64 protein-coding genes (1 of these 64 cut by a window edge) are annotated in these 57,409 nt (G+C 37.5%); 46 read left to right on the top strand and 18 right to left on the bottom strand.

Annotation, left to right across the window (positions count from 1 at the left end):
* The 4 genes from J2S17_RS20940 to J2S17_RS20925 all read left to right on the top strand — a co-directional run.
* Window positions 1-77: the end of an alpha-ketoacid dehydrogenase subunit beta gene (locus J2S17_RS20940; protein ID WP_307477771.1), read on the top strand. Its footprint begins 901 nt before the window's first position; the window shows 77 of its 978 coding nt (coding positions 902-978); its start codon lies beyond the left edge, outside the window; it ends in the stop codon at window positions 75-77.
* A 71-nt stretch (window positions 78-148) separates the two neighbouring features.
* A complete protein-coding gene (locus J2S17_RS20935) occupies window positions 149-1,507 on the top strand; it encodes a dihydrolipoamide acetyltransferase family protein (protein WP_307477770.1) in 1,359 nt (452 codons plus the stop codon).
* A 3-nt stretch (window positions 1,508-1,510) separates the two neighbouring features.
* On the top strand, window positions 1,511-2,920 hold the full coding sequence (gene lpdA, locus J2S17_RS20930; protein ID WP_307477769.1) for a dihydrolipoyl dehydrogenase: 1,410 nt from the start codon (window positions 1,511-1,513) through the stop codon (window positions 2,918-2,920).
* A gap of 620 nt (window positions 2,921-3,540) precedes the next feature.
* Window positions 3,541-4,365, top strand: a complete 825-nt coding sequence (locus J2S17_RS20925) for a polysaccharide deacetylase family protein (protein ID WP_307477767.1) — start codon at window positions 3,541-3,543, stop codon at window positions 4,363-4,365.
* A gap of 31 nt (window positions 4,366-4,396) precedes the next feature.
* Here J2S17_RS20925 and J2S17_RS20920 read toward each other — a convergent pair whose 3' ends face one another.
* Together J2S17_RS20920 and J2S17_RS20915 are read right to left on the bottom strand one after the other, a co-directional pair.
* Entirely contained in the window at window positions 4,397-4,747 is a 351-nt protein-coding gene (locus tag J2S17_RS20920; RefSeq protein ID WP_307477765.1) for a hypothetical protein, read from the bottom strand.
* A 103-nt stretch (window positions 4,748-4,850) separates the two neighbouring features.
* Window positions 4,851-5,285: a DUF1885 family protein gene (locus J2S17_RS20915; protein WP_307477763.1), complete on the bottom strand. Its 435-nt coding sequence runs from the start codon at window positions 5,283-5,285 to the stop codon at window positions 4,851-4,853.
* 163 nt (window positions 5,286-5,448) lie between these two features.
* Here J2S17_RS20915 and J2S17_RS20910 point away from each other — a divergent pair, with 163 nt between their 5' ends.
* The gene (locus J2S17_RS20910) at window positions 5,449-5,748 is read left to right on the top strand and encodes a DUF3055 domain-containing protein (protein ID WP_307477762.1); all 300 of its coding nucleotides are present in this window, start codon (window positions 5,449-5,451) and stop codon (window positions 5,746-5,748) included.
* A 186-nt stretch (window positions 5,749-5,934) separates the two neighbouring features.
* On the top strand, window positions 5,935-6,054 hold the full coding sequence (locus J2S17_RS20905; protein WP_307477760.1) for a GapA-binding peptide SR1P: 120 nt from the start codon (window positions 5,935-5,937) through the stop codon (window positions 6,052-6,054).
* Window positions 6,055-6,113: 59 nt separating this feature from the next.
* Here the strand turns inward: J2S17_RS20905 and J2S17_RS20900 are convergent, their stop codons facing one another.
* Complete coding sequence (locus J2S17_RS20900; RefSeq protein WP_307477759.1) at window positions 6,114-7,583, bottom strand: aminotransferase class I/II-fold pyridoxal phosphate-dependent enzyme; 1,470 nt, start codon at window positions 7,581-7,583, stop codon at window positions 6,114-6,116.
* A gap of 196 nt (window positions 7,584-7,779) precedes the next feature.
* On the opposite strand from J2S17_RS20900, the gene J2S17_RS20895 reads away from it, so the two are divergent.
* Together J2S17_RS20895 and J2S17_RS20890 are read left to right on the top strand one after the other, a co-directional pair.
* Window positions 7,780-8,736, top strand: a complete 957-nt coding sequence (locus J2S17_RS20895; protein ID WP_307477757.1) for an NAD(P)H-dependent flavin oxidoreductase — start codon at window positions 7,780-7,782, stop codon at window positions 8,734-8,736.
* 70 nt (window positions 8,737-8,806) lie between these two features.
* Entirely contained in the window at window positions 8,807-9,079 is a 273-nt protein-coding gene (locus J2S17_RS20890; RefSeq protein ID WP_307477756.1) for a UPF0223 family protein, read from the top strand.
* A gap of 41 nt (window positions 9,080-9,120) precedes the next feature.
* On the opposite strand, the gene J2S17_RS20885 is transcribed toward J2S17_RS20890, so the two are convergent.
* Window positions 9,121-9,741 carry a YktB family protein gene (locus tag J2S17_RS20885; RefSeq protein ID WP_307477755.1) on the bottom strand — a complete coding sequence of 207 codons (621 nt, stop codon included), beginning with the start codon at window positions 9,739-9,741 and terminating at the stop codon, window positions 9,121-9,123.
* Window positions 9,742-10,000: 259 nt separating this feature from the next.
* Between J2S17_RS20885 and J2S17_RS20880 the strand changes: the two genes are divergently transcribed.
* Both J2S17_RS20880 and J2S17_RS20875 read left to right on the top strand, forming a co-directional pair.
* The gene (locus tag J2S17_RS20880; protein ID WP_307477798.1) at window positions 10,001-10,195 is read left to right on the top strand and encodes a YkzI domain-containing protein; all 195 of its coding nucleotides are present in this window, start codon (window positions 10,001-10,003) and stop codon (window positions 10,193-10,195) included.
* Window positions 10,196-10,396: 201 nt separating this feature from the next.
* Window positions 10,397-11,197, top strand: coding sequence for an inositol monophosphatase family protein (locus J2S17_RS20875; protein WP_307477753.1), 801 nt, complete (start codon window positions 10,397-10,399; stop codon window positions 11,195-11,197).
* A 186-nt stretch (window positions 11,198-11,383) separates the two neighbouring features.
* Here the strand turns inward: J2S17_RS20875 and J2S17_RS20870 are convergent, their stop codons facing one another.
* Window positions 11,384-11,569 carry a YlaF family protein gene (locus J2S17_RS20870; RefSeq protein ID WP_307477752.1) on the bottom strand — a complete coding sequence of 62 codons (186 nt, stop codon included), beginning with the start codon at window positions 11,567-11,569 and terminating at the stop codon, window positions 11,384-11,386.
* A 273-nt stretch (window positions 11,570-11,842) separates the two neighbouring features.
* On the opposite strand from J2S17_RS20870, the gene typA reads away from it, so the two are divergent.
* The 3 genes from typA to J2S17_RS20855 all read left to right on the top strand — a co-directional run bounded on the left by typA (window position 11,843) and on the right by J2S17_RS20855 (window position 14,737).
* Window positions 11,843-13,678 carry a translational GTPase TypA gene (gene typA, locus J2S17_RS20865; protein WP_307477751.1) on the top strand — a complete coding sequence of 612 codons (1,836 nt, stop codon included), beginning with the start codon at window positions 11,843-11,845 and terminating at the stop codon, window positions 13,676-13,678.
* Between the two features lie 431 nt (window positions 13,679-14,109).
* Window positions 14,110-14,424, top strand: a complete 315-nt coding sequence (locus tag J2S17_RS20860) for a YlaH-like family protein (RefSeq protein WP_307477749.1) — start codon at window positions 14,110-14,112, stop codon at window positions 14,422-14,424.
* A 19-nt stretch (window positions 14,425-14,443) separates the two neighbouring features.
* Window positions 14,444-14,737, top strand: a complete 294-nt coding sequence (locus J2S17_RS20855) for a hypothetical protein (RefSeq protein ID WP_307477748.1) — start codon at window positions 14,444-14,446, stop codon at window positions 14,735-14,737.
* Between the two features lie 238 nt (window positions 14,738-14,975).
* Here the strand turns inward: J2S17_RS20855 and J2S17_RS20850 are convergent, their stop codons facing one another.
* The gene (locus J2S17_RS20850) at window positions 14,976-15,650 is read right to left on the bottom strand and encodes an LrgB family protein (RefSeq protein ID WP_307477747.1); all 675 of its coding nucleotides are present in this window, start codon (window positions 15,648-15,650) and stop codon (window positions 14,976-14,978) included.
* Complete coding sequence (locus tag J2S17_RS20845) at window positions 15,616-16,020, bottom strand: CidA/LrgA family protein (RefSeq protein ID WP_307477745.1); 405 nt, start codon at window positions 16,018-16,020, stop codon at window positions 15,616-15,618. Before J2S17_RS20845 ends, J2S17_RS20850 begins: the two co-directional genes overlap by 35 nt.
* A gap of 120 nt (window positions 16,021-16,140) precedes the next feature.
* Between J2S17_RS20845 and cidR the strand changes: the two genes are divergently transcribed.
* Complete coding sequence (gene cidR, locus J2S17_RS20840; RefSeq protein WP_307477743.1) at window positions 16,141-17,040, top strand: cidABC operon transcriptional activator CidR; 900 nt, start codon at window positions 16,141-16,143, stop codon at window positions 17,038-17,040.
* Between the two features lie 55 nt (window positions 17,041-17,095).
* On the opposite strand, the gene J2S17_RS20835 is transcribed toward cidR, so the two are convergent.
* Both J2S17_RS20835 and J2S17_RS20830 read right to left on the bottom strand, forming a co-directional pair.
* Window positions 17,096-17,296, bottom strand: coding sequence for a YlaI family protein (locus J2S17_RS20835; protein ID WP_307477742.1), 201 nt, complete (start codon window positions 17,294-17,296; stop codon window positions 17,096-17,098).
* Window positions 17,297-17,454: 158 nt separating this feature from the next.
* Window positions 17,455-18,057, bottom strand: a complete 603-nt coding sequence (locus J2S17_RS20830) for a YhcN/YlaJ family sporulation lipoprotein (RefSeq protein WP_307477741.1) — start codon at window positions 18,055-18,057, stop codon at window positions 17,455-17,457.
* Between the two features lie 418 nt (window positions 18,058-18,475).
* On the opposite strand from J2S17_RS20830, the gene J2S17_RS20825 reads away from it, so the two are divergent.
* The gene (locus J2S17_RS20825; RefSeq protein WP_370875093.1) at window positions 18,476-19,804 is read left to right on the top strand and encodes a PhoH family protein; all 1,329 of its coding nucleotides are present in this window, start codon (window positions 18,476-18,478) and stop codon (window positions 19,802-19,804) included.
* Between the two features lie 46 nt (window positions 19,805-19,850).
* Here the strand turns inward: J2S17_RS20825 and J2S17_RS20820 are convergent, their stop codons facing one another.
* Window positions 19,851-20,351, bottom strand: coding sequence for a peptidyl-prolyl cis-trans isomerase (locus J2S17_RS20820; RefSeq protein ID WP_307477740.1), 501 nt, complete (start codon window positions 20,349-20,351; stop codon window positions 19,851-19,853).
* Between the two features lie 141 nt (window positions 20,352-20,492).
* On the opposite strand from J2S17_RS20820, the gene glsA reads away from it, so the two are divergent.
* From glsA to pyc, 4 genes are all read left to right on the top strand, one after another.
* Window positions 20,493-21,431 (top strand): glutaminase A, encoded by a 939-nt coding sequence (glsA, locus tag J2S17_RS20815; RefSeq protein WP_307477739.1) that lies wholly within the window; start codon window positions 20,493-20,495, stop codon window positions 21,429-21,431.
* A 92-nt stretch (window positions 21,432-21,523) separates the two neighbouring features.
* Entirely contained in the window at window positions 21,524-21,805 is a 282-nt protein-coding gene (locus J2S17_RS20810; protein WP_307477738.1) for an Fpa/YlaN family protein, read from the top strand.
* A gap of 328 nt (window positions 21,806-22,133) precedes the next feature.
* Window positions 22,134-23,339 carry an FtsW/RodA/SpoVE family cell cycle protein gene (locus J2S17_RS20805; RefSeq protein ID WP_307477737.1) on the top strand — a complete coding sequence of 402 codons (1,206 nt, stop codon included), beginning with the start codon at window positions 22,134-22,136 and terminating at the stop codon, window positions 23,337-23,339.
* 84 nt (window positions 23,340-23,423) lie between these two features.
* Window positions 23,424-26,864, top strand: coding sequence for a pyruvate carboxylase (gene pyc, locus J2S17_RS20800; protein ID WP_307477736.1), 3,441 nt, complete (start codon window positions 23,424-23,426; stop codon window positions 26,862-26,864).
* 156 nt (window positions 26,865-27,020) lie between these two features.
* Here pyc and J2S17_RS20795 read toward each other — a convergent pair whose 3' ends face one another.
* The gene (locus J2S17_RS20795) at window positions 27,021-27,980 is read right to left on the bottom strand and encodes a COX15/CtaA family protein (protein WP_307477734.1); all 960 of its coding nucleotides are present in this window, start codon (window positions 27,978-27,980) and stop codon (window positions 27,021-27,023) included.
* Between the two features lie 635 nt (window positions 27,981-28,615).
* On the opposite strand from J2S17_RS20795, the gene cyoE reads away from it, so the two are divergent.
* The 7 genes from cyoE (at window position 28,616) to J2S17_RS20760 (ending at window position 35,577) form a co-directional block, all read left to right on the top strand.
* Window positions 28,616-29,554 carry a heme o synthase gene (cyoE, locus tag J2S17_RS20790; protein ID WP_307477733.1) on the top strand — a complete coding sequence of 313 codons (939 nt, stop codon included), beginning with the start codon at window positions 28,616-28,618 and terminating at the stop codon, window positions 29,552-29,554.
* A gap of 111 nt (window positions 29,555-29,665) precedes the next feature.
* Entirely contained in the window at window positions 29,666-30,724 is a 1,059-nt protein-coding gene (coxB, locus tag J2S17_RS20785) for a cytochrome c oxidase subunit II (protein WP_307477731.1), read from the top strand.
* Between the two features lie 31 nt (window positions 30,725-30,755).
* Entirely contained in the window at window positions 30,756-32,621 is a 1,866-nt protein-coding gene (gene ctaD, locus J2S17_RS20780; protein WP_307477729.1) for a cytochrome c oxidase subunit I, read from the top strand.
* A complete protein-coding gene (locus tag J2S17_RS20775; RefSeq protein ID WP_307477727.1) occupies window positions 32,621-33,250 on the top strand; it encodes a cytochrome (ubi)quinol oxidase subunit III in 630 nt (209 codons plus the stop codon). Before ctaD ends, J2S17_RS20775 begins: the two co-directional genes overlap by 1 nt.
* Before the next feature lie 3 nt (window positions 33,251-33,253).
* Window positions 33,254-33,589: a cytochrome c oxidase subunit IVB gene (ctaF, locus tag J2S17_RS20770; RefSeq protein WP_307477726.1), complete on the top strand. Its 336-nt coding sequence runs from the start codon at window positions 33,254-33,256 to the stop codon at window positions 33,587-33,589.
* A 393-nt stretch (window positions 33,590-33,982) separates the two neighbouring features.
* Window positions 33,983-34,885, top strand: coding sequence for a cytochrome c oxidase assembly factor CtaG (gene ctaG / locus J2S17_RS20765; protein WP_307477724.1), 903 nt, complete (start codon window positions 33,983-33,985; stop codon window positions 34,883-34,885).
* A 224-nt stretch (window positions 34,886-35,109) separates the two neighbouring features.
* The gene (locus J2S17_RS20760) at window positions 35,110-35,577 is read left to right on the top strand and encodes a DUF420 domain-containing protein (RefSeq protein ID WP_307477723.1); all 468 of its coding nucleotides are present in this window, start codon (window positions 35,110-35,112) and stop codon (window positions 35,575-35,577) included.
* A gap of 274 nt (window positions 35,578-35,851) precedes the next feature.
* Here J2S17_RS20760 and J2S17_RS20755 read toward each other — a convergent pair whose 3' ends face one another.
* On the bottom strand, window positions 35,852-36,313 hold the full coding sequence (locus J2S17_RS20755; protein WP_307477722.1) for a YhfM domain-containing protein: 462 nt from the start codon (window positions 36,311-36,313) through the stop codon (window positions 35,852-35,854).
* 247 nt (window positions 36,314-36,560) lie between these two features.
* Here J2S17_RS20755 and J2S17_RS20750 point away from each other — a divergent pair, with 247 nt between their 5' ends.
* The 3 genes from J2S17_RS20750 to J2S17_RS20740 all read left to right on the top strand — a co-directional run bounded on the left by J2S17_RS20750 (window position 36,561) and on the right by J2S17_RS20740 (window position 38,138).
* Entirely contained in the window at window positions 36,561-37,304 is a 744-nt protein-coding gene (locus J2S17_RS20750; protein ID WP_307477721.1) for a GNAT family N-acetyltransferase, read from the top strand.
* 78 nt (window positions 37,305-37,382) lie between these two features.
* On the top strand, window positions 37,383-37,703 hold the full coding sequence (locus J2S17_RS20745; RefSeq protein WP_307477720.1) for a sterol carrier protein domain-containing protein: 321 nt from the start codon (window positions 37,383-37,385) through the stop codon (window positions 37,701-37,703).
* An 87-nt stretch (window positions 37,704-37,790) separates the two neighbouring features.
* A complete protein-coding gene (locus tag J2S17_RS20740; RefSeq protein WP_307477719.1) occupies window positions 37,791-38,138 on the top strand; it encodes a hypothetical protein in 348 nt (115 codons plus the stop codon).
* 58 nt (window positions 38,139-38,196) lie between these two features.
* Here J2S17_RS20740 and J2S17_RS20735 read toward each other — a convergent pair whose 3' ends face one another.
* Window positions 38,197-38,556: a YugN family protein gene (locus tag J2S17_RS20735; RefSeq protein WP_307477718.1), complete on the bottom strand. Its 360-nt coding sequence runs from the start codon at window positions 38,554-38,556 to the stop codon at window positions 38,197-38,199.
* Window positions 38,557-39,057: 501 nt separating this feature from the next.
* Here J2S17_RS20735 and J2S17_RS20730 point away from each other — a divergent pair.
* Window positions 39,058-40,083, top strand: a complete 1,026-nt coding sequence (locus tag J2S17_RS20730) for a CAP domain-containing protein (RefSeq protein ID WP_307477717.1) — start codon at window positions 39,058-39,060, stop codon at window positions 40,081-40,083.
* A gap of 94 nt (window positions 40,084-40,177) precedes the next feature.
* Here J2S17_RS20730 and J2S17_RS20725 read toward each other — a convergent pair whose 3' ends face one another.
* On the bottom strand, window positions 40,178-40,759 hold the full coding sequence (locus J2S17_RS20725) for a PaaI family thioesterase (protein WP_307477716.1): 582 nt from the start codon (window positions 40,757-40,759) through the stop codon (window positions 40,178-40,180).
* Between the two features lie 59 nt (window positions 40,760-40,818).
* On the opposite strand from J2S17_RS20725, the gene J2S17_RS20720 reads away from it, so the two are divergent.
* From J2S17_RS20720 to J2S17_RS20700, 5 genes are all read left to right on the top strand, one after another.
* Complete coding sequence (locus J2S17_RS20720) at window positions 40,819-41,235, top strand: YlbD family protein (RefSeq protein WP_307477715.1); 417 nt, start codon at window positions 40,819-40,821, stop codon at window positions 41,233-41,235.
* A 20-nt stretch (window positions 41,236-41,255) separates the two neighbouring features.
* Window positions 41,256-41,495, top strand: coding sequence for a YlbE-like family protein (locus J2S17_RS20715; RefSeq protein ID WP_307477714.1), 240 nt, complete (start codon window positions 41,256-41,258; stop codon window positions 41,493-41,495).
* 101 nt (window positions 41,496-41,596) lie between these two features.
* The gene (locus J2S17_RS20710) at window positions 41,597-42,031 is read left to right on the top strand and encodes a hypothetical protein (RefSeq protein ID WP_307477713.1); all 435 of its coding nucleotides are present in this window, start codon (window positions 41,597-41,599) and stop codon (window positions 42,029-42,031) included.
* A 64-nt stretch (window positions 42,032-42,095) separates the two neighbouring features.
* Entirely contained in the window at window positions 42,096-42,542 is a 447-nt protein-coding gene (locus J2S17_RS20705) for a YlbF/YmcA family competence regulator (protein WP_307477712.1), read from the top strand.
* A 227-nt stretch (window positions 42,543-42,769) separates the two neighbouring features.
* Window positions 42,770-43,045, top strand: coding sequence for a YlbG family protein (locus J2S17_RS20700; RefSeq protein WP_307477711.1), 276 nt, complete (start codon window positions 42,770-42,772; stop codon window positions 43,043-43,045).
* Between the two features lie 166 nt (window positions 43,046-43,211).
* On the opposite strand, the gene J2S17_RS20695 is transcribed toward J2S17_RS20700, so the two are convergent.
* Complete coding sequence (locus J2S17_RS20695) at window positions 43,212-43,601, bottom strand: DUF7147 family protein (protein ID WP_307477710.1); 390 nt, start codon at window positions 43,599-43,601, stop codon at window positions 43,212-43,214.
* A gap of 300 nt (window positions 43,602-43,901) precedes the next feature.
* Here J2S17_RS20695 and J2S17_RS20690 point away from each other — a divergent pair, with 300 nt between their 5' ends.
* The 3 genes from J2S17_RS20690 to coaD all read left to right on the top strand — a co-directional run bounded on the left by J2S17_RS20690 (window position 43,902) and on the right by coaD (window position 46,740).
* A complete protein-coding gene (locus J2S17_RS20690) occupies window positions 43,902-45,317 on the top strand; it encodes a stalk domain-containing protein (protein ID WP_307477708.1) in 1,416 nt (471 codons plus the stop codon).
* Between the two features lie 356 nt (window positions 45,318-45,673).
* Window positions 45,674-46,237 (top strand): 16S rRNA (guanine(966)-N(2))-methyltransferase RsmD, encoded by a 564-nt coding sequence (gene rsmD / locus J2S17_RS20685; protein WP_307477796.1) that lies wholly within the window; start codon window positions 45,674-45,676, stop codon window positions 46,235-46,237.
* A 20-nt stretch (window positions 46,238-46,257) separates the two neighbouring features.
* Window positions 46,258-46,740 (top strand): pantetheine-phosphate adenylyltransferase, encoded by a 483-nt coding sequence (gene coaD, locus J2S17_RS20680; RefSeq protein WP_307477706.1) that lies wholly within the window; start codon window positions 46,258-46,260, stop codon window positions 46,738-46,740.
* A 77-nt stretch (window positions 46,741-46,817) separates the two neighbouring features.
* Here the strand turns inward: coaD and spoVV are convergent, their stop codons facing one another.
* Window positions 46,818-48,032, bottom strand: coding sequence for a dipicolinic acid transporter SpoVV (gene spoVV, locus J2S17_RS20675; RefSeq protein WP_307477704.1), 1,215 nt, complete (start codon window positions 48,030-48,032; stop codon window positions 46,818-46,820).
* Window positions 48,033-48,364: 332 nt separating this feature from the next.
* Between spoVV and J2S17_RS20670 the strand changes: the two genes are divergently transcribed.
* Both J2S17_RS20670 and J2S17_RS20665 read left to right on the top strand, forming a co-directional pair.
* Complete coding sequence (locus J2S17_RS20670) at window positions 48,365-49,153, top strand: patatin-like phospholipase family protein (protein ID WP_307477794.1); 789 nt, start codon at window positions 48,365-48,367, stop codon at window positions 49,151-49,153.
* A complete protein-coding gene (locus J2S17_RS20665; RefSeq protein WP_307477702.1) occupies window positions 49,150-50,166 on the top strand; it encodes a SepM family pheromone-processing serine protease in 1,017 nt (338 codons plus the stop codon). The genes J2S17_RS20670 and J2S17_RS20665 overlap by 4 nt, the downstream gene beginning before the upstream one ends.
* A 62-nt stretch (window positions 50,167-50,228) precedes the next feature.
* On the opposite strand, the gene J2S17_RS20660 is transcribed toward J2S17_RS20665, so the two are convergent.
* Window positions 50,229-51,446, bottom strand: coding sequence for a nucleotidyltransferase (locus tag J2S17_RS20660; protein ID WP_307477701.1), 1,218 nt, complete (start codon window positions 51,444-51,446; stop codon window positions 50,229-50,231).
* A gap of 390 nt (window positions 51,447-51,836) precedes the next feature.
* Between J2S17_RS20660 and J2S17_RS20655 the strand changes: the two genes are divergently transcribed.
* From J2S17_RS20655 to J2S17_RS20640, 4 genes are all read left to right on the top strand, one after another.
* A complete protein-coding gene (locus tag J2S17_RS20655) occupies window positions 51,837-52,361 on the top strand; it encodes a YceD family protein (protein ID WP_307477700.1) in 525 nt (174 codons plus the stop codon).
* 167 nt (window positions 52,362-52,528) lie between these two features.
* The gene (rpmF, locus tag J2S17_RS20650) at window positions 52,529-52,702 is read left to right on the top strand and encodes a 50S ribosomal protein L32 (RefSeq protein WP_307477699.1); all 174 of its coding nucleotides are present in this window, start codon (window positions 52,529-52,531) and stop codon (window positions 52,700-52,702) included.
* A gap of 123 nt (window positions 52,703-52,825) precedes the next feature.
* Window positions 52,826-53,578 (top strand): enoyl-CoA hydratase/isomerase family protein, encoded by a 753-nt coding sequence (locus J2S17_RS20645; RefSeq protein WP_307477698.1) that lies wholly within the window; start codon window positions 52,826-52,828, stop codon window positions 53,576-53,578.
* A gap of 134 nt (window positions 53,579-53,712) precedes the next feature.
* Window positions 53,713-54,315: an RsfA family transcriptional regulator gene (locus J2S17_RS20640; protein ID WP_307477697.1), complete on the top strand. Its 603-nt coding sequence runs from the start codon at window positions 53,713-53,715 to the stop codon at window positions 54,313-54,315.
* 122 nt (window positions 54,316-54,437) lie between these two features.
* Here J2S17_RS20640 and J2S17_RS20635 read toward each other — a convergent pair whose 3' ends face one another.
* Window positions 54,438-54,917 carry an N-acetyltransferase gene (locus J2S17_RS20635; protein ID WP_307477696.1) on the bottom strand — a complete coding sequence of 160 codons (480 nt, stop codon included), beginning with the start codon at window positions 54,915-54,917 and terminating at the stop codon, window positions 54,438-54,440.
* A gap of 322 nt (window positions 54,918-55,239) precedes the next feature.
* Between J2S17_RS20635 and J2S17_RS20630 the strand changes: the two genes are divergently transcribed.
* Together J2S17_RS20630 and J2S17_RS20625 are read left to right on the top strand one after the other, a co-directional pair.
* On the top strand, window positions 55,240-56,583 hold the full coding sequence (locus J2S17_RS20630) for an acetyl-CoA carboxylase biotin carboxylase subunit (protein ID WP_307477695.1): 1,344 nt from the start codon (window positions 55,240-55,242) through the stop codon (window positions 56,581-56,583).
* 15 nt (window positions 56,584-56,598) lie between these two features.
* Window positions 56,599-56,811 carry an acetyl-CoA carboxylase biotin carboxyl carrier protein subunit gene (locus tag J2S17_RS20625; protein WP_307477694.1) on the top strand — a complete coding sequence of 71 codons (213 nt, stop codon included), beginning with the start codon at window positions 56,599-56,601 and terminating at the stop codon, window positions 56,809-56,811.
* Window positions 56,812-57,409 lie beyond the last annotated feature (598 nt).

Genomic DNA, 57,409 nt, shown 5'->3' with positions numbered 1-57,409 from the left:
TCCCTCAAGCTGAGACAGTTTGGCTTCCAAACTATAAAGATATTATTGAAACTGCGAAAAAAGTGCTTAATTTTTAAATAATGTGAAAAAGGGGGCTTGGCCCCCTACTTTGCATCATTATTATGATACAATAGGATGGTGAATTCAATTGGCATTCCAATTTAGATTGCCTGATATCGGTGAAGGTATCCATGAAGGTGAAATCGTCAAGTGGTTTGTAAAAGCTGGCGATGAAGTTCAAGAAGATGATGTACTTTGTGAAGTTCAAAATGATAAAGCAGTTGTTGAGATTCCCTCTCCTGTAAAAGGGAAGGTAGAAGATATTCTTGTCGATGAAGGGACCGTTGCAACTGTAGGACAGGTCCTCATTACTTTTGATGCCCCTGGCTATGAAGATTTAAAATTCAAGGGCGATCATGAGGATGAAAAGCCAGAAAATGAAGAAAAAACTGAAGCACAAGTGCAAGCGACTGGTGAAGCTGGACAAGATCTGAAAAAAGATGAAGCGCCTGTCCAGGATGATGAGAAAAAAGGAAAAGTAATTTCTCAGCCGGAAACAGATTCAAATCAACGCATCATCGCTATGCCTTCGGTCAGAAAGTATGCGAGAGACAAGGGCATAGATATCCGTCAAGTTAATGGAAGCGGGAAAAACGGACGCATCCAGAAAGATGATATTAATCTGTTCCTTGATGGCGGCACTGAAACGGTGGAGGCTTCTGCACAACAACAAGATCAAGAAACTTCTAAGCAAAGTGACGCAAAAGAAACTGCACCTGCTGCTCAAAAGATTCCAGAAGGTCAATATCCGGAAACTCGTGAGAAAATGAGTGGTATCCGTAAAGCGATTGCCAAAGCGATGGTTCATTCTAAGCAGACGGCACCGCATGTTACTTTAATGGATGAAGTGGATGTAACAAAATTAGTTGCTCATCGTAAGAAATTCAAAGAAATTGCAGCAGAAAAAGGAATTAAGCTTACATTCCTTCCTTATGTGGTTAAGGCACTTACAAGTGCACTTCGTGAATATCCGGTTTTAAATACATCACTTGATGATGAAGCGGGAGAAATTGTTCACAAGCACTACTATAATATCGGCATTGCAGCTGACACTGATAAAGGGTTGCTTGTACCGGTAATTAAGGATGCTGACAGAAAATCTACTTTTGCAATATCGGATGAAATCAATGAACTTGCAACAAAAGCTCGTGACGGTAAACTTGGCTCTGATGAAATGAAGGGTGCATCATGCACGATAACCAATATCGGTTCCGCAGGCGGTCAATGGTTTACTCCAGTAATTAACCACCCTGAGGTTGCCATTCTAGGTATTGGACGAATTGCTGAAAAAGCGATTGTAAAAGATGGAGAAATAATCGCAGCACCAGTATTAGCATTATCTTTAAGCTTTGACCACAGAATGATTGATGGCGCAACAGCTCAGAATGCTCTCAATCACATCAAGCGTTTACTGAACGACCCAGAATTATTGCTAATGGAGGCGTAAGAAATGGTAGTTGGAGATTTCCCTATTGAAACAGATACGATAGTTATTGGTTCAGGTCCTGGAGGATACGTTGCAGCAATTCGTGCAGCTCAGTTAGGACAGAAAGTTACAATTGTAGAAAAAGCAGAAATAGGCGGAGTTTGTCTAAATGTAGGATGTATTCCTTCAAAAGCAATCATTTCAGCTGGACATCGTTACGAAACTGCGAAAGATTCCGAGAATATTGGAATTAAAGCGGAAAATGTTACAGTTGATTTTTCAAAAGTCCAAGAATTTAAAGCTGGCGTTGTAAAAAAACTAGTCGGTGGTGTGCAAGGTTTATTAAAAGGAAATAAAGTGGAAGTTGTAAAAGGTGAAGCTTATTTCGTTGATGGAAACACATTGCGCGTAATGGATGAAAACTCAGCTCAAACTTATACATTTAAAAATGCAATCATTGCAACTGGTTCAAGACCGATTGAACTTCCTGCATTTAAATATTCTAAGCGCGTTCTTAATTCGACAGGTGCATTAGAATTAGAAGAAATTCCAGAGAAAATCGCTGTTATCGGCGGCGGTGTAATTGGAATTGAATTAGGCGGAGCTTATGCAAGCTTTGGTACACAAGTGACGATTTTAGAAGGAGCGGATGATATTCTTGTTGGCTTCGAAAAACAAATGACGACACTTGTTAAAAAGAACCTAAAGAAAAAAGGCGCAGAGATCATCACAAAAGCAAAAGCTAAAGGTGTGGAAGAGACTGACAAAGGTGTGAAAGTAACGTATGAAGCAAAAGGTGAGGAAAAATCACTTGATGCAGATTATGTATTTGTAATGGTTGGCCGTCGTCCAAACACGGATGAGCTAGGACTTGAACAAGTGGGTATTAAGATGTCTGACAGAGGTGTGATTGAAATTGATAAACAATGCCGTACAAGCGTAAGCAATATATTCGCTATTGGTGATATCGTTTCAGGACCTCAACTTGCACATAAAGCATCATACGAAGGTAAGATTGCTGCAGAGGTAATCTCAGGGCATTCTTCAGAGATTGACTACTTAGGTATTCCTGCTGTTGTATTTTCTAATCCAGAACTTGCAACAGTTGGCTATAGTGAAGCTCAGGCAAAAGAAGAAGGCCTGGAGTATACGGCTGCTAAGTTCCCATTCGCAGCGAATGGTCGTGCACTTGCTTTAGATAGCACTGATGGTTATGTTAAGCTGATTACACGTAAAGAAGACGGCCTTGTAATTGGCGCTCAAATTGCTGGGACCAATGCATCCGACATGATTGCTGAATTAGGATTAGCGATTGAAGCAGGAATGACTGCAGAAGATTTAGCTATGACAATTCATGCTCATCCTACATTAGGTGAAATTACGATGGAAGCAGCTGAGGTTGCATTAGGAACACCTATTCATATTGTAAAATAAAATAGTTTATAAGGACCTCTCTTTTAATTAAAGAGAGGTCTTTTTACTTGCATTTAATCTAAAGTTTGAAGTTACTATATGAAGGAAAGCAATGAATTGTGGAGAATAGTATACGGCTTGAAATAAGTTGGCCTAAACCTATGTTAAAATAAAAATAAGATAGCTGCTTACTACATATATTACAAGTACCAGATTGGTTTTTAAATCTAAGGATTTGGGAATAGGTAAGTATATAATAGGCGGTGGAAAGATGAAGCTGTATACAGTGATGCTCATTCAGCTCATAATATGGAGCTGTTACACATTGATTGAATGGCTTTCCAAATATGATCAGCTCATTTATAAGGTAATTATGTTTCTTATCTTTTTTTATATGGCAATAAATATTGGAAATTATTTGATGAAATCAAAGCGAAAAACACTTTTAGCAACATGTATGAGCCTTAGCTTATACGGCTCAATTCATCTGGTTATGGCTATTCTGACGAACTAGTGAGGATTATCGCAGAATGAATGGATCATAACTTGAAGTGAATTAAAATCATGCTGTTCATTCCTTCACTTTCCACGATGCTTATTTTTTCATTCTTATTATTGAACTCTTAAAAGGGAAGTGCGAAATGATTAAATCCTATGGAATCATACTACTATCAGTATTCTTGCTTTTGGGATGTAATAGTACGTCAACAAAGGAGAAGACGGATGCTTCTCCTGTAATATCTACCCCAAAGGAGGAAAAGCCTGAGGAAGTAGAGGATGATTCATCAGATGCCGAGAAAAAAGAGATGGAAGATGTTATCAATGAAAGAGTTGAGCCTCAATACGAGGTTAATGAGGCAACATGGAAACTGGAGCCTCTCGGTGAGGCGAATGAAAAAATCGTATTATTAACGATTGATGATGCTCCAGATCAACATGCAATAGAGATGGCCCAGACTTTAAATAATCTTGCAGTTAAAGCAATTTTCTTTGTAAATGGTCACTTTTTAGATTCAAAAAAAGGAGAAGATGCTTTAAAGAAAATACATGAGATGGGTTTTGCAATTGGAAATCATACCTATCACCATGAAAATTTAAAGGAAATTTCTGTGGAAGAGCAAAAGGAAGAGATCAATCGTCTGAATGACCGTATAGAGGAGATAATTGGTGAAAGGCCAAAATTTTTTAGAGCGCCTTTTGGTGCCAATACGGATGAGAGTCTTCAAATTGTAAAGGATGCCGGGATGACAGCGATGAATTGGACCTATGGATATGATTGGGAAAAAGAATATCAAACAAAAGATGCGCTTGCTAATATCATGATTGAATCGCCTTTCTTAAGCAATGGCTCTATTTTGCTCATGCATGATCGAACATGGACGAATGAAGCGCTCGAGACAATTGTGAATGGGCTAATAGAAAAAGGATATGAGATCGCTGATCCTGCATTAATTAAGACTCCATAATAAATAAGGTAAACAAAAAAGAAGGGGAGCCTTATTCTGGCTTCTCTTCTTCCGTCTTTTTAGGCTTTCCAGTAATAAATCTCGCAACGATGGAATAAAATGAGAAAAATAATAGGAAGAAACATGTAAACGTTAAGAGCATAGGGATCCATTTAATTGTAGTGCTTTCATCTAGCGGAGATTCAAATTCAATGATTGCTGGATAAGAAAATGGACTTTCCGGTACCTTTAACGATTGTTCTGCAAATGGGAATGGTCCGCCAAATACAAGTGATTGTTCCAATTCCTCAGGTTTATCTTCAATATAAGCATTAAAGATAAACGGGGAAACGACCGTAAAAGCAAGCGCAATCAAACTAATGATAATGACACGGTTTTTCATTTATTGACACCTCTTAGTTGAAAATCTGATAATAATGGTTTAGTAACTGAGATACGAGAGTGAACTAAAAAGTGTACATTTGTTTGCCCTTTATTGTACTCATTTATTTTCTGGGATAAAAATACATAATACGCCCATTAAATAAATGCAATTCACCTTTTAATTTCTTTGCGAGAAATCTACAAAATTCGTTAGCTTTCCCTTTATCACCGAAAGTAGATGTTTCCGGTAATGTTACCTGAATATACATTTGAATTCTTTCGGTTCCATTGTCTTCATGAACGATTTCTTTGTCGATTCCAAGCATAATAAGATTATACTGTTCTGTATCAGATTGAAGATAGAACCATTTGTTTTCAGATGCAGGGTGTTCTTTAATACTGTAGGGAAATGCAGCCTCATTATAAGACCAGTTTAGTTGGGTGCCAGTCTTTGAAGTAATTTCTTTAAAATACTGAAAATAATCTTTAATCATTTCAATTGTAATATGTTCGGTTTCTGATGATGGCACAAGTTTAATGTAAGCAGTAGCTGTCAAAACCTATCCCTCCATTTTGATATATAGGAATCCTCCATTTATTCTAGCATTAGATAAATTGCGCTGACAATGATAACTCTTAAAAAAAAATAAAAAGCTTGAAAAAAAGTGCAGAATAAATTATAATAATATTCAAAATATTAAAATAAAAAGGAGGAGCGATATGGAGTTTTTCCAAAAGCTCTATGATGAGCATGAAAATGTCAATGTTCGTTTTGTAGGTTTTACGACGGATTTAACACGGTATGATTTTGGTATTATCTATACAAGTCTCTTCTTTGCAAAACCCCTCGTTGTATGTATGCAAACCGGCCGCTCTACACTCCTCGACCCTAAGGATCTCGATGACACCGAATATTTACAGAAGGTTTTTAAAATGGATAATAATGAACAAACCGCAGAATTGATTGAGTTTTTTAAAGAGACCATCCCTCAATCACATTTTGAAACAGAGTATGAGTAATTTTTGCAGGCCGATAAGGTCTATTTTTTATTATATATGACATACTAATTCGCTTTTTTTGTTAATAATGACGAAATTAAATATAAAATGTTATACAAATGGGCTTGAAGAATGATAAATGTTATATTATTATTTAAATAGATGTTATCGCTTACAAAAAATTAAAAAAATAAAGGAGATTGAAAAATGGGAACGATTGTATGCCAAACTTGTAATTCAACAATTGACTATTTTGAAGATGAAAAAGTCTCCGTCCTTTATGCTAAATGTGGATGCGCATGTGAACAACTAAAAAAAGAAGAATGATAATATAGCAGAATGGTAATATAAACAAAGCCTTCCGAATTCGGAAGGCTTTGCTTTTGCTACTTAATGGCTCTATGCTCTTTGATGACCCGCAGGTATTTAAAATCGTAGTCTTCAGGACCTTGTACGGGAAGGCCTGCGTCCATATTCGTTTTGATATATTGTAAATTTTCCTTCGTAATAATTTCTCCAGGAATAAAAATTGGAATACCAGGAGGATATACCATAATAAATTCAGCAATGATCCGACCTTCGGATTCTGCAAATGGTATAAGTTCTGTATCAGCATAAAATGCATCACGAGGTGAAAGAGCAAGAACTGGAATGTTAGGCAATAGGACTTGAGCCTCCACCTTTGCTGCTTTTCCGTGACGTTCAGCTGAAAGTTGTTTTAATGCATCAACAAGGATATCAGCCTCTTTTTTTGAGTCACCAGGTGTAATGATACACAAAATATTATATAAATCGGACATTTCTACTTCAATTTGATAATGATCCCTTAACCAAACTTCTACTTCAAAGCCGGTAATTCCTAGATCCTTAACAGAAATAATTAGTTTCGTGGGATCATAATCAAAGGTTGCCCTCGTTCCTAATACTTCTTCGCCGACGCAGTATATGTGTTCGATTTCATTCAATTGGTTTCTGATACTATTCGCCAAATCAATTGTTTCATCCAAAAGCACTTTACCTTCAGTAGCTAATCGTTTTCGTGCAACATCAAGTGAAGCAAGCAGTATATAGGATGTCGATGTCGTTGTCAGCATGCTGAGAATGGATTGAACTCTTTTTTGAGAAACAAGACTTCCTTTTAAGTTTAAAATGGAGCTTTGAGTCATAGACCCGCCAAGTTTATGCACGCTCGTTGCAGCTAAGTCTGCTCCTGCCTGCATGGCTGACATTGGTAGGGTGTCATGAAAATGAATATGAACCCCATGGGCTTCATCAACTAACACAGGCACATTATAGGAATGTGCAATTTCTACAATCTGTTTTAAATCAGCAGAGATGCCGAAATAAGTTGGATTAATAACAAGCAATCCCTTTGCATCAGGATGCTGCTCAAGTGCTTTAGAAACAGCGTCAGTGCTCATACCATGTGAGATCCCAAGTTCCTTATCGACTACAGGGTGAATAAAGATGGGTGTTGCACCTGAAAAAATGATGGCTGACATGACAGATTTATGAACATTTCTTGGAACGATAATTTTTTCACCAGGTCCGCAAACAGCCATGACCATCGCCATAATTGCTCCGCTTGTACCTTGTACAGAAAAGAATGTATGATCTGCACCAAAAGCTTCGGCAGCTAAATCTTGGGCTTCTTTAATCATTCCCTTTGGCTGGTGAAGATCATCGAGTGGACCTATATTAATTAAATCAATGGATAATGCGTTATCTCCAATAAAGTCCCTAAACTCAGGGTCAATACCTTTTCCTTGTTTGTGTCCGGGAATATGGAATTGTACTGGGTTTTGTTTAGCGTGTGCGAGTAAACCGCTGAATAATGGTGTTGCAGACTGAGACAATGTATTTCCACACCTCTTTAAATTCTAATTTTCAAAGAAACATATGAATTATAGCATTATTCATCGCTTATGCATAGAAAGTTTGCAGTTTATGCAAGAAATAAATAAAAAAAACATAAAGTGTTCATAATTTAAACAGGAAAATAGAAGATGGATATCGAAGAAAGTATAGTGTATGGAATGGAGGCAGATATGAATGGAATGGAAAACTAAAATTACTGAGTTACTTAATATTGAGTATCCAATTATTCAAGGCGGTTTAGCACATTTAGCATACTCGGAATTAGCTGCGGCCGTTTCGAATGCAGGTGGCCTCGGTCAAATAACTGCGATGTCGTTAAATCAGCCTGAAGAACTACGTGAAGAAATCCGCAAAGTGAAAACGCTTACTGATAAACCATTTGGAGTGAACTTTGCCATTGGCCAGCATGGTCGTCCTTTTTCAGATTTCTTGGATGTGGCGATTGAAGAGAAAGTTCCAGTGGTTACCATGACCGGAGGAAACCCAGAACCCTTTTTTAAACAACTTGAAGGCGTTGAAATGAAGAAACTTGTGCTCGTTGCTGCGAAAAGGCAAGCGATAAAAGCTGAAAAACTTGGAGCAGACGCTGTTATGGTTGTAGGACAAGAAGGTGGAGGCCACCTCGGCAGAGATGATGTTGGAACACTTGTATTAATCCCGCAAGTGGTAGATGCCGTTTCCATACCAGTAGTGGCTTCTGGAGGAATTGGGGACAGCAGGGGCCTGATGGCAGCTCTCAGCCTGGGTGCGGAAGGCATTGAAATGGGAACAAGGTTTATAGCTACTAAAGAATGTGTCCATGCGAGTGATGTCTATAAAAATAGGTTGGTGGAAGGATCGGAAACCGATACAGCCATAATAAAAAGATCCATTGGGGCACCAGCAAGGGTCATTGCAAATACTTGGACCAATCAAATTCTCGAAATTGAGAAAGATAATGGCGGGTACGTGCGCTTAAAAGATTTTATTAGTGGTGAAGCAAATAAAAAGTACATATACGATGGCAAAGACGATGAGGGCTTTGGGTGGGCAGGCCAAGTAATGGGGCTGATAAAGGATATACCTTCAGTGGATGAACTCATGAAAAGAATGATCAATGAAGCTGAAGAAATCCGCAGAAGATGGTCATAATAAAGGTATTGCAGTCTCCTTTTTTCTGAAGTAGAATCAGCAAGTAAGACTTTTTGAGGTGATAAGCAGAATGGAATACCAATACCCTTTAGATCAGGATTGGTCGACAGATGAGATTATTGATGCGATTGACTTTTTTCAAACAGTCGAGAAGGCATATGAAAAAGGAATAGAACGTGAGCAATTCATGGTGTCCTATAGACGCTTTAAAGAAATTGTTCCCGGTAAATCGCAGGAAAGAAATATTTGCAAAGAGTTTGAGGAGCTTAGCGGTTATTCGCCGTATAAAACCATTAAGACCGTGAAAGATGCTGAACCTGGGCAGCTAATCAAAATGAAATAAAGAGTGGGCCCCTGAACCAACCAGGAGGCCCTTTTTTATGTTTAAGCAAGTTTATAAAGGGGTAATAATTTTTTAAATACAGCTTCTGTTTGAGCGATAAATTCGTCAGCAGCCATGTGAACGGCTTCATCCCTCGGGATGTTGATACCACAAAGAATTTCAGCCTTTTTAACATTTTGCAAACGGCTAAACATGTTTTGCAAGTCTTTTTTAGATAAATCACCATGTGGAGTAGATGCTGGTTTTGTGTGATCCAGAGACCACATATAATCTTTTGGCGTATCATTGTATATACGGTCAATGTCCGCTTCTAATCTTCCACCTAGTTCAACCTTATTCGGTGCTTCATAAATCACTGCAAACCAAATGAATAAATGTGTTTCCCATAGCCCTATTTGGAAGTGTGGCAGCATTTTATACCCTCTGGAATTACTAGCAAAAGCGACCCAAGTATCACTAGGGGGATTTTTAGTACGACGAGCATGTTTTGCAACATGTGGATGCATTTCGTCACCGGTTTCTACAGAAAGAAAGGGTGCAAACATCCCGCCAAGCTCTTCTAATTTGGGTCTGATCGTTGTTTTTAAAGTATCCATTCTTTCATCTAGACCTTCTATGGTAAATACATTAAAATCTTCATTGTTAAATCCAGTAAAAGACATGATAAAACCTCCTCTATCTATGTAGGTTATTGTAGCATAATGTCGCAGTATCAATCACCTTATTAGCCGAAATAAGCTGTTAAAGACCTATGGCATAAAAAATTGTTAATACTTGAATAAGGCTTATATGGCTAATTGAGGCAAAACACCATTCTTTATGGGTAAACGTACAAATTTGTTGCATCAAGGATTGCTTCCTCATACTATAATTAAAATAGTCAGAAAATTAATACATTTTGAGAAAAGGGGTGTACTGTCTATGAAACAACTTATGAATTCTTTGAAGAAGGCTGGCTTAGAAAAAGAAAGAACTGCTGTTTTAAGATTGGAAATGGACTACGAATTGGCAACATTGTTTGAAGCGATGACTATTAATAATGAAGATGCAGTTAAAACTACAAAGCAAAAGTTAGAAAGAATCAGACAGGAACTTCTCAAATTAAAAGCACTATAACCGCATCATCAGCAATGTTTTTTTTAAAAATCGAGCTCTCTGAATGTAAAAAAATGGAGAAACGAACTCAGTTTTCATTATGCTGAGTTCGTTTTTTATTTTCTTTTGGTTATATTGTAAGTATGAAAGCTTGAAGATTTTTTGATTTTTAGTTAAGCTAATGGTAATTTATACCGCTGAGAATGAAGTGGAGGGCTCTGCATGACAAACTGGACGGAAATGGATACATATGCAAAGAAATGGATAAAACAAGCTGGGGACCTAATCAAGAAATCCTTCAGTGGTTCACTGACCATACAAACAAAATCCAACGCAAATGACTTAGTAACTGATATTGATAAAGGAACTGAACAATTTTTTATAAAAAAAATACATGAGAAATATCCTGATCATCGGATTCTTGGAGAAGAGGGATATGGAGATACGCTGAAAGATTTAAAGGGGATTGTATGGATTATTGATCCTATTGATGGAACAATGAATTTCATCCATCAAAAGAGAAACTTTGCAATTTCAATTGGTATTTATGAAGATGGGGTTGGGAAAATAGGATTGATCTATGATGTTGTTCATGATGAGTTATATCATGCAATGAAAGGTGAAGGGGCTTATTTGAACAACGATAAACTGCCAGATTTAGCACCTGGTCAAGTTTCAGAGGCGATTATCGGAATCAATGCTACTTGGGTAACAGAAAATAAACGAATCGATCCATCCTTATTGGCGCCTTTAATTAAAGCGGCAAGAGGAACAAGATCTTACGGTTCAGCTGCGATTGAAATGGCTTATGTAGCGTCAGGAAGACTTGATGCATACATTAGCCTGAGATTGGCCCCATGGGACTATGGAGCCGGGATCATCCTTATTGAAGAACTTGGAGGTGTCACCTCAACACTAAAAGGGGAATCCATAAGCATCGAAAGTCAAACCTCCGTCTTTGTAGGAAAGCCTGGAGTTCATGAAGAAATCTTACAAACATATTTAAAAGGCGGAAATTGGTAGAACGAGTAAAAATGAATTAAAAAAGCTGAGTCATCATTGACTTCAGCTTTTTTGAGTTTGCTTTGTTCATGTTTGGATACGTATCTGCACGTAGATCATTAGTTCAACTGGAATTAAAGCTATAAGGCGAGCTTAATTTTTCCCCGTCGAGGCTTGTCGGGGCTAAGCAGTCGCCTCCGCATTCCTTTATAACTTTCCATCTTCTCGCATTTTCTTTTTTGTTTTGAAGCCGAGGCCCATGACGATAAAGATGGCGATGATGCAGATAAAAATTCCTAAGATGCTTCGTTCACCGATTGCAATCCCTATGCTTCCGATACATACTGTAGCAGCGATTGCAAATCCTAAAAAAGGCCATTTAATATTTTTCATTGTAGGAATTTACCTCCTAATGATTAATCATTTAGTGAATAAAAGTTGCATTTTTTCATGTATGAAGACAAGTTATTTTGTCTATAAATAATATTTTACACAAAAAGCTTTTAGTTTTCTATAATAATTATGGTATAATGTTTCAGTTATAATAAATATGAGATTAAAAAACAAGCTATAAAAAATTAAGGTAAAATAATCTGATTGTACATCTGAACATCATAACACTATGATGAGCGGATTCACTTATAAATCAGCTAGGAGGAAATTTTTTTGAAACATAGAGATGATATTCGTAATATAGCAATTATTGCCCACGTTGACCATGGTAAAACAACGTTGGTGGATCAATTGTTAAAGCAGTCAGGAACATTCCGTATTAATGAGCATGTAGAAGAAAGAGCAATGGATTCTAATGACATTGAAAGAGAGCGCGGAATTACAATCTTAGCAAAAAATACTGCTATTCAATATAAAGATACAAGAATCAATATTCTTGATACTCCAGGGCATGCGGACTTCGGTGGTGAAGTTGAACGAATCATGAAAATGGTTGATGGTGTTCTTTTAGTTGTTGATGCATATGAAGGCTGTATGCCTCAAACTCGCTTTGTATTGAAAAAAGCATTGGAACAAAATTTAACTCCAATCGTAGTTGTAAATAAAATCGACCGTGACTTTGCAAGACCTGAAGAAGTTATTGATGAAGTAATCGACTTATTTATTGAACTTGATGCGTCTGAAGATCAATTAGACTTCCCTGTGATTTACGCATCAGCGATTAATGGTACTGCAAGCACAGATCCTGCTAAGCAAGATGAAAACATGCAGTCTCTTTATGAAACGGTTGTAGAAAATATTCCAACACCAATTGATAACCGTGAAGAGCCTCTTCAATTCCAAGTGGCACTGCTTGATTACAATGACTACGTAGGAAGAATTGGAATTGGCCGTGTTTTCCGTGGAACGATGAAGGTTGGGCAACAAGTAGCATTGATGAAGCTTGATGGATCAGTGAAACAATTCCGTGTAACGAAAATGTTCGGTTTCTTTGGCTTGAAGCGTTTGGAAATTCAAGAAGCGCATGCAGGCGATTTAATTGCTGTATCTGGAATGGAAGACATTAACGTAGGTGAAACAGTTTGTCCTGTTGAACACCAAGATGCACTTCCTGTACTAAGAATTGACGAGCCTACACTACAAATGACTTTCCAAGTAAATAATAGTCCATTTGCTGGTAAAGAGGGTAAGTTTATTACTTCAAGAAAAATTGAAGAAAGATTACGTGCTCAGTTACAAACAGACGTAAGTCTTCGTGTAGAAAACACAGATTCCCCAGATGCTTGGGTAGTATCCGGTCGCGGTGAACTGCATCTTTCTATCTTAATTGAAAACATGAGACGTGAGGGCTATGAGCTTCAAGTATCAAAACCTGAAGTTATCATTCGAGTGATTGATGGTGTACGTTCAGAACCAGTAGAACGTGTTCAAATCGATGTGCCTGAAGAACATACAGGTTCAATTATGGAATCAATTGGTGCTCGTAAAGGCGAAATGCTTGACATGGTTAATAACGGTAACGGTCAAGTGCGTTTATTATTCAATGTACCTGCTCGTGGTCTCATTGGATATACAACTGAATTCCTTACTTTAACTCGCGGGTATGGTATTATTAACCATACTTTTGATAGCTATAAACCAATGATGCAAGGTCAAGTTGGCGGAAGACGTCAAGGAGTTCTTGTTTCTATGGAAGGCGGAAAAGGTTCAACTTATGGTATCATGCAAGTAGAAGATCGCGGAACGATTTTTGTTGAGCCGGGAATTGAAATTTACGAAGGTATGATTGTTGGAGAACATACACGTGAAAATGACCTTGCAGTTAATATTACAAAGGTAAAACATGCAACAAATGTACGTTCAGCAACAAAAGATCAAACAACTACGATTAAAAAACCAAGAATCATGACTTTAGAAGAGGCACTTGAATATTTAAACGATGATGAATTATGTGAGATCACTCCAGAATCCATCCGTCTTCGTAAAAAAATCCTTGACAAAAACGAACGTGAAAAAAGCGCTAAAAAAATGAAACAAACTAATCTTTAAAAAGAAAAGCGGAAGCGTCTCGATCAGCCCTGATATGCTTAAGGCGCATTGGAAACGAAGATGTACTTTCATTCAATTCCAGTGTGGCTTTAAGACCTCGAGGGACCAGGTCATGAAGCTGGACAAAAAGAATAGCGAGTTGGGTTTCGTAGGAGAGACAAGCTTAAGACATGACAAGCGAAAAGAAGTGGTTTTCCTTTTTTGGGATTGTTATGGATTAAGACTCGAGCTCCTAGACACCGCAGCTAGCAATCGAAGAAATGTAAGGCATATCAACAGTTGCGCACGTAAGTAGTGTTACATTGTGTGGCATTACTTGCGCTGCTACATAATGAATGGCTTAATTTTTACTTGTTTTTCATTTCCATGAGGTTATGGCTTCGAGCTCTTAGCCATGATAGCTAGACAAACTAAAGGAGGAATGAACTAAAATGGTGGAAGATCGTCTTTCCTTTTTCGCCGCTTTATTCAAGGTTCACGAAAATCCTGAGATAGGAATGTGGCTCCTTTATATAACAATTGTGTTATTGACAATTGTTGTATTTAAACTAGGTTTTGCAAAAAAGCTTCCGATTTTAAAAGCTGTAGTTATTTACACTTTTCTAATTTTAGGTTGTACGCTCCTCACATTCCTTGGAGTTTTCTTGCCAATTGCCGAAGGTCTTGTCGTTGCGGCTGTGATTCTAATTATTTATAAAATCCGCCTTCATCAAGAAAAAAAGCATCAGCGCGCTAGTGCGGAATGAAACGGAGATGCTTTCTTAAATGAAGTCATTGCAGGATGCGTTATATAATTGGCTGACAATTAAAATTGTGAGTGATGCTCGTAAAGAGGATCAATCCGCATTAGAAACCGAAGAAATGTTCCATTCAATTCTAATGGACGAGCATGGCTTAACAGATCTTCAAATTGAAAAAGATGATGAAATGTACTATCTGCATTACAATTATCAGAACGCTTCGAGATCTACTCGCTTTCCTAGGGAGCTTATAGAAGTAATGCTTAAGCAAATGCAAGCTGAACCAGAAAAGTATATCAACTATCCTGTGGATGAATAAATGAAAACAGCTAATAGAAAAGCCTTCTCGGGTGAGAGAGGGCTTTTTCTTGTTGTGATAGCCAATATTAACGGGGGATGCTGCAGTCCAATCCAATTGCTTGATTCCAGGCATCTCAAGAATTGGATGGAAAGAACCCCTCGGGAATGAGATGAGTGTATTAAATAATTCTTCAAAGAAATCGATTCACAAATAGCCTCGCATTTTCATCAAACAACCCCCCATTTTCTTTGAATACTTATATAAAGAATGGTATCAATGGCGAAATAATAAACGAGATCATTGCGGCCAGGATCATGCAGATGCTTGCGATGGCTCCTGCACCTGTGCTAAATTCTAATGCTTTAGCTGTGCCAGCTCCATGAGCACTTATGCCTAATAATACCCCTTTTGCAATATCGCTCTTTAAATGAAACTGGATGATGATAACCGGACCAAGTACCATTCCGATGATTCCTGTAAGAATGACGAAGACGGCTGTAATTGTTGGCACACCGCCGATGATTGAAGCAATATTCATCGCAATCGGTGTGGTGATTGAATAGGGAATAATGCTCGCAGAAAGGGAATGATCCAGTTTTAATAATTTGCTTAAAAATGACGAGATGAGAATCGCAAGAATCGATCCAATGAGCACACAAAATCCAATTTCCTTAAAGAACTTTTTTAAACTAGGATAGTATTTATAGAGAGGGATGGCTAAAGCGACCGTGGCCGGCTGCAGTAATGCTGTAATCCATTTCGAGCCTTCTTCATAGGTGCTATAGGGAATATTGAATATAATAAGAACTAAAATAAGCACTATAGGAGCTAGTACGAGAGGAGAATAATATACTTTTCCTCGTTTTTTGTAAACCCATTTAGCAGCAAAATAGATGCTAATTGTGAGACTTAAGCACAGTATCATGAGCATGTGTTTCTATTTTCTCCTTTCTAGATGTCAATTTTTCAGCAACTAATCCGGTGCAAACCATAACGATGCTTGAGCTAATGATCAGGACGGCCAATATTTTTAACCCATTGCCAATGATTAGTTGTTTATATTGTAAAATACCTACAGCTGCAGGAATGAAAAATAGCAATAGCTCAGCAACAAGCCAATTGCCCCCAGTTTCAATCCATTTTAAAGAAATGATTTTGAATTTTAATAATAAAAATAAAATAACCAAGCCTAAAATACTCCCAGGAATACTCCAGTTTAACCATGAGGTTATACCATTTATTGCATAAGTGAAAATGCAAAGACAAGCAACTTGTAGGACTCCTACTCCTATTCTCTTCAACTATTTCACCTTCTACTTAAAATCTAATTTTAAAGATAATTGTACATTCAATTTTCCTATAGGTAAAATGAATATTAGTTATAGGTATTATGCCAAAAAGTAATAAAGTGGGTGTGGAAGATGGATGTGCAGCATTTAAAATACTTTGTCGCTGTTGCGATTGAGGGAAGCTTTACTAAGGCAGCACAAAAGCTATATGTTACTCAGCCGACCATCAGTAAAATGGTGAAAAACATTGAAGAAGAATTAGGTGTAGTATTATTTGAACGCACCGGAAAAGTAGCGAAATTAACTGATGTAGGGGAAGTGATACTGGCGCAAGCGCAAAACATTATCCATTCTTTTGATCATTTAACTTCGGAGATTAATGATTTGAGTGACTTAAAAACCGGGATGATAAAAATTGGATTACCGCCGATGGTAGGCGCGAGCTTTTTTCCACAGGTGATTCGTGACTTTTATATGAAATATCCGAGAATCAAAATTCAATTAGTTGAAGATGGAGCAAAAATAGTAGAACATGATATAGCGAATGGGCTCTTGGACTTAGGTGTGGTTGTGTTGCCTACTAATCATGATTTATTCCATGTCTATCCCTTTGCTTCAGAACACTTGCAGCTTTTAATACATGTTAGTAATCCGTTAAGCCAAAAGGATTCTGTGGGGCTGTCAAAGCTTGCTGGTGAATCATTTATTCTATTTCAAAAGGGATTCACGTTACATGATAGAATTGTCATGGAATGTGTAAAGGCTGGATTTCAACCGAATGTTGTTTATGAGAGTTCGCAATGGGACTTTATTAGCGGGATGGTTTCAGCTAACTTAGGGATAGCGTTATTGCCTGAGAGCATTTGTAAACAAATCATGCACCCAAGCATTAAAGTCATGAACCTAATTCAACCATCCATTCCTTGGGAGCTGGGGATTATATGGAGGAAAAATCGTTATTTATCATTTGCAGCAAAAGAATGGATTACCTTCACTCAATCATTTATGAACAAAGAAGAGAGGAACAAATGAACCATAACTGAAAAAATCCTGAAAGGGTCACAGTCAGATGACCCCTTCAGGATTTTTACCATTCTTCTTCTTTTACTTTACTGCGGAATAGTTTGAAATTGCCTGTTGCAGCTCTTTCGTTGGTTCTTTCTGTAATTCGCAGATCGCATGCCTTGCACATATAAGTGTGTATCGGACGATTTCTCAATCTTTTTGCTTCGGGTGAGTCACTGTCAATCGATTCAATTTTATCGCATATGACACATTGTACTTTCATTATAGCGCACCTCATTAATAAAAATCATTATTGCCTTATTATAGTATAATTTTCGTCATGTTACGAATTTGTATTATAGGTACAGTTTAAACGCTGGTATTAGAAAAAGCTAGACACAACCATGTACTTGATTGTGTCTAGCCGTTATTAAAGAAGCTTTACTTATGATAATTTGACTGCTCTTGTTGCTTTTCTTCCAGTTGTTTGTTTTCAGTTGAGTTCATTTGCTTTTTTGGTTGTTCTGTTTCTTCTTTAGTATTTGGATCGATGATATCGGCTGGTACCTCAGGTATTAGTCGTCCAGATATATCAGCAAGTTCATTCATGATTCCTTGAATCGGCTGACCACTCTTAATATCCTCTCCGATTTCTTGTAATCGTGCATAGAGATCAGGATCAGCAATAATCATAGCATTTGCGCCGTGTGGATCATGCTTCAAGGCTTCAGCTACAGAATATTTAATGGAACCAACATCTGATCTTTCAGTATTTTCATCAATATCAATTCCCACAATTGCATATTTTCCTAATACAACTGCTGTTGCATCATTTACATGAGGCAGCTGTGTAGAAAGGTCAACGAGATGCTCTGAAATTTGTTGACCGGATTCACGAGTTTGATGTTCAATCGTGCTATTTTTGACATTGACAGTATGCGGTGTATCTTTTTGTTCCCCAGTATTAGGGGCTGATTCGTTCTGGGTAGTCCCACAAGCGGCTAAAAACAAACTCATGGCCAAAATGAAAAAAGTATATTTCATTATAATACCTCCTAAATAGAAATGCGTAGGTGACTAGCAACCAACAGCTGGACCAAAGTGTAATGCGAGGGTGACTGATGCTCTAGCCATCACTAGTGGGCTCTCAATTATCTAAAGAAGCTTGCTCAGTTCTGACAAAGCTTAAAGCTTCTTCAAAATAAAGGTGTCATTTGCCTTACAATACTAGCGTGGCATAAGCTCATAAGCAGCCGGTTCGCTCAAGTTGGACGATAATCAAAACTATGGAAACAATTGTTTATAATTATTGTGCAAAAGTTCGTCTATCTTTATGCGGGAAATCATATATTTTACCAAAGTTCGAATTGTCCACATTTTTATATGTGCTGACGATGATGATCATCAACAGTTGAATCAACATATACTCTACTAAGGCATGTAAAGAGCAGGAGGCATCGGATTGACTAAAATTTATGTGTTAGATACAAATGTCTTGTTGCAGGATCCTTATTCCATTTTCTCATTTGAAGATAATGAAGTCGTGATTCCAGCGGTGGTATTAGAAGAGGTGGATTCAAAGAAAAGGTATATGGATGAGGTTGGCAGAAATGCAAGGCAGGTATCACGAATTATCGATCAGATGAGAGAAAGTGGTAAACTACATGAAAAGATTCCTCTGGAAAACGGGGGCAGCCTAAGAATTGAGTTGAACCATCGCTCTTTCCATCAGCTTCAAGAGATTTTTGTCGAGAAAACGAATGATAACCGCATATTGGCTGTTGCGAAAAACTTATCTTTAGAAGAAGAGACGAAAGAAATTGGAAGCCCTGTAATATTAGTAAGCAAGGATGCATTAGTAAGAGTGAAAGCAGATGCGATTGGTCTGCAATGTGAAGATTTCCTAAGCGATAGAGTAGTGGAAAATGATCATATTTATACAGGTTATCTGGAAGTATATATTAGTCTTGACTTATTAAATAAATTTTACGAAAAAGGTGAATTGCCGTTATCAGATATTGCTAATCATCCATTCTACCCCAATCAATTTTTAGTTTTGAAAGATGCTCTAGGGTCTTCCTCATCAGCAATAGGCATGGTTGATCATACGAATAAAAAGATAAAAAAGTTAATTTTCGACTACGATCATATATGGGGTATAAAGCCTCGCAATGTTCAGCAAACAATGGCAATGGAGCTCCTTCTGAAAAAGGACTTGCCACTTGTGACGCTTATCGGAAAGGCAGGGACAGGAAAAACCTTGCTTGCTTTGGCAGCGGGTCTCATGCAAACAGAAGATTTCGGAGCCTATAAAAAGCTGCTTGTAGCAAGACCAATTGTACCGGTCGGGAAGGATCTTGGCTTTCTTCCTGGAGAGAAGGATGAGAAGCTTAGGCCATGGATGCAGCCAATTTATGATAATCTTGAATATCTGTTTAATGTGAAAAAACCAGGAGAGCTTGATGCGATTTTAGCAGGGATGGGCTCAATTGAAGTGGAAGCGTTGACCTATATACGCGGAAGAAGCATACCTGATCAATTCATTATCATTGATGAAGCGCAAAATTTATCAAAGCATGAAGTGAAAACAATTTTAACGCGTGTAGGGGAAGGAAGTAAGATCGTGCTCATGGGTGATCCCGAGCAGATTGACCATCCGTATCTAGATGCCTATAATAATGGACTGACTTATGTAGTTGAAAAGTTTAAAGATCAAATGATTTCCGGACATACGAAGCTCATTAAAGGGGAAAGATCAGGACTCGCGCAATTAGCTGCTGATATTTTATAAAAAAGACAGTGCCTGGATGAACGAATCAGGCACTGTCTTTTTTATGTTAGATAATTTTAAATTCGCGCACATGTTTAATGGGTTCATTTTTATTGCTTCCGTCTTTGTAGAAAATATAGGCTGGACCATCTTCATTTAAAGGTTTCCCATCTTTAGAAAAGCCAATAATGATACTTTCTGCTTCAGCAATTGGAACTTTTACCTCTTGATCAACACACTCAATGATAATTTCGCTCGCGTCATCTTCTGGCTCGGCATTTTTAAGAAAAGGATGAAACGGGATGCCAAACGTCCCTGTCATGACCTTTACCTTTTCAAATCTTTTTTCCGATTTTAAAGTAGGTGGAACCACTGCACCCTCCATAATTTCACGATCCCAATGTTTTGAAGCGGCTTTTGTATATTCTTCAATCTCATCTTTTTCTTTCGTTTCAACATCAAAATATGTATTTAAGTCGATTCTGCGGTCATCGAATATCCAAACACCTGGGTCTAAGGTGATAGTGAACTTGACCTTGCCAGTGATATGAATGATTTTTTCTTCCATAATCTTACCTCCTAAATAGCTTCGCGCGGTTGGTCACAAATAAAAGTATAACGCTTTTTATTCTGCTTGTCATATCGATAAACTTCGCATGCTTTCCTAGTAAATAAACAAACTAATACTAAACACACTGGAGGGATCTTTATGGGATGCCAAACAAATGAAGAGCTTGAAGAAATAATATCGCAGGTTCGACCAATTACAGCGAAAGGTAAAGTAGCGGATTATATACCTGCGCTATTAAATGTGGATGCTACAGATATATCAGCAGCGATTTTTCATCTGGATCGATCAGAAGGCCAATGTACTTTTGCAGGTAATTATAAACAGGTGTTTACATTGCAGAGTATATCTAAAGTGCTTGTTTTAGCGTTGGCTTTACAGGATCATGGATATGAATATGTTTTTAATAAAGTGGGGATGGAGCCCACAGGAGATCCGTTTAATTCTATTATTAAACTTGAAACAAGCAGCCATTCGCGGCCGCTGAATCCAATGATTAATGCCGGTGCTCTTGCTGTTACGAGTATGATTAAAGGGAACAATGCCGAGGAAAAGTGGGGCAGAATCAACCAGTTCATCGGATCACTTCTCGATGGGAAAAGTGTAACATATGATCAGGAGGTCGCCAGGTCAGAGTTTGAAACTACTGATTTAAACAGGGCCCTCTCCTACTTTATGAAGCAGCATCAAGTCATTGAAACAGATGTGGAAGAGCTAATAGATGTATACACAAGGCAATGTGCATTAGAAATGAACTGTTTGGACTTGGCGCGAATTGGAGCGGTTTTTGCACAAAATGGAAAGGATCCGCTGACAGGTGGAATCATTATCAAGGATGAAATTGCTCGTATATGCAAAACATTCATGGTAACTTGTGGAATGTATAATGCTTCTGGCGAGTTTGCTATAAAAGTTGGGATTCCTGCAAAAAGTGGAGTATCAGGTGGAATTCTAGGTGTGGTGCAAGGGAAATACGGTATTGGTATTTTTTCCCCAGCATTGGATGAAAGGGGAAATAGTATTGCTGGATTAGAAATCTTGAAAATATTGGCGAATAGATATCATTTTAGTATTTTTTAATGATTAGTATCCCTTATTATCCTTGCATTTTTTCCTTCTTAAGTTTAAAATTTATAGATAGGATAATCGCTCGGAAACGGGGGGATTGAAAGTTGGCTTCTGAAATGATTGTTGACCATAAAGAGAGAGCAAATGCTCTATTAAAAGCTGATGCTGATAAAATTTTGAAGTTAATTAAAGTACAAATGGATAATCTAACGATGCCACAATGTCCATTATACGAAGAGGTATTAGATACCCAGATGTTTGGGTTGTCGCGTGAAATAGATTTTGCCGTTCGCCTCGGATTAATTGAAGATAAGCATGGTAAGGAAATCCTGGATAAACTTGAAAGTGAATTATCCATTCTGCATGAAGCATCCGTCAGAAAATAATCTTTAAAGCTCAAACGTTCTTTAAGAACGTTTGAGCTTTTTTATTATGTAGAATATATTTCATGAAAATGAGAAAAACCTTATTGTAGAAAGATTATACATCCTATATAATAAACAAAAAGATAAATGTGATGTATAAATAAATTAATAGTATGTCACATATAATGGATTTCTATTCAGTAATATGTTACATTTGCTCTAGGGTTGCTGACACATAATCTTCAAAGTTTACTTTCATATTAAATATCCTTTTCTCTTATTTTTGGCAGGAAATTTAATGCTATAGTAGAATAAATAATACTACGCTAGAAGATAAAGGAAGAGGATTATGTTCAAAAAAATACTTAAATCGTATGATTATTCATTAATAATTGTTGTTGCCCTATTATGCATTTTTGGTTTAATAATGGTTTACAGCTCTAGTATGGTAATGGCTGTACAGTATTACGGTCAGGAAGCTGATTTCTTTTATAATAAACAAATGAGGAGTCTAATCATTGCTTGCTTGGCGTTTATTGTAACTGCACTGTTTCCTTATAAGGCCTTACAAAGCAATAGAATCCTTGTACCAATGGTTTTCTTATCATTATTAGGATTAACTCTAGTATCTTTAATTGGTAATGTGACGAATAACGCGCAAAGCTGGATTAAATTTGGTACGAGCAGCATACAGCCTTCAGAGTTCGTGAAGCTGAGCATCATCATTTATTTATCTGCTGTATACGCTAAAAAGCAATCTTATATAAATGAGTTTAATAAAGGTGTGGTACCGCCATTATTTTATTTAATTCTATGTTGCGTTTTAGTTGCTACCGAACCTGATTATGGAACTGCGGCCATTATCTTCGCGATTGCGGGAACGATTATTTTTTCATCAGGGATGAACTTTAAAAACATTTTCAAGCTCGCTTTCATCGGAGTAATAGCGGCTGCCCCCTTTGTTCTTTTATTGAGAGATAAGATCTTTTCTGATGTTAGATTGGGAAGGGTAGATTCATTTCTGGACCCATTCAGCTCAGAACATGGCTATCAACTATCCAATGCCTTTATTGCTCTTGGTAATGGGGGATTGCAAGGTCTGGGACTGGGACAGAGTATTCAAAAAATGGGTTATTTACCTGAGGGACATACTGATTTTATTATGGCCATCATCGCTGAAGAGCTTGGGTTCCTTGGTGTAAGCTTCGTCCTATTATCGCTTGGCTTTATTGTTTTAAAAGGAATCTTTATTGCTTTAAAATGCAAGGACCCTTTTGGCAGTCTTTTAGCTATCGGGATTGCTAGTATGATAGGCATTCAATCCTTCGTTAATCTTGGCGGGATTTCAGGGGTCATTCCTTTAACAGGTGTGCCTCTTCCGTTTATCAGCTTTGGAGGGTCGTCGCTATTGCAATTATCTATTGCGATGGGGATTCTAGTGAATGTATCTATGTTTGTTAATTATGAAAGAAAATATAAACAAAAAGAAGCAAAGCAGGAAGTGCAACCAGAGCCGCAATCCTATGCGGATCGTTTTTCAATGAATCGAAAGTAGGTTTTTACAAGTTACAAATGAAAATTAGCTTCTACTGACTGTACATATTAAAGTAGAAAATACAAAAAGTCGGGGTGTTTCTAGATGGGTCAGAAAATCAGCAAGGTATTGGTAGCAAACAGAGGAGAAATTGCAATCCGTGTTTTCCGCGCATGTTCAGAGCTAAATATTCGTACTGTAGCGGTGTATTCCAAAGAAGATTCTGGTTCCTATCATCGTTATAAAGCAGATGAAGCTTATTTAGTCGGTGAAGGAAAAAAACCAATTGATGCCTATTTGGATATCGAAGGAATTATTCAAATTGCAAAAACTAGCGGAGTCGATGCCATTCATCCTGGCTATGGTTTCCTATCTGAAAACATTCAATTTGCGAAACGCTGTGAAGAGGAAGGGCTCATCTTCATCGGTCCTGAATCAAAGCATTTGAATATGTTTGGAGATAAAGTCAAAGCAAGGACGCAAGCACAGCTGGCTGATATCCCAGTCATCCCTGGCAGTGACGGACCAGTGTCAAGCGTTGAAGAAGTTGAACAGTTTGGTTCGGAACATGGTTTCCCAATTATAATTAAAGCGTCACTAGGTGGCGGCGGACGAGGCATGCGAATTGTCAGAGATAATAATGAAGTAAAGGAATCTTATGATCGTGCTAAATCAGAAGCGAAAGCTGCTTTTGGAAATGATGAAGTGTATGTTGAGAAATTCGTGGAAAACCCTAAGCATATAGAAGTACAAATTATTGGAGATCACACAGGGAATATTATTCACCTTTTTGAACGTGATTGCTCTGTTCAGCGCCGGCATCAAAAGGTAGTAGAAGTGGCTCCATGTGTGTCTCTTCCTGAGAAGTTAAGGCAGGATATTTGTGATGCAGCTGTAAAGCTGATGAAAAAAGTAGACTATGTCAATGCCGGAACAGTTGAATTTTTAGTAGCGAATGAAAAATTTTACTTTATTGAAGTCAATCCACGTGTGCAAGTGGAGCATACGATTACAGAAATGATCACAGGCGTAGATATTGTGCAAACTCAAATTCTTGTTGCTGAAGGCCATGAGCTTCATAGCGGAAAGATAGGCATGCCCAAACAGGAAGATATTCAAATTACAGGGTTTGCAATTCAATCACGTGTAACGACTGAGGACCCGTTAAATAACTTCATGCCGGATACTGGCCGATTAATGGCTTATCGTTCTGGCGGCGGTTTTGGTGTGCGTCTTGACGCAGGGAATGCTTACCAAGGGGCAGTCATTACTCCGCATTATGATTCATTGCTCGTCAAGCTTTCTACTCATGCGATGACATTTGACCAAGCGGCATCAAAAATGATCCGAAATTTGCAAGAGTTTCGCATTAGAGGAATTAAGACAAATATTCCATTCCTTGAAAATGTCGTAAAGCATGAACAATTCATTAAAGGTGAATATGATACATCTTTTATTGATCAGACACCTGAATTATTCATTTTCCCAAAAAGAAAAGACCGAGGAACAAAAATGCTTTCTTATATTGGAAATGTAACAGTTAACGGTTTTCCGGGAATCGAAAAGCAGGGCAAGCCAGCATTTGATAAGCCGAGAATGCCAAAATTATATCTTCCATCAGACTATCAGCCTGGAACAAAGCAAATTCTTGATTCACAAGGTGCGGATGGCCTTGTTGAATGGATTAAAGCACAAAATGAAGTGCTCTTAACCGATACAACTTTCCGCGATGCGCATCAATCATTACTGGCAACAAGAGTCAGAACGAGCGATTTGAAACATATCGCAGAGCCGACAGCCAAGCTTGTACCAAACATGTTCTCTTCGGAAATGTGGGGAGGGGCAACATTTGATGTGGCCTATCGCTTCTTGAAGGAAGACCCATGGGAAAGACTTCTAACATTAAGAGAGAAAATGCCGAACGTGCTTTTACAAATGCTATTAAGAGCGTCCAATGCAGTAGGCTACAAAAACTATTCAGATAATGTCATACGTGAATTTGTTGAAAAATCTGCTCATGCTGGTATCGATGTATTTAGAATCTTTGACAGCCTGAACTGGGTCAAAGGGATGGAAGTAGCGATTGATGCCGTGCGTCAAACTGGAAAAATTGCAGAAGCTGCAATTTGTTATACAGGAGATATTTCTGATCCAACTAAAACGAAATATGACTTAAATTATTATAAGAATATGGCGAAAGAGCTGGAGAATCAGGGTGCTCATATTTTAGCAATAAAAGATATGGCAGGTCTTCTAAAGCCTCAAGCAGCTTATCAGCTAATATCTGAGCTTAAAGAAACCATTGATATTCCAATCCATCTTCATACGCATGATACTAGCGGCAATGGTGTTTACACCTATGCGAAAGCAATTGAAGCAGGGGTCGACATTGTAGACGTTGCGTTAAGTACAATGGCAGGCTTAACTTCCCAGCCTAGTGCGAACACATTATATTATGCTTTGGAAGGCACAGATCGGAAACCAAATGTAAATATCGATGCATTGGAGCAGCTGTCTTACTATTGGGAAGATGTAAGAAAATACTATCAAGATTTCGAAAGCGGAATGAAAGCACCACACACTGAAATCTACCAGCATGAAATGCCTGGGGGACAATATAGCAATCTTCAACAACAAGCTAAAGCTGTTGGACTAGGTGAAAAATGGGATGATGTGAAAAACATGTATTCACGTGTCAACCAAATGTTTGGTGACATTGTTAAAGTAACACCATCTTCTAAGGTAGTTGGAGATATGGCGTTATATATGGTGCAAAATCAATTAACAGAAGAGGGCGTAATCAAGAAGGGAGGATCACTCGATTTCCCTGACTCCGTTGTTGAGTTGTTTGAAGGATACTTGGGACAGCCGTACGAAGGGTTCCCGAAAGAATTGCAGCAAGTCATTCTGAAAAATAGAAAGCCAATTACAGTTAGACCTGGGGAATTGCTCGAGGAAGTTGATTTTGACCAGATTAAAGAGAAGCTCTTTAAAGAACTTGGTCGTCAGGTAACGAGTTTCGACGCAATTGCTTATGCGCTTTATCCGAAAGTATTTATGGATTATACAAAGACATATGGGCAATTCGGAGATATTTCAGTACTTGATACACCAACCTTTTTATATGGAATGCGCTTAGGGGAAGAAATAGAAGTGGAGATTGAAACAGGAAAAACCCTAATTGTAAAACTCGTTTCAATTGGTCAGGCCCAAGCAGACGCAACTAGAGTGATTTACTTTGAATTAAATGGACAACCACGTGAAGTCGTCATTAAGGATGAAAATATTAAATCTACTGTTGTGGCGAAAGTGAAAGCTGATCCTCATAATGAGAGCCATATCGGAGCAACGATGCCTGGTACAGTCATTAAAGCAGTTGTGAATAAAGGTGAGAAGGTTAATAAAGGAGATCACCTGATGATTACAGAAGCAATGAAGATGGAAACCACGGTTCAGGCACCATTCTCAGGTACAGTGAAGGAAATTTATGTGAGCAACGGCGAAGCAATTGCAACAGGTGATTTATTAATTGAGCTTGCTAAGTAAAAAAAGATAGAGAACCGAGCGGATTTAGCAGCACTCGGTTCTTTCATTAGGAAATTTTGCTTTGCCAACTAATGCAAAATCATGAAGCATTCTGAAGATAGATAAGCATAAAAAAGCAGCTGACGATGTCGTCAGCTGCTTTTTATTTAGAGATATTTATTGCATTGGAATATCATCATCTTTATTTTTATTCTCCGCACGATTTAATGCCAGTTCATTGGCTTTACTCCTAGTAGTAAGTAAAATAAAATAGCTCAGTACTCCGAAGAGACAAGAAATAAAGAATGCATGAGCAAGTGCGATAAATAGATTTAGTCTCGTAATGACGACAAGTGCTCCAGCAGCAACTTGTAGACTGACAAGAATGAGTGAAATAATTGAGCCCCAATAAATCACTTTTTGATGCTTATAATGCTTTATGGCTAAATAGGTAATATAAGCAATCCAGATGAAGATAACCCCAGCTGCAGCCCGATGTCCCATTTGAACCCATTCATGCATATTGTTAGGAAGTGTAAAGCTGTCATTTATACATAGCGGCCAATCTCGGCAAACGAGGCTGGCATTAACATGTCTTACAAGCGCTCCGGTATAAACGACTATATAACTATATAAGGTGACCCCTATAAGATGTCTTTTCATCCGCTTATCAAGGACAAGTTTCTCTGCTTCAAATTTCTTATCAACTTCAAATACAAGGAGAGTCAACAGCAGTACGGATGCAAAGGAGATTAGTGATATACCGAAATGGAGCGCCATGACGAAATCTGATTGGCCCCACATCACAGCAGCAGCGCCAATTAAAGCTTGCAGGGCAAGGAAGACAAACGAGGCGACTGCGAGGAATTTTGTCTCCCTTATATGTCCGATTGTCTTCCATGTCCATATCGATAAGATAAGGACCATGATGCCAACAGAGCCTGATACAACCCTGTGAGCCAGTTCAATGATTAGTTCTGTATTAATGCTGCTGGGGATTAGTTCGCCGTGGCATAGAGGCCAAGACGTTCCACAGCCTTCACCTGATTCAGTCTTAGTTACAAGCGCCCCGCCAAGCAGAATCAAAAGCATTCCGATTGTTGTGAGAACTGCAAACCATTTTAATGATCGTTGCAACGTATTTCACCTTCTTTAATTTGTCAAAACACCATATATGTAAATTCTTAAGTGGTCCTGCTCATCCATATATAAGAGCGGGGATTTATCAATAAACAAAAAAATCCATCGATGTCAGGAAAACTACATTTATCATAGTCACTTTTTTGATAGTACAGGATTCGCGGAAATTTTACAATACTTATAAAATTTCTTCTGTAATAACAGGAAAAAAGGTTGAAACTTGAAAATTTGTTTGCTAGAAATATAAAAGGGGTAAAGATTGCTAGACCCTCTATATCAATGGCTTTACCTATATAATCGTTACCCTTCCCTCATTTCATCGAGAATATTTTTCCGTTTTATTATCTCAGAAAAACAACATTTCTTAATTAAAATTCTATTTTTGACACAAATTAGTCATAATTAATTCTAGAAAATTTCACAAAATAACTAAAAAATGTGATTTAATATACAGGAGTATGACTGCTCACTAATATAAGGGTCATATTGTGAAATTACTAGTTTTTATAAATTCAATGTATGGATGTTGTCGCGTTTTTTATTACAAATATGGTAATGTAAGCAAATTTACTATATAGTAGTTGTAGTGTTTGTCTTCATATCTTGTAATAGGGAATAAAGGGGGCAATAAAATGTCTGACCCGCGGGCTTTTGGCAGCACTAGAGTGAAAAACGGTGAGCAAAGCCTTACTAGTGAAGTTCCGGCTACGACAGTATGGAAGGATATCATGGCACTGATAAAAGTAGGCATAGTGAATTCTAATGCAATTACTACTTTTACCGGGTTATGGCTAGCCATCCATTTTACAGGGCAAGGGTTTTTTAACCATCTGGATATTGTATTTTACACTTTAATAGGCTCATCCTTAATCATTGCAGGTTCCTGTAGTCTGAATAATTACATAGATCGCGATATCGATCATTTAATGGAAAGAACGAAAGAAAGACCAACAGTCACTGGGAAAGTGAATCCAGCAAAGGTTGCGATAATGAGTTTTATTCTTATTGCGGCAGGAATAGCTTTTCTAATGATGACAACATGGACTGCAGTAGTGATTGGGCTAATCGGTGTATTTAGTTATATTGTTTTATATACAATATGGACAAAAAGGAGATTTGTCTCCAATACAATTGTCGGGAGTATTTCAGGTGCGGTTCCTCCATTAATTGGCTGGGCGGCAATTGATTCAAGTCTCGATCCGATGGCATGGGCTTTGTTTTTATTAATGTTTATTTGGCAGCCACCACATTTTTACGCTTTAGCGATGAGAAGGGTGGAGGAGTATAGGGCAGCGAATATACCAATGCTACCCGTTGTTAAAGGCTTTAAGGTGACAAAGATTCACATCTATATATGGGTTGCTGCATTGTTGCCGCTTCCATTCTTACTTTTATCATTAGGAATACCGTTTATTATCTTTGCTACACTATTAAATGTAGGTTGGGTTCTAATCGGAATCTATGCGAGGAAATTTAAAAATGATATAAAATGGGCAACACTAATGTTTGTATACTCCATTCAATATCTAACGATTCTTTGCGTAGGCATGATCATCTTCACATTGATTTAATTACGTTAGGACATTCTCTCTTTCCTTATTTAATCAAAGAGAGATTTATCCATATTTTTTTTGCTTTAGCACTCAAAGAAATTTTTCACGAAAGAGGGGTATGAATAAGCTATGAAAAGGCTTGCAAAAGGGCGTCTATTGTTTATGTTTGCATTGTTGACGTTGTTTCTCGCCGGCTGTGGTGAACCGTTTATCTCAACGATGAAGCCTGCTGGTGAAGTTGCGCAAACACAATACGACTTAATGCTGTTAAGTACTGCAATTATGGTTGGAGTAATTGTTGTCGTAACAGTAATCTTCCTTATCGTACTGTTTAAATTCCGTCGTAAAGACGACAAGATCCCTAAACAGGTAGAGGGAAGTCATAAGTTGGAAATTATCTGGACTGTTATTCCAATTTTATTACTTCTAGTTCTAGCGGTACCTACAGTATCAGCTACATTCAAATTAGCAGATGTTTCTCCAATGGATAAAGTGAATGAAGATGGAAAAACGGATGCAACTGTAATCAACGTTAAAGCCAATCTATATTGGTGGGAATTTGAATATCCAAACGAAGAAATTGTAACAAGTCAGGAACTAGTCGTTCCTACAGATGAGAAAGTTTACTTCAACTTACTTTCCACTGATGTTAAGCACTCATTCTGGATTCCGTCTGCAGGAGGAAAGCTGGATACAAACACAGAGAATGTGAATAAATTCTGGCTTGAATTTAATAACGAAAAAGCAGATGAAGTGGGTAACTTATTCTATGGTAAATGTGCTGAGCTTTGCGGTCCTTCTCATGCATTAATGGACTTTAAAGTAAAAGCGATTCCAAAAGATCAGTTCGAAGCTTGGGCAGATGCAATGAAATCAGTAGAAGAACCAGCAGTTGCTGAATCTGCTACTGCGCAAGAAGGGCAAGAAATTTTCAATAACAGCTGTATTGGCTGTCATGCAGTTACACCTACAGGTGCAGGTAATCAAGGACCAAACTTAACAAGTTTTGGTGACCGTACTCATGTAGTAGGGTATTTAGAAAACACTGAAGAAAATATCAAAAATTGGCTAAAAGATCCAGAAAGCTATAAACCAGGCAATAAAATGACTGGCAAATATGGTGATTTATCAGATCAAGAAATTGATGCTCTAACTGAGTATTTGATGGGTCTTAAAGTTCAGGATTAATAGGTGATTTGTTTGAAAGGGAGGTAAAATTGTGAGTACCTATGCTCAGAAAAAAGGCTTTGGCGCAACGATTTGGGACTACTTAACTACAGTCGACCATAAGAAAATTGCCATCCTTTATCTCATAGCTGGCGGATTCTTCTTCATCGTTGGTGGTTTAGAAGCGATGTTTATTCGTATCCAGCTTGCAATACCGGCCAATGATTTCTTAAGTGCCGGTCTATATAATGAAATATTAACAATGCATGGAACAACTATGATTTTCCTGGCAGCCATGCCGCTAATATTTGCGTTTATGAATGCTGTCATGCCATTGCAAATTGGCGCACGTGACGTTGCATTTCCATTCTTAAACTCTTTAGGTTTCTGGTTATTCTTCTTCGGAGGAGTGTTCCTGAATCTATCATGGTTCTTAGGGGGAGCACCTGATGCAGGTTGGACTTCATATGCATCATTGTCGCTCGCTTCTGAAGGACATGGAATTGACTTTTACGTATTAGGTCTGCAAATATCTGGGGCAGGAACATTAATCGGGGGGATTAACTTCCTTGTAACGATTATTAATATGCGTGCGCCTGGAATGACCTATATGCGTATGCCGTTGTTTACTTGGTCAACATTTGTTACATCTGCACTAATTTTATTTGCTTTCCCTCCATTAACTGTAGCATTATTCATGATGCTGTTTGATCGTTTATTTGGAGGTAACTTCTTTGACCCGTTAATGGGTGGTAATACAATTATCTGGGAGCATTTATTCTGGATATTTGGACACCCTGAAGTATACATCTTAGTCCTGCCGGCATTCGGTATTTTCTCTGAGATCTTTGCTATCTTCTCAAGAAAACGTCTTTTCGGTTATTCTTCGATGGTATTTGCAACAGTTTTAATCGGTTTCTTAGGATTCATGGTTTGGGCTCACCATATGTTTACAACTGGTTTAGGTCCAATCGCAAATGCAATTTTCTCAGTTGCGACAATGGCCATTGCCGTCCCAACGGGGATAAAGATATTTAACTGGCTATTTACAATGTGGGGCGGAAGTATTACCTTCACCACACCGATGCTATATGCTATCGCGTTTATTCCAACCTTCACAATGGGTGGAGTAACAGGGATTATGCTTGCATCTGCAGCACAAGATTATCAATATCATGACAGTTATTTCGTTGTTGCCCACTTCCATTATGTAATTGTCGGTGGAGTTGTGTTCGCGCTATTAGCTGGTCTGCACCTGTATTGGCCGAAGATGTTTGGTACGATGCTAAGTGAGAAGCTTGGAAAAATAACATTCTGGTTATTCGTAATCGGCTTCCATTTGACTTTCTTTATCCAGCATTTCCTTGGCTTAATGGGTATGCCTAGACGTATATTCACGTTCAACAAGGGTCAAGGCTTTGACGCAGCCAATATGGTCAGTACCGTTGGTGCCTTCTTCATGGCTGTTGCTACAGTAGTGCTTTTGATTAACGTTATCGTGACGATTGTTAAAAACGAAAGAATTGGCAACGATCCATGGGGCGATGGACGTACGCTTGAATGGGCGATTCCTTCACCGCCGCCATTCTATAACTTCAAGCAATTGCCACTAGTTCGTGGACTTGATGCTTATTGGATTGAAAAAATGGATGGAAAGACAGAAATGACACCTGCAGAACCTATTGGTGACATTCATATGCCAAATAATTCATTCATTCCTTTTGTCATCTCACTTGGACTATTCATCGCAGCATTCGGTGCAATGTACCACGGGAACCATGCATGGGGTATTCCAGTATTAATTATCGGAATGCTGATTACATTTGGTTCGATGTTTGTAAGATCAGTTAAGGATGACCACGGATATCATATTCATAAGGAAGAGTTAATGGATGATGATAAAGGGGGTAAGGCATAATGAAGGCAGATGAAAAATTCACATATGAAACATGGCCTGCTGCGCCTGAAAAACAAACCCTCGAAGGGAAAAATAAATTCCTAGGTTTTTGGTTATTCTTAGGTGGAGAAACCGTTCTTTTCGCAACGCTGTTTGCAACATATTTAGCACTGAAGGATAGTGTGCCAAATAGTGAAATGGCATTAGCAAAAGATTTGTTTGAAATACCGCTTGTATTTATCATGACGATGCTTCTTTTAACAAGCTCGTTAACAAGTGTGTATGCGATGTATCATATGAAAAACTTTAACTTTAAGAAGATGCAGTTATGGCTTGGAGTCACTGTGCTTCTAGGTGCTGCTTTCTTAGGGTTTGAGGTTTACGAATTCAATCACTATGTTCATGAATTTGAGCATACATTTACTAGTAGCGCCTTTGGAACAGCATTCTATACGCTTGTTGGATTCCACGGGGGCCACGTAGCATTCGGACTGCTTTGGTTTATCACATTAATGGTCCGTAACAGAAAACGAGGATTGGATCTATACACTGCACCTAAGTTTTATGTTGCCAGCCTTTACTGGCATTTCATCGATGTTGTATGGGTATTCATCTTCACTGTTGTTTATTTAATGGGAATGGTGGGATAACTGATGACAAATGAACAATTAAATTCAGGTAACCCAAAAGTTGACATTGAATATCGCCGTAAAAAAAGCGCAGAGGAAATGAGATATCAAATTATCTCATTTGCCATGATGATCTTCTTGACATTAGTTGCATTCGTAGCAGTCGGATATGATGGATTCTCAGGTTGGTTCACGATTCCATTTATCCTCGTCCTTGCTGGCGTACAAGTAGTTTTCCAACTATATTATTTCATGCATATGAGCCATAAAGGACATGAAGCTCCTGCATTGTTCCTGTATTCAGGTGTCTTTGTAGCTTTCATTACTCTGCTGGCATTCATGACAATTATTTGGTGGTAATGAGTAAGAAAAAACCGGCTATTATAGCCGGTTTTTTTGATTTTATATTTTATCTGAAGAAAGTTTAATTTCAGATGGAAGGAGCGAATGGTTGTCTGAAATCATCTACCCCCTTGTTTATGGAAAAAGTCTGTTCACCTCTAGGGTTTGTTCTTCTAAATGTCAAGAACTCTTTCTACTATTTACTTAAATATTTACAATTTTAGCACGCTTTGTGATGATCCTTGATAGTAGGTTGCATCAGGCTTCATAAGGAGAGTATAATATATGAGGAACTTACATAGTATAAGAACCGATTTATCACCAATCAAGCCAAACGAATGAACTGATTTTGACTGGCTACTTTATTGGCTTCTTTCAAGGAAAGACATATTTTAATGAGGTGACTTTGCAATGTCGTTAAGTATATTTGGTTTCCGTGCTTTATGGAGTCCTTATTTTTTTGTTTCATTACTAATCGTATTAGGACTTTTCTTTTTACTGACAGTAAAATTTCGTCATCGCTTTGCAAACAGTGAAGCGCTTACGGTTCGTGAGGGTGTTTTCTTTACATCAGCTATCGTGATACTTTATATCATTAAAGGTTCGCCGATTGATTTAATGGGCCATTTAATGTTTTATGCTCATATGATTCAAATGGGAATTCTGTATTTAGTGATTCCAATCCTATTTATTCATGGGATCCCGACTTGGGTTTGGAGAGCGGTCATTAACCATCCAAAGGTGAAGCCGCTGTTTAACTTCTTTACTAAACCACTAATTGCACTCATATTCTTCAATGGGCTTTTCTCGTTTTACCATATTCCATTGATCTTTGACTTTATAAAAACAGATATGACACTGCATTCAATCTATACAGTCATGCTATTTATCTTCGCTGTCTTCATGTGGTGGCCATTGACGAATAAACTTCCTGAGCACCAAACACTGTCAGGGTTGAAGAAGGTAGGTTATATCTTTGCCGATGGTATACTGCTTACACCTGCCTGTGCATTGATTATTTTTGCTGACACACCAATGTATGCGACATTTTCAGATCCGCAAGCATGGGGACAAGCACTTGCTTTATGCGTACCAGCGTCAACATTAGCAAGCTTGGATTTAAGCGGACCGGAGATGTTCAATTCCATGTCCCTTCTTCATGATCAGCAACTAGGCGGTGTTATCATGAAAGTGATTCAGGAAATCGTTTACGGGTATGTATTAGCACTTGTATTCTTTAGCTGGTTCCGAAAAGAAGAAGCAGATGCTAAAGCATTGGAGAATAATTTAATGAACCCTAGACCTGCTGAATAATGGGCTGGCCTGCTCTCTGTATTTGATCCTGAGGGGAGGCCTTCTTCAATTATGAAGTTGAATGATGGAAATATGAACAATTAAAGAACTTTTCTTTAAATAGGGATTTGTTTGTTGATAAAACCTGAATACTTTAATAAAATTAGCATAGTTCGTAATTCTACCATTAGAATCTATGCTAACTAAAATATATACTAGATGTGTTCTATAGAGAGGGAGTCATTATGGAATTTTCTTTGCCAATTTTACCAACGATTAGCACGACCTTTATAGTACTGAGCGCAATTATGGTTGCGATTGGTTGGGTGCAAATCAGTAAAAGAAAAATAGATGCACATAAAAAATCAATGACCATTGCCGGTGTATTTGCGAGTATTTTCTTTATTATTTATGTAAGTAGAACCGTTTTTGTAGGAAACACAGCATTTGGCGGGCCAGATGATATTAAAATTTATTTTACGATATTCTTGATTTTTCATATCACGCTTGCGACGATTGGTGCAGTAATGGGTATCATCAATCTGTACACAGGCTATAAGAACAATCTGACATTACATCGTAAACTCGGTCCAATTACAAGTGTTATTTGGTTTGTAACAGCGATCACTGGAGTTGCAGTCTATCTGCTACTATATGTTTTTTATCATGGTGGAGAGACAACCTCAATGATTAAAGCAATACTTGGTTTTTAATTTTAATAAGTGAAATGAAAGGATAATTAGTATACATGCTAATTATCCTTTTTGTAAGGGTTAAAGCAGGAACTTATCAATGACCGACAAAAGCAACGAGTTAAAAAGGGCATCTATCATATTCAAAGTGTAAAAGACCTGAATGAGACGATTTCAAGTTATTGCATAAATGATCTCTGGTTTCGTTGGCTTGAATTAGAATTATTTCAGCGTGTCAAAAATCGAATATCACTAGTGAAAAAATGCTAAAAAGTGCATAAACTCATACGAAGACTCATTTAAAATGAGATTCAACTAATTCACTCAATTTACCGGTCATTTCTTCTGAAACAGTATAAATGGTGTGCGTATCCTCTGTTTTCATAAATGTGCTTCTTTGTCCTTTTTCACCTATCCATAAATATAAACTCCGCTGAGTATTTTTAACATAAACGAGATTCACATAATATTCGGGGTCATTCATATTTACTATGCTCTCTTCTTTCGAGGCACTTGAAAATACTTCTTGAAAGGCTTTAAGAGATTCTTTGTCATCAAAAATAAGGTTATCAACACCTTTTAATTTTGTAATGCCGATGTTTATAAAATTGCTGTCCATTGCAAGATATTTATTGTTTTCTAATTCAGCAGATGGATTATCTTCAGCTTCAGTATAGATATTCCCTCTTTGTTGACAACCGAAAAGAATCAGAGACATAAAAGATAAAGATAACGCTATAAAGATTCCTATTTTCAAATATTATTACCTCCCAAAGTTTTACTATTTCATTCTCATTAGACGAATAAAAACCTCTTAATGTTTCTAAAGATAAATTTTTTTACAGTATTAAAAAACAACAATTTACGAAATCAACCTTTTGATAAATAAATAGATATAGTAGTTTACATATTCCGACCATTTTTTCAGGCATTTAAAAGGGATATTGTTATCGGTGCAGAAATAAATAGAGAGTAGCATTATGAGAAGGAATGGTGGGAATAAAATGAGTATTCAAAGATTAAAGAGCGATCAATATGAAGAGGCAATCAAGCTGTCTATGTATGCGTTTCAATACAAAGTACAAGATCATGAGATAGACAAGCGCAAGAAAATGCTCGATAAACAGCAGATTATCGGTATATGGGAGGAAGACCGATTAGCCTCTAAGCTGCATATGCTCTCATTACAGATCAGTATCAATGGCCATGACTGGAAAATGGGTGGTATTGCTGGAGTGGCAACTTATCCAGAATACAGGAGAAAAGGGCATGTCAAAGAATTAATTGCCCAATCCCTCAAAGAAATGAAATCCAAGGGAGAAGTTTTTTCATTTTTGCACCCTTTTGATATTGGGTTTTATCGAAAATATGGGTGGGAGATTTTTGCCGAGAATAAGAAAGTGATAATAGAAACGAAAGACCTAGCAATGATTGGACAATTAGCTGGCACTATTAAAAGAGTCAACAAAAGTGGGAATCAATCTATTGAACAGATGTATAAAGAGTATATTTCACACTATTCCGGCGGATTAGTAAGAGATCAGGATTGGTGGAAAACCTCTATTTATTCTCACGATGATGAAATTGCTGTTTTTACGAATGAGCAGGGTCAAGAAACCGGATATATGATTTATGAAATACAGGATCGTGTGATGAGGGTTTCTGAATATGTAGGGCTTGATCAAGAAGCCCGTGTACAGCTTTGGAATTTTATTTGTCAGCATGACTCTATGCTAGGTAAGGTTTAGCTAGTGCTACCAAACAATGATCCCTTTCCTTACTTTTTAAAACAGCCAAAACAGAAAATTGAAGTGTATCCATATTTTATGGGCAGAATCGTAGATGTAGGTGGATGCTTGCAACAATATGACTTTATAGAGACACCTGATAATGTAATCTTACATATAAAAGACCAATATGCAGCATGGAACAATCGCTGCTTCAGCCTTAAAGGGGAGGCGGTTGATTGTGAGGGCCAGCATCCTAAGCTTGAATTAAGCATTAATGCTCTTTCAAGCATTCTAATTGGCCATAAGCGCCCAATAGACCTTTATCAAATGGGGGAAATCAGTGGCACACCCTCAGATGTAGGAGTGTTTGAAAAGAAAATTCCGCATCTGAAAACATTATTTTATGATTTCTTCTAGGCAGATTGATTAGCACTAGCACTCAATCCTCCACTTTAGCATTTAATGTAGTATGCACGCATAGCTACTGCAAATGTACAGAAAGAAGTGGAGCAGATGAGGCTGTTGGAAGATTCGAATCCTGAAACAATGAAAGTTGCTAAATATATTATTTCTTCAATCATAGAATCCAATGTCAAGGAACTAGGGATGAATGGTGTAATTGAACCACAGATGCATACCATTTCCTTATTTAAGAAAAGCTCTGATGATATATCGATTGCATTCCATCAAAATCAAGTGAGTGTAAAAGTCAAATTGACAGTAATCGGCTATATTGGCTTAATAGAAAACCTTACCATTTTACAAAAACAGATTGCTGAAGAAATCAAACTTTTCACAGGGCTAGAAGCAAAAAAAATTCATCTTTATATCGCAAAAATGATGGTAAAATGATTTTTCTCAATGAAAAAAAAGACGCTTAGTTACTAAGCGTCTTTTTTTAAATGGATGATTATTTTACAATTTTATCTAATTCACCATTGATATCTGAAAGAATCTTCTCAGATTGCTTAACAAGTGATGCAGGGAAATGTTCGCCATCTCCGTATTCAACACCATGAGGATAATAATACTTTCCAAGTAAAGGTGTGAGTAATTGGATAAGTGCCTTATGGGCTCCTACATCCCCTTCAACTGCATAACCAAAAACACGTAAGTAATAAATGCCTTCTTTTAATTCAAACTTACGATCGTATGTAACTCTTTCATAATCCCATTGACCTTCACGGACAAGACCGTATGATGACATTAGATCATCAAGTCGATTTAAATCTACTTGTTTGCCCTCGAGTCCATTATTTTCAAGTTTCAATGTTAGTCCCTCCTAAAACACTTTGCATTTCATTTTTAATTGGTAAACTGCCCCAATCACAAATCATCTCAAATTTAATAATAGTTGAAAAAAGAGTAAGTTGCAATGGTTAAAGGGCTAAAGAGAAGCCTTATCGATCATATTTTGTAAAATCAATAGCGAGGTTTAATTATAGTGTGACCTAAAAATAGAAAAGTACAAATTCTGATTGTAAATGTTTTTTTAACAATAATAATTCACGCTATTAAAAAGAAAGTTATTGATGATATACTATTATTAATAGTATATGCATACAATTAGTAGTAGTTTTAATAGAATATCCATATGCGGTGGCTAGCCCTTCGAGGTCTTAAGTCACAAAGGAATTGAAGGAAAAGACCACCTTCATTTCCTTTACGTCTTAAGCTTGTCGGGGCAGAGCAAGGCGCCTCCACATTTCATATAAGGAGGTATAAGATTCTGCGAACTTTAATCCGAATATTTATTTTAATCTTTGCCTTTTTGGTTATCTGGCTTTATTTAGACTTTTCAGGAAGTGAGAATATATTAATCGGAGAAGAGGGACAAGCTCCAGAAGTTGACTATTCAATTGGTGAAGAGATTCATAAAAATAGTGATTTAGCAGCTGAGTTACCTAAAGAGGGTTTGATGACTCTAATGGGGAAAAGTACTGATACGGTAGAAGCAGAAATTGGAAAGCCTGATCGAATTGATCCTTCATTTCATGGATATGACTGGTGGATTTATTATTTGAGCGATGAAGCATATGTTCAGGTTGGTGTATTGAATAATAAAGTCATTACCATTTTTGCTACTGGTGATGATGTCGATGTTACACCATTTAGAATTGGACAACCATCTGGGGAAATTTATTCATCACTCTTTGCCGAAACAAATATTGAGATTGAACTTGAAGGCAGTTCCTATCGTTTCGAACTTTCTGAGGCAGACCTAAATATGCGGCCGAGTGTAAGAATCGGGAAAGATTATTTCGCTCTGCTTTATCTAGATAAATTTACTGGAGCTCTATCCAGTGTGAGGTTTTTAGACCCGGTATCACTCGTTATGTTAAGGCCATATGAAATGGTATATCGTGGTGAATTACTGTCAGTCGATGATTTCACAGATGAAGAATCGGAAGCAGTTAATAGAGGGAAAGAAAAACAAATTGTTGATATATCAAATGTCATTCGACATCGCAATGGCCTTGAGCCTTTAGAATGGGATGCTCAAACTGCCGAGGTTGCATTAGGGCATAGTGTTGATATGTTTGAAAGTGAAGAATTCTCACATACATCGGAGAAGTTTGGTGAATTATCTGATCGACTAAAGGCTGGAGGAGTTGCGTACCTTTCTGCTGGAGAGAATATCGCTGCTAATTATGTAGATGCTCCTGCAGTTGTTGAAGGTTGGATAAACAGTAAAGGCCACAGGGATAGTTTATTGAATGATCAATTCACGCATATAGGTGTAGGTGTTTATAAAAAACAGTATACTCAAAACTTCATTGAAAAATGGGGAGAATGACGGCGATAAAGCCCCTTCCAATCATGCAGATTGGAGGGAGGTTTTATCGTTTTTTTCTGATCATTCATATTTAGGGTGGAATAAATGGCATTGTTTATTTTTTATTAACAATAAAGAAACTTCCACTTGCTTGAGCGGCCTTTTTGCCGTCATCTCGATAGACATCAGCAGAAAGGACCAATGTTTTTGACCCCTTATGATCGATCCGAGCTTTACAAATAAGGTAGCTGCCTTTTCCTGGGGCTAAGTAATGAATATTTAATTGAGTTGTGACTGCTCCTTCGTATTCATTTAGATATTGATTTGCTAATGTACCCATAGCTGTATCAATCATCGTCGCAATAACCCCTCCATGAACAATGTTTAAAGGATTATTTACGAATGGTGTTAAGGGGATTTTTAATTCACATTCACCATCATAAAGGGCATCCTCCATTTGGAAAATCCCACCTATATATGAGGCATGCATTCCATCTTTTTTTTTCTTCAATCCATCCAATACACCTGATAATATTCGTAATTCCTCTTCGTTGCCTGTGTCGATTAAACTGTTAAACAAAAGCTTTAGTTCTTCCTTTTCCTTCAAACAGACCCCGTCCCCTTTTACTGTAATAGCAAAGATGCCTTCACTATAGTAACACGAAAGTTGTGTGAAATTGTTCCTGAAATGATTCACTAATTATTTTCTCCATCATATTGTATTATAGGCATTTGTAACGGAATGAGGTGAGTAATATGGCAAAGAAGCAACTTCATCCTTCTGTAGAGCAATTTAAAGAATTTGTTAAGGGAAATCCTGCGATGATTAAACAAGTTCGAGCAGGAAACTCAACTTGGCAAGAGTTATATGAAGAATGGTATTTGCTTGGAGAAGAAGATTCAAAGTGGGCATCCCTTGGTAAAGAGAAAGATGAAGGTGGAACTAAAGAAGACACTGAATCAAAACAGCCTGATTGGATGGAGAATGTGATGGGTTCGCTCAAAAAAATGGATGTAAATCAGATGCAAGGCTATATTGCCAACATGAGCCAAGCTTTAGCAGCCATTCAAGGGGTGATTTCTCAATTTCAAGGTGGCAGCAGTCCTAAAGGAGGAGTATCATCGAATAGCAGCCAACAGAAACCAAATCCATTCACATTCAATAAAGATTAACAAAGAGAGGAAGAAACATTTTGAGAAAAGAAATAAGGGATTATCTTCAACAAAAAAAGGAATTACAGGATTTCGTTCGAGAGCAGCCCCAATGGTATAGGACCTTATCCAGAAACCCCGCAGAAATTCAAAAACTTGAAGTTGAGACTTTACATTATCATAAAAAAACAATTCACCATCATGTTGAGAAGTTTTCCAATGGCGTGCAAATGGCATCGATGATGATGAGCATGTTTCAAGCAATGAATTCGAAATCATAAAAAATGGCTTTCTCAAACTTTGAGAGAGCTTTTTGTTTTTTATAGAGTAAAAATACGGAAGTCTACAAATAATAATACAAAAAAAGGAGTGGATTTCACGGATGAAAAAACCATTCAGATCTGTTGTCTATTTGCTATCATTACATATGCTTTTAGTTGGCTGTAATAAGGATATTCCAGAACCAGAAACAAAGAGTAAAGTGACTCCTGGGAATGAAATCAATGTGATTGATCCTATTTCAGCTATCACAGTAACTGCGAAAGGTGCGCAAGATTTCTTTGTTAAGCATCGTGTAGATGGAAAGGATTTATTAATTGAGTGTATTGTAGACGGCGTTTCTTTTAGAGATCATGCTGGTAAGAATAAAGCAAAATTCATTGTGTATGTTGACGGTATAAAAAAGGAAGAAATCTCATCAGCAGCTTTTAAAATAAAGGATTTGTCATCCGGTCGCCACCATATTAAACTGGAAATTGTGAAGGATGATCCTTCAACATATTTTTTAACAAAAGAATTTATAGTAGTGATTTCATGAGTAGGGCTCGACTTTAGCTTTCCAGTAATTCATGGTAAAATAGATTATGGAGGTGAGCTTTAAGTTGCTTGCTACAATTGAAAGAATTGAAATATTAGACGTGGCTGATGAAATCGCTGAAATGATTAAGCAATCAGAAGAAGCGGAGTATTATCGCCAATGCACATATAACATACAATCAAGTCAAGAAACACAAGCGAAAATAACTGAATTTGTAAAGATGAAAGATCTTTATGAAGAGGTTCAGCGTTTTGGCAAATATCATCCGGATTATAAGAAAGTCATGATGTCCATTAGAACTTTAAAACGGGATATGGATATGGACGTAAATGTAGCTGAGTTCCGTAAGGCTGAGAACGAGCTGCAAAGTCTATTAGATGAGATTAGTGTCATCATAGGACATTCCGTATCCATGCAGATTAAAGTCCCTACAGGCAATCCTTTCTTTGACAGCTCATCAAGCTGTGCAGGGGGATGCGGATCTGGCGGTGGCTGTAGCTGTTCAGCGTAACTTTTTAACAGAAAAACGGTTTGGCGGAAGAGCCAAGCCGTTTTTATTTATAAGCAGGGGATTTCTATGTAAAATATCGTGGTATCTTTCAGTAGAAAACCCTTCTCTTTTTACTTATTGATAGAGGGAACAAGCCGGCAACAGAGGCACTTTTCTAAATTCATATTGATATTGTTGTTTTTATTGTGCTAGACTAAAAAGAACAATTGAACAAAAGGGGACATAGTATGCTCGGTCAAAGACAGGGGATTATTGTCTGGCTTTATTCTTTAAAACAGGCAAAAATGCTGAGAAGGTTTGGAAATGTGCATTATGTATCAAAACGACTGAAATATGTTGTTTTGTATTGTAATCTTGAAGACACCGAAAGCTTAATAGAAAAAATCAGTTCATATTCATTTGTAAAAAAAGCAGAACCATCTTATAAGCCTTTTCTAAAGATCGAGTTTGAAAATGCAAAACCTGATAAAGCAAAAGAATACGACTATAAAATGGGTATTTAAGAAGAGGACTTTTGGCCCTCTTCTTTTGTTTTTATTTTTAATATGGATTAAACTAGATTTGAAAATCCTAAGTCATTTGTGGGTTTTTAAGTGGTTAGAAGAGGATTGGATATGGGGCAGAGGATGCGGTGAAGATGCATCATTTCCAGTCATATCCGATCTTTATCTATTTCAATGCAGGTAAATAATGGTTTAAGCGTAGTATCCCAATTAATTGCTGATAGTATAATTCTTTTTCTGCAAAGATGGAAGACGGTTTGACACTAATTCTAATAACAGTCTTACCAAGCTGTTCTGCGGCTTCAGCAAATAGGTCATAACGTTTGTTTGGCTTGTCTGTAGGGTTAGGGATTCCTTCACGGCATACATAAAGCGGCTGAAATTTCCCTTCCTCGGCTGGGTGCAGAATAACAACTAAAGAAGTAACTTCCTTATCGTCTTTTGTTGTATATAGCGCCATCATATGCGAAAGCCTTGCTTGATTTGATTTCGCCAATTCTATCAACTCATAAATATCTGAGTACCCTTCACCTAATTCAATAAATCTCTGTATCAACAACAAAACCCCCTTATAAGAAATGCGGAGGAGCCTCGCTCAGCCCCACAGCTAAAAACATAAAAAGAGCAATGGATATGACGTCCATTGTCCACATAACTTTAACATTTTTCAGAAAAAATATGAAGTAATCATTGGTGATTTATTTATAGGTTTATCTAGGCTTGTCTTACACAAGCCTGAGTATATTAAATTCCTTTTCCCTTTAGGAGGAAAAAATAAAAAATAATGTGACTGCTAATCGTGAATTTGTTAAGGTTAGTATAAAGGTTAGAAGATTATTCAAAAAGGGGACAGGCAATGAGAAAAACGGGAATCCTTTTACTATTTGTTATCATTATCGGCTGTGTGCTATTGATGCAATGGGATTCTTTTTCTGAAAAGAAAAGTAATCATCAATCTCGTATAGAACAGGCCAAACAATATATTGCAGTTAAATCAGTCAGTAACGGCTTGGAAGTAACGCAGACTGTTACTGATTTAACAGCAGAAAACCAATATAGAATAGACATTCCGAAAAAAGTGAAGGATTGGAAGTGCGTTACAAAAGATGGTGAGGCATGTGATACAAAGTGGAATCAATCTGATGTAATGGTAGCTGATGATACTGATTTAGCTTTCCAATATACCATTCCCCTTTCAAATAGTGGAGAAGCAATTTTCCTCCAGCAATGGTCCATCACTTTTCCTGATATTGATATGGTCAAAACGGAGATTGAAATAACTGAGTCTTTAAGAAGAGAAGGTTCATGGATAGCTGGTGTCCCACTAAAGGGATCCATAAAAAAAGATCTCATTGATTATCACTACTTTGAAGGGGAGAACGCAACACCATCCCTCTTCTGGCAAGCGGAGACACTTGAAGGATATCAAGTGAATAGTAAAATGGCGATTTTTTCTAATAAATATGATGATAAAGCGTTAGAAAAATTGAGCCAGCAATTGAATAAATTAATTGATTTCCCTTATGTATCCATTATTTTAACTGATGATGTAAAAGGTACAAAAGGAAATGGCATAATCTTCGCGTCTAGTACCGCTACTCTAGAAGACATAAAAAAGGAAAGTTTAGATTGGTTTTTTTCATATAAATTAAGTGATGTAACAGTGAATCATCCATGGTTCATTGACGTCTTTACTGCATGGACAAACAATAAGCACCCAGAGGGAAAAAAGGCTCAATCAGTCTATCAGATGTTTGAAGAGAATTTGACAGAGATAGAACGTACACGGTTTATCGAAGCTGTTATTTCTCACAAAGGATCCATTTCTGCCAAAGATTTAGATCTGTTGCTTATGGCCAGTAAAGGCGATGAAACAAACTTTTTTGTGGAGAGCTTTCAAGCGGGAGCTGAGACGGTTGACTTGAATTTCTATGATTCAAGGGACCTCATAATATTAGGTAATAAAGAGACAAAGATGAGGATCATTAAAGATGAGGATCAATATCTTTTCCCATTCAAGGAAACGATGGAAAAGCTTGGATTTAAGGTGAAAGAGCTATCAGACCAAGAATTAATGTTAAAAAAAGATGAGGATACATACCGTTTTTACACAAATCAATCTATCTTCATAAATAACGAGGAGAAATACGGACTATTACAAAATCCTCTTACAAAAAAGAATGGTCAATTATATATAGAAAGAAAATGGCTGCAAAATATTTTTCTTCTTAAAATAAAAGAATCAGAAAATGAAATCTTTTTATCTTATTAACCTTAAACGCTTGCAAATCCTTAGAAATATGCAATTCAAATATAAAAAAAGCCCTGCAGACATTTTCTGCAGGGTCCTTCTATACCCTCAAAAAGGATAGAAGGCAAAGGGAGAGGAGAAACCGGAGGAAGAACTTATGGGGAAACGTAAGTCTTCTCCGCGGTTGGCAACAACATCCTCGAATAGATGCTGTTAATTTCATTATTTCCATAATAAATGAGGTTATACATCCTGCCGTTAAAAATTACCATGAGAGTGTGTTTAGCTGGTTGCGCTATCAAAAACTTGTTGGCTAGCAAGCAAATATTGTGGTAGGATAGGGAAGAAAATTGATAAAACAAGTAGTGGTGATAAATATGCGAGTAGTATCTGGAACACAAAAAGGAAAGCATTTAAAGGCAGTCCCTGGCAATTCTACACGGCCGACAACAGATAAAGTGAAAGAAGCCATTTTTAATATGATCGGTCCGTATTTTGATGGAGGAATAGGTCTTGATTTATATGCTGGCAGTGGCGGGTTAGGGATTGAGGCATTAAGCAGGGGTGCAGAAAAAGTCATATTTGTAGACCGTGATGGAAAAGCGATTCAAACGATTCATGATAATATTCGAACTTGCGAATTAGAGGAAAATGTTGAAGTTTACCGCAATGATTCTTCAAGAGCATTGAAAGCGCTTATAAAAAGAGAGCTGACTTTCGACTATATATTTTTAGATCCACCTTATAAAAAACAGCAACTTGTAGCGTTGTTGGAATTAATCGATTCTGCAAATCTGTTGTCATCAAGCGGTGTCATCGTTTGCGAGCATGGTTCGGATGTTACTTTACCTAATGAAATCGGGGATTTTATTCAAAATAAACACGAAAATTATGGAATGATTTCAATTTCCATTTTTAATAAAAACATACATAAAAGCTAGTGAATCAAAGGGGGATATTTATGAAAGGCATTGCTGTTTGTCCGGGTAGTTTTGACCCAATTACATATGGTCATTTGGACATCATTAAAAGAGGGGCAAAGGTGTTTAATCAGATTCATGTCGTGCTATTAAATAATTCATCGAAGAACCCGTTATTTACAGTAGAAGAAAGAATGGAATTAATTAAAGAAGTGACTAAGGATATTCCCAATGTAGTAGTAGACTCCTACCAAGGGCTATTAGTTGAATACGCAAAAAGTGTAGAAGCAAGTGCTCTTATTAGAGGGCTGAGAGCGGTATCAGATTTTGAATATGAGATGCAAATCACTTCCATGAACCGCGTATTAAACGATGAAATTGAAACATTTTTTGTGATGACCAATAATCAGTACTCATTCCTTAGCTCAAGTATAGTAAAAGAAGTGGCAAAGTATAATGGCGATATTTCTGACCTTGTTCCGCCAGCTGTAAGAATGGCATTACAAGAAAAATTTTCAATATAATAATAACTGATCCGTTAAAGAGATTAAATCTTTTCACGGATCAGTTTTTTTAATATTGGCAAAATCATACCTTGAATTTAGTGGCCATTTGGTAAATAAATTCTTTTAGCAAGTATGAAAATATAAATCATTAATGAAGCGATTGTAATGATGGGGCCGTATTCTACTAATTGATAATACAAGGATCCTTCTCCAAATAGAAAAACGGGAATGGCGTTTGATGGCTGCTCAAATTGATAGAGGCGTTCATATAATACTTTCCAAAAAATGAAGGCGTATAATGCTGCAATAAAAGCATGGATGATTCTTGCGAAAAAAAATGGTTTAAAGCGGATGTCGGTTTGCGCTAAGATACTAGCGACTTGTGCTTGTACGCTAAAGCCACAAAAGGCAAGAATGGCGCTAGCTACAATGACTTTTTCCATTAAAGTTACTGTATCAACCTGACTGGCCATTTGATTTCCAAGTGTGAGCTCGAAGATGCCTGAAAATAATGCGATACTCAATTCAGGTGATAACTGAAAGATTGATAAGAGCACTTCTAAGAATTTTGCTAAAACGACTGTGATTCCGACATGGAATAACAGTTTATTAATGACGGAAAATAGAATAATAAATCCGCCAATCATGAGAAGTGTTTGAATGGAAGACATCACAGCGTCACCTAGTAATTTCCCAAGGGGTCTTTGTTCACTCATTCTAGTTTGGTGAAGAACGGAAAATGCTGATCGTAATGTAGCCTTTCTTTTTTTTGTAACGATTTCTTCCTTCTCTTGGTTTTTACCATAAAACCTCATTAATAAGCCGACTGTAATATTACCTAGATAATGAGCTAATGCTAAAATAATGCCTATCTTGGCATTATTGAAGAAGCCTACTGAAACAGCACCAAAAATAAATAAAGGATTGGAGCAATTGCTGAATGATACGAGTCGCTCAGCTTCAATTCTAGAAATTTGTTTTTCTTGTCTTAATCGGGCGGTAAACTTCGCTCCTGCTGGATAGCCTGAGGCCATTCCCATTGCCAGAACAAACCCCCCGACCCCTGGCACTTTAAATAAAGGTCGCATAAGCGGCTCTAGAAGAACACCGATGAATCGTACTACACCAAATCCGATGAGGATCTCAGATACTATAAAAAATGGTAATAATGAAGGGAAGACGATTTCCCACCACATATTGAGGCCCCTAGTAGATGCATCAATTGATTCTTGTGGAAATGAAATAAGAGATAACGCCACCAATGAAACTGAAAGAGCAAGGATAATGGTTTTGATTTTAGAACGTAACACGCGAAACTGAGCCTCCCTCAGGTATTGCTTACCTACTGTGTAAAAAAAAGTTTATATGGTAAAATAAGGAGTAGGTATCTTTTCTAGCAGGTTACTTTGAAAATACAAACAGAATATAGATGAACAATCCATATGTAAAAAGAATCTTGGCCTGTCCTCATATTATTCAATATACTCATAGAAGTTTGAAATAGACCATAATATTAACAAGCTGTTTATCGTTCATCTAATGGATAATAACTAAAGTGCTTCTCTCTACATACCCTTATATGGAGACGGTTCTTAAAGTAGAGGAAATGTGAAGGAACCAACATCTAAAGGAGGGATTCTCCCTGGGTCGTCCAAAAGTTGGATTATCGCTCGGTTCAGGAGGTGCGCGAGGTTTTGCTCACTTAGGAGTTATTAAGGTTCTCCAAGAAGAAGGAATACCGATTGATTTAATTGCCGGGAGCAGCATGGGTGCGATGGTCGGTTGTTTTTATGGTGCGGGCTTAGACATCGAGCGACTATATAAATTCTCCACTGTATTTAAACGAAAGTATTATATTGACTTTACAGTGCCTAAAATGGGTTTTATAGCAGGTAAACGCGTAAAAGAACTTATCAGGGTATTTACACATGGGAAGAATATAGAGGAATTAAGTATTCCCGTTTCTGTCGTCGCAACAGATTTAATGACCGGTGATAAGGTCATTTTTGATAAAGGCCCTATTGCAGATGCGGTTAGGGCGAGCATATCCATTCCAGGCATTTTTGTCCCAGAAAAAATAAATGGACGCCTTCTAGTAGATGGAGGAGTAGTGGATCGAGTCCCCGTTTCAGTTGTGAAGGAAATGGGTGCTGATATTGTTATAGCCGTCGATGTGTCTCATGTAAAGGTAAATACGGAAATCACTTCGATTTATGATGTGATCATGCAGAGCTTAGATATCTTACAAATGGAGAATGTGAAACATCGCGAAATTGCTTCAGACTTTATGATTAAGCCGAGAGTTGAAATGTTTAGTTCAAAGGCTTTTACAAATATTGAAGAAATTATTATGATAGGTGAAGAGGAAGCGCGAAAGCATACAGAAAAAATTAAAGAAACAATACTTAATTGGAAGGGGCAAGGAGAATGAAAAATCGGTTTTTAGTCCGCTCCTTCTTTGTCGTAGCAATCCTTGTGCTACTTAGCTCTTTTTTCTATCTGCCATACTATGTGTCTAAACCAGGAATGGCAAAGGAATTAGAACCGATTATAGAAGTGGATAATGCCTCTCAGTCTGAAGGCACCTTTATGCTGACAACTGTAAGAATGGGTAAGGCTAACATTTATGCTTATTTGACTGCGAAGTTAAGTAAATATCAAAAAATTCATCCTGTAGAAGAAATTCGCAGAGAGGACGAAACAGATAAAGAATATAATCTTCGTCAACTTCACCTAATGGATTCATCTAAATCAGCAGCCATTGAAGTGGCTTATCAGCATGCAAATATTCCTATTCACTATGAATATAAAGGTGTCTACGTATTACAAGTGATGGAAGGAATGCCGGCTGAAGGGGCAATAGAACTTGGCGATAGAATTATCGAAGTGGATGGACAAAAGTTTGACTCTTCAACTGAATTTATTGACATAATTTCAAAGAAGAAAAAAGGGGAAAAAGCTGTATTAACTTATGAACGTGATAAAGATATCAAAGAGGTTGAGCTAACATTAAAAGTTTTACCGCAAACGGGCAAAGCGGGTGTAGGTATCACATTGGTTGACGATAAGGAGATTGAAGTCGAACCAAAGGTGGAAATAGATAGCAGCGAAATAGGCGGCCCGTCAGCGGGATTCATGTTCTCGCTGGAAATTTATGATCAATTAATTGAAGAAGATTTGACAAAGGGATATAGGATTGCTGGAACAGGAACCATTGCTCCCGAGGGCACTGTAGGCAGAATAGGTGGGGTTGAGCAAAAAGTAGTTGCTGCAGATAAAGCTGGTGCTGACATCTTTTTTGCTCCTAATGAAGCAGGGAATAAAGATTCAAATTATTTGGCTGCCATAGCGACTGCAAAAGATATTAAGACGAATATGAAAATAATTCCTATTGATACTTTTGATGAAGCAGTAGACTATCTGCTTTCCCTTGATAATAAGTAAAATGATACATAAAAGGCCAACCGCAGTAAAATGTGGTTGGCCTTCTTTTGTATATGCAACAGCTAGCTAGATATGATGATGGGCGGTTGTTTAAAATCTTGTGCTAATAATTCTTGCTGCACCTTTTTTGTACCTGCTAACGCATAGATTCTTGATGCTTTAATATCAAGTGCTAATTTTTCTTGATCGCGTGTAGTTATCCTGGATATTAACGGTAAATCCAACTTGGTTTTATTCTTATTCAAATATTCTCTGCCTTTGTCTGTCATTCCCAAAAGACGTAAATATTCAGCCGTATTATGAGTTGACTGCATCTCTTCTTTTAAAGTATTTGTTAAGATATGAACGCAGATTCGTTGGAGCCTTGTCCAAGTATATCGCTTTGTTTTTAGTCCTTCCATAAAAGCTTTGAAGGACTCAGCCTGCCATGCTAAATGAAGGAATCTATTTTCAATTCCTTCCTCAACTTCATAGACTCTTCTTAGCTCATCTGGTGTAGAATGAAGCAAGCGATATTTCAACAGAGGCCAATAATTTTCCCAGTGATGAAACAGTCCAAAGCGGCTGTAATAATAATTTAGTTCCTCATAAGTGGTTTCAGGAACATATGTCTGGATATCACAGAGTTTACCTTTATGTGAAAATAGTGCTTTTCTAAGACTGGTTGCACTGGCAATCGTTGCCGAGGTGAAATCTTCATCGTGATAATCTGCATTTTTACGTCCGATTGTGACTGGTTTCATTCGCGTATTCTGTGCTTGAATGGCTTTAATGTATTGAAAGCCTAATATATTATTCGGCTTAGTCAGATCAATCAATGCCTTATCCGGAGCTAAAGCTTGATAGGCTAAAGATGAAGCTTTAGGATAGCTATTACCTTGATCTATGTATTTTTTCACTAATTGTTGATAATTGCTATCTTGCTCCTCTAGAAAATGAATAGAATCCAAAAATGCCCCGATGTCCCCTGATTCACTGCCAAAGCACAGATACTCACACCGAATTGCCTCTAGAATGGACACTGCGCCACTTGCAAAGCTATTGGCTTGTTGTGTAGCAAATTGATAGGGCAGCTCTATGACGATGTCACAGCCTGCTTGTAGAGCCATTTTTGTCCTTGACCATTTTGAAACCAGTGCTGGTTCCCCGCGTTGTAAGAAATTCCCGCTCATCACTGCGATGACAACATCCGCATCGGTATGCTTCTTCGCTTCCTGCAAATGATAGGAATGGCCATTATGAAAAGGATTATACTCAACTACAACTCCAACAGCTTTCATTAATCTCCCAGCTCCTTTCATTTTTCTCTTATTATAGAGGAAAATAAGGGTTATCACTAACAATGCTAAAAACACTTATGAAATGTGAAGACCATCATTAAAAATATATGGATGGAATCCAATTAAAATAAGTCTGCATATGATACTAAAGGGTTAACCCATTCATGTGAGCTGGTGATAAATGCAGTAAAAAGTCGTCGGTTTTTGATGTTTTAGCCAGTTCTTATTTCTTATTATTAATAATAATGTTTGCAAATGATAAAAAAATGGTTAAAATACAAAGAGTGTCTCATTTATCCGGGATGAACTTGTTCCGGACTGTAAAGAAAAAATATTGACAAATAATTATATGAAAGCTATAATTACCTTTGTTGCCTTGGGGTGATTCGTATGAAATGGACTTTAAGTCAGTTACAAAAATATCGAAGCAAGGACTTACCCATTGATGAAATCGTCAATGTGGATGAAGTAATTAAGCTTGATCCAGATATTAGAGACGCTTCACCAATGCATATATGCGGCCGTGCAGATATTGATTCGGCTAAAGTGACTTTTCATTTGAAAATAGAAGGTCATTTAATACTTCCTTGTTCTCGTACTTTAGTTGACGTAAAATTTCCAATTAATGTTGAGACAATTGAAACATTCCTCTTAAAAAACACTGATTTTGAAACTGGAGAGGAAGTTCATCAAGTAGACGGTGATGTGATTGACCTTATGCCGGTCATTCATGAAATCCTAATACTCGAAGTCCCAATGCAGGTTTTCTGTGAAGAAAGCAGAGAAGATGGAGCTCCTCAATCTGGTAAAGGTTGGGAAGTTATCAGCGAGCAAGATAATAAGGATAAAGTTGATCCTCGTCTTGCCGGACTTGCACAGTTTTTTAATCAAAATGATTCTTCTTCCGATACATAATAGGAAGTAAGAAGAACAAGAAGCCTTTGAAGAATCCAGCAATATCTGGCCTTCATAACTTTCTTAATAGTGTATGTTCAAATATAGGAGAGCAGTGCTACTCTGTAATGATAGATGCAATTCCTTGAGTTTGAACGTCTCTAATTCTCTTTAAGGAGGTGGGAATAATGGCTGTACCTTTTAGAAGAACTTCTAAAACTGCAAAAAGAAAACGTCGTACCCATTTTAAATTACAGGTTCCTGGTATGGTAGAATGCCCAAACTGTGGTGACATGAAACTTGCACACCGCGTTTGCAAAGCTTGTGGAACATACAAAGGAAAAGAAGTTGTAAGCAACTAATTTCTTAACATAAAAAGCACAAGAACTTTAATGTTCTTGTGCTTTTTATTGTTTAATGGGAGAAATTTTCTTTTTGCGCTATAATAAATATCAGATAATTTAATGTTTAGGGGAGATATTGCGATGGAATCATATATCATTGAAGAGCAGGACGGACTGCTAGTTTTTACGATCAATAGAGAAGAAAAAAGGAATGCAATAAGCTATGATGTGATGGATGGACTGGAGAAAGCGGTATCGCTTGCTAAAGAAAATGAGATTAAAGCGATGATGATAACTGGTGCTGGAGAAAGTGCTTTTTGCTCTGGTGGAGATTTATCCGTTTTTCATCAATTAAGGACTGCGGATGAAGCGTATGTGATGTTAAAACGTATGTCTGACATATTAATTAAAATTCTATTATTACCTAAGCCAACAATAGCTGTAATGAACGGAACGGCTGTTGGGGGAGGATGTGAGCTTGCTTCAGCCTGTGATTTTCGGATTGCGAAAAATGGAATGAGGGCCGGTTTTATACAAGGTTCACTAGCGATTACAACAGGCTGGGGAGGAGGTACCATTATATCAGAAAAACTCACGCATGCAGATGCGATGAAAATGCTGATGGAAGCCATTCCTTATAATGACGAGCAATTACTCCAGCTAGGATTCGTACATTCTATATATAGTGGAGATGCAATCACAGCAGGCCAATCATACTTACATAACATAATGAAGCTCGAATCAGATGTTCTTAAAGCGTATAAAGAGATGTTTATTAAAAAGATGATCCATAATGGAATCGAAGAAAGAGTGAATGAAGAAGTCAATCGTTGTGCCATTTTATGGGGTGAAGAAGCTCATCATGAACAGGTCGCAAAATTTTTGAACAAATAAACAATTTGTCCTTCGTTCTATTCATCTGTGATTTTTAAAAATTATGGTAAAACAAATATATTCTAATGCAGATATCAGTCTATCTTTTCTAGTAGAAGCATATGATGAAATAAAAACACTAGGAGGGGTTTCTAATGACTGCAACGCGTCAGGATGCATGGTCACAAGATGAGGATTTACTGCTAGCAGAAGTTGTTCTTCGTCATATTCGCGAGGGTGGTACACAATTGCTTGCATTTGAGGAGGTTGGTAGGCAGCTGTCAAGAACGGCGGCAGCTTGCGGGTTTCGCTGGAATTCTTATGTAAGGAAGCAGTATAAAACAGGGATAGAGTTGGCAAAAAAACAACGAAAAGAGCTTAAAAAACAGCCAAAAACGGCTAAAACAGAAATTAATGAATTTATGAATACTCATGCGCAAGCAGTGAGGAATGGTGCAGTGCAGGAATTACCAACAGATATTCATCTTCCCGAGCTTGAAGTGTTTCTGCAAAATATAAAGTCGTTATATGAAAAGGCTAAAAACGCGGGAGGTCATCAAAAGGATTTAACTGTGTATGAGGACAGGATTCAACAATTGGAAAAACAAACCTATTACTTAGCGGCAGAGAATGAAAAATTAATAAAAGAACTCCATTCAATTGAAGAAGATTATAAAGCCTTAATAGATATTATGGAACGGGCAAGGAAGATGGTTGTATTAAAGGGCGATGACCGTCATAAAAATGTAAAAGTATAGGTTTGTCTATTCCGATGAAGTCCTTCATCGAATCACTTTTTTATTATGTACTTTTATGATAATCAATCAAAAAAGGAATCCTTTGCCATTATTGAACAAAGGATTCCTTTTTTTATTTTAGCTTACTTTTCTGTTGATTGTTCTTTCACGCCATGAGGGAACCAGACGAGCGGGTTTTCGCCTAAATCTCTTTCCATGTCATATTGTATGGAAGAGAAGTCCATTTTTGTCCAAAAATCTTTTGATTTAACGCGTGAGTTTGTTTTAATAGGAAGTCCAAACTCTTTTGCAAACTGCACTAAAGCACTGCCATACCCTTTAGATTGGTAGTCCGGAAGTACTTCTAGCTTCCACAGTTCTAAATAATCCTGTGCTGGTTCGAAATAGCGGTTAAATCTTCCTTCTACTTGATAGAGGCTCATCCTAGCAACCAATTTGTCGCCAAAATATACCCCGTAAAATGGTGATTCACTGCCATTTTCAACAATATTCGCTTCAAGGTCTTCACTCATGGATAACTCTTGTACACCATATTCTTTAAACTTTTTAAAATCTTCTAGGGTCTTGTAATTCACTTTTAATTTTTCAACTTTATAATTCATTTTTTAATCCCCCAAGCTATGTTCAGTTAATAAATGATTTTCTTTCTTGTATCTTATATACCCTGAATGCGCTTACTACACTACTATTATATAACAATATTACGAAAATTTCTGCACCTTTCTACATAACTATTTGAAATAACCTTTAATATCAAAAAAATATAGAAAGCGTTTTCAAAAAAAAGAAGGAAAAATACAGAAGATTGTAGAAATAAATAATATTGCAATAAAAGTTTTTCAAAAAGCCCTTACTTTTTTTGTGAGTGGCTGTCCTTTTTAGGATTGAATACTTTCCTATTCTAATGGTGAAAGGAGATTGAAAGTGAAAAAAATACTTATTGCTAATAGGGGAGAAATTGCTTTAAGAATTATAAAGACTTGTCGGGAAATGGGGATTGAATCCATTGCGGTATACTCTCACGCTGATAAGGATATGCCCTTTGTTCAAGAAGCAACCTACTCATTCCCAATCGGTGAAGCGCCTGTTAACAAGTCATATTTAAATACTGATGCAATACTTGAAGTGGCTAAAAGAGAGAAGGCTGATGCCATTCATCCTGGATATGGCTTTCTCTCGGAAAACGCTGATTTTGCTAGAACTGTTGAAAAGGAAGGGATAAAATATATCGGTCCCGATCCGAATACGATTGAGTTAATGGGAGATAAAATAATTTCAAGAAAAACAATGGCTGATGCTGGTGTTCCGGTTGTTCCAGGCAGTGAAGCGGGAACATCTACTGTGGAAGAGGCTTGTCAACTAGCACAATCTATGGGTTACCCAGTCATGCTAAAAGCGAGCAGTGGCGGGGGCGGAATAGGAATGGTACGCTGTGAAAATGAGCAAGCGCTCACTAAATCTTTCCAAGCGACTAAGGGAAGAGCAAAAGCTTATTTTGGTTCTGATGAAGTGTTTGTAGAAAAATTTATTGAAAATGCACGTCATATTGAAGTACAAATTTTTGGAGATAGTCATGGGAACAGGGTTCATCTTTTTGAAAGGGATTGCTCCATTCAAAGGCGACACCAAAAAGTTGTTGAAGAATCTCCATCCCCATTCCTATCAGATGGAACAAAAGAGAAAATGTTTCAAACAGCACTTGCAGCAGCTGAAGCAGTGCAATACACAAATGCAGGTACGATTGAGTTTATCGTCGATGAGCAGGAAAACTTTTATTTCTTAGAAATGAACACGAGATTACAAGTGGAGCATCCTGTTACAGAACAAATCACTGGCCTGGATTTAGTGAAATGGCAAATTCTTGTGGCAAAGGGAGAAAAATTGCCTCTCCTACAGGACGAAATCCAATCTAAAGGTCAATCCATAGAATTTAGGTTATATGCTGAGGATCCAAATACTTTTCTTCCTTCACCAGGTCTCATTCAATTGTTTGAATGGAAAAACATTGAAGGTGTAAGGGTTGATTATGGTTATCAAACAAATTCTACAGTTACACCTTTCTATGATCCAATGATTGCTAAATGTATTATTTATGGGGATACAAGGCAGATAGCAATTGAGCGAGCGCAAGTCTTTTTTTCTGAAGTTAAGATTGAGGGGATAAAAACAAATGCCCCGTTGTTTAAAGAAATTGTTAGGGACCAGGATTTTGTAGCAGGGCAGTATTCAACAAGTTACTTAGTAAATAAGGCATTTGCCGTTAAATAATAGGAGGAAATCGGAATGAAAGAAATTAATGCAACAATGGCAGGGACTGTATTAAATGTAATGGTAGCTAATGGTGATGAAATTACCGCAGGTCAAGAGGTCATCATGCTGGAATCGATGAAAATGGAAATACCTATTGAAAGCCCAGACAGTGGAAAAATCGCTGAACTTAAGGTGAATATTGGCGATTTTGTTAATGAAGGTGACGTTTTACTCGTTATTGAATAATCGTTTGAAATTTAGGGATCCTTGGATGTCCAATATGGCGTGATTTAATATGGAATTGAGGGTAAAGATCGACCTTCATTTCCTCCGCACCTTAAGCTTGTCGGGGCTGACCAAGGCTCCTCCACATTTCTAATTATCTAGTTGCGGTGGCTAGGAGCCGAGGTCTTAAGTCAATCCAACCACAAGGGTAATAATCACCTTTATAGTTGGATCGCCTTAAGCTTGTCGCTCCTGAGCAAGCCACCTCCACATTTCTATTTTGTCTAGTTGCGGTGGCTAGCCCCTCGAGGTCTTAAGTCACGAATGAATTGAAGGTAAAGATCGACCTTCATTTCCTCCGCGTCTTAAGCTTGTCGGGGCTAAGCAAGCCACCTCCACATTTTTATTTTTGTCTAGTTGTGGTGGCTAGGAGCTCGAGGTCTTAAGTCACCGAGGAATTGAAGGCAAAGTTCAGCCTTCATTTCCTCCGCGTCTTAAGCTTGTCGCTCCTGAGCAAGCCACCACCACATTTCTATTTTGTCTAGTTGCGGTGGCTAGCCCCTCGAGGTCTTAAGTCACGAATGAATTGAAGGTAAAGATCGACCTTCATTTCCTCCGC

The sequence above is a fragment of the Cytobacillus purgationiresistens genome, from assembly GCF_030813235.1.
GTDB lineage: Bacteria > Bacillota > Bacilli > Bacillales > Cytobacillaceae > Cytobacillus > Cytobacillus purgationiresistens.
The sequence above is the reverse complement of the archived record's forward strand: the minus strand, read 5'-3'. Positions and strand labels throughout refer to the sequence as shown.

Excerpts from the sequence above, each read along its gene's own strand:
- lpdA (WP_307477769.1), top strand. The coding sequence starts at position 1,511 with ATGGTAGTTGGAGATTTCCCTATTGAAACAGATACGATAGTTATTGGT.
- J2S17_RS20925 (WP_307477767.1), top strand. The coding sequence starts at position 3,541 with ATGATTAAATCCTATGGAATCATACTACTATCAGTATTCTTGCTTTTG.
- J2S17_RS20920 (WP_307477765.1), bottom strand. The coding sequence starts at position 4,747 with ATGAAAAACCGTGTCATTATCATTAGTTTGATTGCGCTTGCTTTTACG.
- J2S17_RS20910 (WP_307477762.1), top strand. The coding sequence starts at position 5,449 with ATGGAGTTTTTCCAAAAGCTCTATGATGAGCATGAAAATGTCAATGTT.
- J2S17_RS20905 (WP_307477760.1), top strand. The coding sequence starts at position 5,935 with ATGGGAACGATTGTATGCCAAACTTGTAATTCAACAATTGACTATTTT.
- J2S17_RS20895 (WP_307477757.1), top strand. The coding sequence starts at position 7,780 with ATGGAATGGAAAACTAAAATTACTGAGTTACTTAATATTGAGTATCCA.
- J2S17_RS20890 (WP_307477756.1), top strand. The coding sequence starts at position 8,807 with ATGGAATACCAATACCCTTTAGATCAGGATTGGTCGACAGATGAGATT.
- J2S17_RS20885 (WP_307477755.1), bottom strand. The coding sequence starts at position 9,741 with ATGTCTTTTACTGGATTTAACAATGAAGATTTTAATGTATTTACCATA.
- J2S17_RS20880 (WP_307477798.1), top strand. The coding sequence starts at position 10,001 with ATGAAACAACTTATGAATTCTTTGAAGAAGGCTGGCTTAGAAAAAGAA.
- J2S17_RS20875 (WP_307477753.1), top strand. The coding sequence starts at position 10,397 with ATGACAAACTGGACGGAAATGGATACATATGCAAAGAAATGGATAAAA.
- J2S17_RS20870 (WP_307477752.1), bottom strand. The coding sequence starts at position 11,569 with ATGAAAAATATTAAATGGCCTTTTTTAGGATTTGCAATCGCTGCTACA.
- J2S17_RS20860 (WP_307477749.1), top strand. The coding sequence starts at position 14,110 with ATGGTGGAAGATCGTCTTTCCTTTTTCGCCGCTTTATTCAAGGTTCAC.
- J2S17_RS20855 (WP_307477748.1), top strand. The coding sequence starts at position 14,444 with ATGAAGTCATTGCAGGATGCGTTATATAATTGGCTGACAATTAAAATT.
- J2S17_RS20850 (WP_307477747.1), bottom strand. The coding sequence starts at position 15,650 with ATGCTCATGATACTGTGCTTAAGTCTCACAATTAGCATCTATTTTGCT.
- cidR (WP_307477743.1), top strand. The coding sequence starts at position 16,141 with ATGGATGTGCAGCATTTAAAATACTTTGTCGCTGTTGCGATTGAGGGA.
- J2S17_RS20835 (WP_307477742.1), bottom strand. The coding sequence starts at position 17,296 with ATGAAAGTACAATGTGTCATATGCGATAAAATTGAATCGATTGACAGT.
- J2S17_RS20830 (WP_307477741.1), bottom strand. The coding sequence starts at position 18,057 with ATGAAATATACTTTTTTCATTTTGGCCATGAGTTTGTTTTTAGCCGCT.
- J2S17_RS20820 (WP_307477740.1), bottom strand. The coding sequence starts at position 20,351 with ATGGAAGAAAAAATCATTCATATCACTGGCAAGGTCAAGTTCACTATC.
- glsA (WP_307477739.1), top strand. The coding sequence starts at position 20,493 with ATGGGATGCCAAACAAATGAAGAGCTTGAAGAAATAATATCGCAGGTT.
- J2S17_RS20805 (WP_307477737.1), top strand. The coding sequence starts at position 22,134 with ATGTTCAAAAAAATACTTAAATCGTATGATTATTCATTAATAATTGTT.
- pyc (WP_307477736.1), top strand. The coding sequence starts at position 23,424 with ATGGGTCAGAAAATCAGCAAGGTATTGGTAGCAAACAGAGGAGAAATT.
- cyoE (WP_307477733.1), top strand. The coding sequence starts at position 28,616 with ATGTCTGACCCGCGGGCTTTTGGCAGCACTAGAGTGAAAAACGGTGAG.
- coxB (WP_307477731.1), top strand. The coding sequence starts at position 29,666 with ATGAAAAGGCTTGCAAAAGGGCGTCTATTGTTTATGTTTGCATTGTTG.
- J2S17_RS20775 (WP_307477727.1), top strand. The coding sequence starts at position 32,621 with ATGAAGGCAGATGAAAAATTCACATATGAAACATGGCCTGCTGCGCCT.
- ctaF (WP_307477726.1), top strand. The coding sequence starts at position 33,254 with ATGACAAATGAACAATTAAATTCAGGTAACCCAAAAGTTGACATTGAA.
- ctaG (WP_307477724.1), top strand. The coding sequence starts at position 33,983 with ATGTCGTTAAGTATATTTGGTTTCCGTGCTTTATGGAGTCCTTATTTT.
- J2S17_RS20760 (WP_307477723.1), top strand. The coding sequence starts at position 35,110 with ATGGAATTTTCTTTGCCAATTTTACCAACGATTAGCACGACCTTTATA.
- J2S17_RS20750 (WP_307477721.1), top strand. The coding sequence starts at position 36,561 with ATGAGTATTCAAAGATTAAAGAGCGATCAATATGAAGAGGCAATCAAG.
- J2S17_RS20745 (WP_307477720.1), top strand. The coding sequence starts at position 37,383 with ATGGGCAGAATCGTAGATGTAGGTGGATGCTTGCAACAATATGACTTT.
- J2S17_RS20720 (WP_307477715.1), top strand. The coding sequence starts at position 40,819 with ATGGCAAAGAAGCAACTTCATCCTTCTGTAGAGCAATTTAAAGAATTT.
- J2S17_RS20710 (WP_307477713.1), top strand. The coding sequence starts at position 41,597 with ATGAAAAAACCATTCAGATCTGTTGTCTATTTGCTATCATTACATATG.
- J2S17_RS20700 (WP_307477711.1), top strand. The coding sequence starts at position 42,770 with ATGCTCGGTCAAAGACAGGGGATTATTGTCTGGCTTTATTCTTTAAAA.
- J2S17_RS20690 (WP_307477708.1), top strand. The coding sequence starts at position 43,902 with ATGAGAAAAACGGGAATCCTTTTACTATTTGTTATCATTATCGGCTGT.
- rsmD (WP_307477796.1), top strand. The coding sequence starts at position 45,674 with ATGCGAGTAGTATCTGGAACACAAAAAGGAAAGCATTTAAAGGCAGTC.
- coaD (WP_307477706.1), top strand. The coding sequence starts at position 46,258 with ATGAAAGGCATTGCTGTTTGTCCGGGTAGTTTTGACCCAATTACATAT.
- J2S17_RS20665 (WP_307477702.1), top strand. The coding sequence starts at position 49,150 with ATGAAAAATCGGTTTTTAGTCCGCTCCTTCTTTGTCGTAGCAATCCTT.
- J2S17_RS20660 (WP_307477701.1), bottom strand. The coding sequence starts at position 51,446 with ATGAAAGCTGTTGGAGTTGTAGTTGAGTATAATCCTTTTCATAATGGC.
- J2S17_RS20655 (WP_307477700.1), top strand. The coding sequence starts at position 51,837 with ATGAAATGGACTTTAAGTCAGTTACAAAAATATCGAAGCAAGGACTTA.
- rpmF (WP_307477699.1), top strand. The coding sequence starts at position 52,529 with ATGGCTGTACCTTTTAGAAGAACTTCTAAAACTGCAAAAAGAAAACGT.
- J2S17_RS20645 (WP_307477698.1), top strand. The coding sequence starts at position 52,826 with ATGGAATCATATATCATTGAAGAGCAGGACGGACTGCTAGTTTTTACG.
- J2S17_RS20640 (WP_307477697.1), top strand. The coding sequence starts at position 53,713 with ATGACTGCAACGCGTCAGGATGCATGGTCACAAGATGAGGATTTACTG.
- J2S17_RS20635 (WP_307477696.1), bottom strand. The coding sequence starts at position 54,917 with ATGAATTATAAAGTTGAAAAATTAAAAGTGAATTACAAGACCCTAGAA.
- J2S17_RS20625 (WP_307477694.1), top strand. The coding sequence starts at position 56,599 with ATGAAAGAAATTAATGCAACAATGGCAGGGACTGTATTAAATGTAATG.